The organism is Ureibacillus sinduriensis BLB-1 = JCM 15800 (genome assembly GCF_000772955.1).
GTDB lineage: Bacteria > Bacillota > Bacilli > Bacillales_A > Planococcaceae > Ureibacillus > Ureibacillus sinduriensis.
The window spans coordinates 173,014-230,684 of record NZ_JPVO01000052.1 but is presented as its reverse complement, the minus strand read 5'-3'; the positions used below and the strand labels follow the sequence as shown (position 1 = coordinate 230,684).

The following is a 57,671-nucleotide window of genomic DNA, read 5'->3' as shown; positions in this document are numbered from 1 at the left end:
TATTAATATTGATGGCGAACAAGCAGAATATTTAAAAGCAAAATATAAAAATCAGAGATTTATTAAAAATGATAAAGTTTTAGAGGCGTCATTTGTTCCACCAATTGACATACAGATTGAGCTTAATAATGGTCTCTATTCATTTGTTCTGGGTAGAAGAAAATGGAAGAACTCTGGGGGATACCCAACGTTAGCACATGGTGGCCTGTCTTTAATGGAGACATTTGTACCGTTTTTTGAAGTATCGAAAAGTTGAGTTAGGAGCGGCAAAAGTGGCAAAAACAAAAAAGCAAATTATTGAAGAAAAAATAATAAACTCTATTCAAGCAGGAAAGAAAGTGGAATTTGAAACTGTAAATTTCTCAGATCCAAATCGTCCTAAAACAGTTTTAGAGGTAGATTTTCCAATACTCCCAGTAAACCAAGTAGCTGTTATTGAAGGAAATTCAAGTAAACCAATATATCAAATGTCAAAATGGTGGGCTAGAAGGCGGTCAAGTGTTTTTAGAACGATGTTATTAGCAGCAGTAATGAAGTCACCTGATGATCCAATCAATGCCTCACAAAGCGTCTGGAAGAAATATTACAATAACCATCAATATAATAATGCACTAAAGAATCTCAAAGTAGCTGATGTCTTTATGGGTGGGGGAACTACAATTGTAGAAGGTTCTCGTTTAGGTATGCAAATGATTGGGAACGATTTAAATCCTGTCGCATGGCTAGTTGTAAAGAATGAGATGTCACAAGTAGATATTAATGAAGTAAGAAAAATTGAAAAACAAATAGAAAGTGAAGTAAAGCCAAAATTAATGCCTTATGTTGCATGTAACTGTCCACGAGGTCACCACGGTAAATGGTTAAAATTTATCGATAAGAATGTTCCAATTCAACCTTATTATGATGATTTTACTTTTGGTGAACCAACAGCAAATGAATTAAAAAAGTTTGAAAAGTCTATCTCTACTTTTGAAGGATGGCTTAATTGGTTTAAACAAAGAGAATTTAAATTTGAAATTATGCCAATTGATTTTGATCCTTTTAAATTGACTGATGAAGAACGCTTATATTATCGCTATTGGGGGCCAGAAATTATATATACATTTTGGGCAAAACATGGACCTTGTCAAAATACAGGATGTAACCATAAAACACCTATTATGACAAATCCAATAGTTTCTGTTAAGGAATTGTCTGTAAAAAGTTGGAAAGATTATAAGTGTTCAAGTTGTAATCATGAGTTTGATATAGAATTGAAAGAAGCGAGAATGGCTCCAGGGGCTACTCAAATTATTTCGCAAAACGAAAAAAGTTTTACAATCGTTGATGAAGAAGGGTATTTTGAGTGTCCTAGTTGTAATCAGAAAGAGAAAAAGGATATTTTAGATCCTAAAAAAGCAAAGGGGAAAAAAATAGCACTAACATTATTAATTCATCCATCTTGGCTTAAGGGTTCAAAGGTTGTAGGAGGGACATCCTCTGATAAGATAGAAGATACTATAGAGTGGAACAATGAACGTGCAAAAGTAAATAAATTAATAGAGGTCAGAGGAAAATTGCCTGAGTACATCACTTGTCCTGATACTGGCATTACATTTGCTACGGGACTAGAATCAGGTTCAAGTAAAGGGAGAGGGAAGTTTATTTGTGCTGATTGTGGTACACAACAGCAATTGTCAAACTCTTTATCTTTAAGTGAAAAAGATGCTCCTATTTCAATATATGCATATCATGGTTACTGTCCAGATTGTGACCATAACGGTGAGTTGTATAACGGGAGGTTTTTCTTCGAAGCATCTGATGTTAAAAGTTATAACAAAGCAAGTTTAGAATGGGAAACCAAAAAAGAAAGTGAATTAAAAGGCTTTTGGCCAGAAGAAGAGATTGTTTTTAGTCATCAAACACATCAAAGAGATAATTTGCCGAATCATGGGTATTCACATTGGTGGAAAATGTTTAATAAAAGGCAATTACTTATTCTAAGTACTTTATTTAAAAGTATTGTAAAGCAAGACACTAATCAAGATGTAAAAGATATATTTTTGGGTGCATTTCAATCGTATCTCAGAAATCAAAATACATTTTGTATCTGGAATGCGCAAGGAGATAAGCTCGAACCACATTTCAGCAATAATAACTACTACCCTAAAATGAATTTTGTTGAAAATAATATTTTTGCTAATTTTGGACGAGGTAATTGGAATTCTTCTCTAGGAGCATTATATAAAGCAGAAGAGTGGAAAAAAGATACTTATGAGTTAGTAGCTACAGACTATCTTTCAACTATGGATGATAATTTGTCAGAATCCTTAACCTCTAAAAGTTTTAAGGTAAAGACAGGAGACCCGCTTTTAAGTACTGTAAATTTAACTTGTGGCTCTTCTACAGAGTTAAATTTAGAAACTGAAAGTATAGATTTGGTAATTACTGATCCTCCGTTTGGAGATAATGTTCAATATGCCGAATTAGCAGATTTCTTTTATGTATGGTTACAAAAAGCATTGGTGAACGAGTATCCACATATTTTTGGAAATGCATACACTCCAAAGGCACTTGAAGCTGTTACTAATAGAGCTAGACATCCTGAAAATTCAGACGATTTTTATCAAAGAATACTCACTGAAGTTTGGAAAGAAAGTAATAGAATTTTAAAGGAGGCAGGAATTCTAGCATTTACTTTTCATCATAGCGAGGATGAACCATGGATAGCCGTACTAGAAAGCTTATTTAATGCTGGATTCTATCTAGAAGCTACTTACCCTATTCGTAGTGACGAGTCCAAGGGGGATAATGCGGAATTCGGTTCGAAGAAAATCGAATATGATATTATCCATGTCTGTAGAAAAAGAACTGAAGAACCACAACGTATTAGTTGGGCAAGACTTCGTAAAAGAATGGTTAAAGATATTAGACAATTGGAAGACATATTAGCAAACCATTTAGCATCGGGCTTAACTGAATCAGATATACAAGTGATTCGAAGAGGGAAAGCATTAGAATACTTTTCTAAACATTACGGAGAAGTATATGTTGAAGAGGGAAGACCGTTTTCAGTTAAGGAAGCTTTAATTGGTATCAATCAAATATTAAATGACGAAAAAGATAGTAATTTAGAATCAGTACCATTTGAGGCAGAAGTAATGACACGCCAATTCCTAAGAATTTTTAATAAAACAATTTCGTTGTCACGTAATGAAATGCAGAATTTCCTTAGAGGTACAGGTCTATCTGCTAATGATTTTGAAAGTAAGAATTGGGTTACTGAAAAAAATCGTATATTCACAATGGTTTCACCACTTGAATTTGCTAAAGATTGGAAAGGCAAGTATAGAAAAGGATTGTCTCATGATTTAGATCAAACGTTATTCTTTATAGGAGCTTGTTTTGAGAATAGCGGAATTAATGTTAATGATACGTTAGCAAATTCTAATTTTAAGTTGCACCCAGCAGTTTTACCTTTATTAAGCTGGTTTACTAGAAATGGAGGTAACTCAGAAATAAAGCAGGCTGCTATGAAAGCACATCAAATTTGCGGAGTATGGTTGGCACGTAATCCCGAGAAAGAAAATGAACAATTAGCCTTATTCGGACTAGATGAGGGGGAATAAGATGGTTTCAACAATAAGTTCTGATACATGGGTTCGAAAAGGAATTTCACTCCTTTGGGATGCTTCAAAGCTATCTTCGATAACTAATGTTCAGAGTATACTTAGTGTTAGACAATTTTTAAGTTTTTATAAAACAGAATGGCCAGACGAATTATTATCGGCAAATGGTTACGCAATGATTGTTAGTGGTTTAGATACTTTAATAGATGTTATGGAGCCTGAAGAAATTATTGATTGGCTTGAGAATAATTTTTATCGGGCACTTCTATCTTTTCAAAGTATGTATGAGGGGCAGTGTTCACTAATTTTTTGGATACCTGATGGTCAAAAACGTTTAGAACAAAAAGCAGATGGGATATATTATTGGAATTGCAGTGGTCCATATAATGGTATTCAAATTCCTTTAAGTCGATGCCTTTGGAATGGAGCTGCAATTGATGCAAAATTAATAATTAATAATCAAAATAGTTTTGATTTGAATGATAAGAATTGTATCGGTATATATCATCCGAGAATTTCTTAAGAAGGTGATAATAATGAAATTTCAAATAGGGCAAAGGGTATTTCATAGCGAGCATGGCGAAGGCGTTATTATTGGCATTTTAAGTAATGGTTTTATGCAAGTATTCTTTAGTAATGGTGAGAGAAGGGTATCAATTGATACCCTTTCGTATTTGTTAAGTCGTTCCGAACAAATAATTAGCCATCTTGGTATAGGTGAACAACGTATAAAAAAAGCTTGGTTAGCGTACCAATCATATAAACTACCATTACTTGACAGTGCAGCAATCCTTACTTCTGCAAAGATTGATTTGTTGCCTCACCAAGTAGTCTTAACTCATCGAATTGCAACTGCATCACCAAGAAGATATTTAGTAGCGGATGAAGTTGGATTAGGAAAAACAATTGAAACGGCTTTAATACTGAGAGAATTGGCCAGTAGGGGAGAATTGGAAAGGGCTTTAATGATTGTTCCAGCAGGATTAGTAAATAACTGGCATAGAGAATTAAATGAAGTATTTAACTTGAACTTTGAAGTTTTTGGTAGTGAAGGGGATGTTACAGATAGACGCTCCAATGCTTTTGCTAAACATAACCGACTCATTGCAAGTATAGATACATTAAAAAGAAAATCACGGATTGACAAATTACGAGAGGCTCCTATATGGGATTTAGTAGTATTTGACGAGGCACATCATTTAACTGCCTATAAAAATGGCGGTAAGGTAAAGAAAACAGAGAATTATAAGTTAGCAGAGGTAATGCGAGAGCTTTCAAGAGATTTGATTTTATTATCTGCAACTCCACACCAAGGTGATAATTTTAGGTTTTGGTTGCTGACTAAACTACTAAATCCAGCTCTATTTCATAATACAGATGATATGCTTGAAAATAGACATAGATTAAATGAAGTTGTTTTTCGTCGAACAAAAGCTGATGCATGTAAAGCTGATGGTTCAACTTTATTCGCTAGAAGATTTGTGCAAACAGAATCATTTATTATGTCCACTGAAGAAAGGATATTTTATCAAGAGCTTGTTGAGTATTTAGCAGATGGATTTGCACTTGCAAATCGTGAAGGAGCTAAAGGAAGAGCGCTGGGTTTTGTTATGACAATTTTTCAAAAAATAGCTGCTTCTAGTTTTGCTGCTGTTAATAGAACTTTGCGACGAAGATTGTTGGCTCTTACAATTCAAGAGGGAATTGTTCATGATGGAAATCTTGATATTGATGCTAGAGAAAATGCATTCAATGAAGCACGGGAGATTATTCGAGCAGAATATAAACTTGGGGATGATCGATTATCTAACCTTGAAGTAGATCATATTCTTTCTGATTATAAACGGAAAATTCTTAAGAAAATGAGCGAAGAAGATTTATTAGTAGCAGCAGATTCAAGCTCTAGTGAATTGGAACTAGGAAATGCAGAAGAGTCTATACTGACAGCAATTAAGTATGCTCTACCAGAAGAACGTTGTCGAATAAAAAAATTATTATCCAAGAGCCCTATTAATCTAGAGACAAAAGTTAAGAAACTTCTTCATGCATTAGGTGTACTATGGAATAGCAATCCTAATGAAAAAATTGTAATTTTTGCTACATATCTAGGTACTGTCGAGATGTTGTCAAATGAAATTGAAAAATACTATCCAGGACAAGGTGTAACTGTGTTAAAAGGTGGGGACCATGGAGCTAAGGTTGCTGCTGAGAAGAGATTCAAAAATCCTAATGGCCCTAAAGTGTTAATTTCAACAGCAGCAGGTAGAGAGGGAATAAATCTTCAATTTGCTAGAATACTGTTTAATTTTGATTTACCTTGGAACCCTATGGATGTTGAACAAAGGATAGGTCGAATTCATAGATATGGTCAACAAGATACAGCACAAGTCTATAATTTAATCTTGTCAGATACAATTGAAGGAAAAATATATTTATTGTTAGATGAAAAGCTTAAAGAGATTGCTAAAACATTGGGTAAATTAGACGAGTCGGGTAATGTTGCTGAGGATTTACAATCACAAATTTTAGGACAACTTTCAGAAAAACTGAACTATGAAAAGTTATACAATAATGCCCTAAATGATCCAGAGTTGAAAAGAACGAAATATGAATTAGAAGCAGCTATGAGTAACGCTGTTGAAGCGAAAAAAGCTGTATCTGAATTGTTTCAAGAATTGGACCGTTTTAGTTTAGATGAATATAAACCTATCTCAGATGTTGAGTCTGGTATGGAAGAGCTAGAAAATTTTATTCGATTAGCGATTCTACAAGAGAATGGAAGTTTTATTAAATCTGAAGATAATATAATTGAGGTTACGGATTCGAACTTTACTAAGTTACATTTAACAACAGAACGGGAAATGTCCTTAAAAGAAGAAAATATAGAGTTGTTAGGGCTAGATCATCCTTTAGTAAGCCGTTACATTGAAATTTATCAAAATCAGGATCCTAAATATCTGGGAATTATCGTAAAAAGTAGAGATCAAATGAATGGTATTGTCTCTATATGGAATGTAACAGTACAAGGTGAGAAAAAGGATATTAAGCAATATGTAGTATCTATTGCTACAGATTTAGATGGTAATAGAATACCTAAATGGGAAAAACAATTAGATGAAATATTCCAATTCAATTCGGCAGATAATATTCCTGATATAAATAGAGAGTATTTATTAAAAGATCTAATTGAGCCAATGCTGCAAAGGGATTTGATTTATAAGGGTATAGTTACAGAAGATAGAGATTATCAAACTAAGTTAATAGGTTGGATAGAAGTTTTATAAAATATTTGTTGTTAGGTATATAAGTTGAATTAAAAGTATTAATTTGAATTGCCCCCGCAATAGTATTTTTGTTAAATGTAGTCAAAAGCGTAGTCAAAGAATTTTTAAAGTAGTCAAAAACCCTTGTAAAAACTGCTGTTAATACCTTTCTAGGAGAAGCGGGTTCGACTCCCGCCGTCTCCATTAATACGAGTGCAATGGATTTCAAATAGTGTCTAACCCCTTGAATATCAAGGGTTTTTTATTTTCTCCCTTTAGACGCTAGTGGGGCAAGATAAAGGAGAAAATGAATTAAAGTAAAACGAATAACATAAGAAGGTTTGTGAACTAATTTCACTAGATAACAAGGTAAGGCTTGAATTGGATTCAATACGACGTAGGCCTTTTTTAATTATAATAAAAGACTACATCCGATTGAACGCAGTATAAAAAAATGCAATAAGTTAATACCACTAATGGGTATTAATGTAAATAATTATTGGCGATAAATTATATTAATGCTATTGTATATTTATATTAAGGGGGAGTATTATGGGGAAAGTGAGATTAGTTCTAACTTTAAGTATATTTTTGCTTTTAATAGGTTGTTCCGATAAAGAAGAAATAGATTCTACTGCTCAAGATAGCGCAACTCAAATTGATGAACTAAAAGAAGAGAATCAGAAATTAAAAGATGAATTGGAGAAGTTGAAAAGTGATTATAGTGCACATCTCCAACAATTTGATAGTACATCCAGAACGATTATGAGATTAATCAATGAAAAGCAATATGAACAAATAAAAACCGATTATAACACTGAGTTTAATGTGGGAAATGGAGAAATAAACTTCAAAACCCCGACTAATACAAATAGTGCGGGATTCCCGATTGAGAAAGCAAAACTCCCAATGTACATTGCTTATTTTAATGTTCAGTCTGACAGTACAGACATTGGTTATTATTTAGAAGACTTAGAAAAAGAAGAGAGGCTTTCGATAAGTTTTGTATACGATCAAAAAGGAAATTTCCAATATATTTATATTGGTGATGTTTGATAAAAGAAGACACCGAATACTGTGCTAGTATTTGGTGTCTTTTTAAGTTTACATAAGTGGTGTACTATTAACCTCATTTTTAATACCCTCAGCAATAGCTTTTCCTGTACATTCTGCGTCTGTATTTAATTTGCTTGCGTATGATGTATTGCTTAAAACTAACTTCAACTAAAATTGCCCAAGCTTTATTATCTGTGTAAAGAACTCGTAAGGTATCACGTTCTACGGCAGGGGTTGAACGTTGGGCCATACCTGTACGTAAAGAACGGTAGAGTTTACCTTTGTCGGTAAAGATCTATTATTCTACTAGAAAGAGGATGGATCAGTGTTTCTACGCCATTAGCAGAGGTAGAAGTTGCTGCATTATTGTGAATGCACACAAAGCTCCGAAAGAATTTCAACCATTAACACGCGCGTTGAAATCTGTAGTCAAATCCGAACTCAGTGCAGAAGCAGTTGTTCGACTCTGTTTAGTTAATGCTCCATAAGCTTTAAGTTGAGCATTAGCAATTTTGAGAACAACATCACGTTCAATTAAACCATTCGCCGTTGCACCTGGCCATGGATTACCATGTCCTGGATCAATAACGATTCAGTGATTTCCCAAAATTTTCTCAGATATAATCACGCTCCCATTTGTAATACATGATTCACTTATTTCTTGACGTATGAAATGATTGAAGGTACGATTCAAATCGTAATCATTACTATTTGTGTGATGTTGATTAAACGAGGTAAGTAATACTTTAGCTATACAGAAACAGGAGAGTGATATGATATCACGACTATAAATAAGCGTTAACCAAGAAATATTAGTTTATGAATTACCCTCTTATACAGATGTATTGATTCAATTGATGATGGCGTATTAACGAGGGAAACTCCATCCCAATACACCACTAACTGCGGTACGGAGAACTTGAAAATCACAGTAATGGATATGAATGAAAAGAAAAGCGATGGAAGTGAAACAGTATGATGAAAAACGTAGAGGTCGTAATTTTGAGTGGTTTTTTAGGTAGTGGGAAAACAACATTACTTCAGAATCTATTAGACCAGGAGAAGAAACACGATCGAAAATATGCCGTCGTCATGAATGAAATAGGAAATGTCTCGATTGACAGTGATATTTTAAGCGACGGAACAAGGATTGAAGAAATTGTGAATGGTTGTATTTGCTGTACTAATAAAAGCCAGCTTGAAAAGGCCATATTAACACTCACATTAATGGAGCAGCCCGATGTGATTTATATAGAAAGTTCTGGCATTGCTCATCCAATGGAAATCTATGATACATGCCTTTCGCCGGTGATTGCGGAAAATATTTTCGTTAAAAGTATTATGACCGTGTTGGACGGCCCTTTATGGTTAAATCAAAAAAGATTAAGCCTGAAAATCAGAAAGCTATTGGAAGAACAAGTTCGTTATGCGGATCAGATTCTAATTAACAAAATGGATTTATTGAACAATCTTGAATATGAAAAGTTGCTAACTGAAGTCAATGGATTGAATCCTTTAGCTGTCAAGAAGATGACGACTTACTCCAAAATATCATTAGAAGATATTGCGCATAGAGAGGAAAAAGTAACCGTTGCTCATGAACAACTGCATGTGGAAAATCATCTGCACGTCTCAAGTTTAACGTACTTATTTGAAGAACCGATTAACCGAGGAGCCTTTATGGAATGGTTAAACGAAATTCCTTCATCCATCTATCGAATTAAAGGTTTTTTACGCTTTGACAATGAACCCGATTATACTTATTTATTCCAATACGCATATGGCGTGCCTTACTTTATTGAATCAGAAATCAATTTCTCCATGAATTTGGTAATGATAGGGGAAAATTTAAATAAAGAAACATGTATCAAACAATTGAATGGACTTAGACATTCTGCAAAGAAAATATAGAATCTCGGGCGGCAATTAAAATCCTGAATGAAAATAACGGAGTGATTGACGTTTGCGCTAAGAATTGCTTCCTTAATGATAAAACTTTTTACCCTTCGGTTAGTAAAAACTTGAAATAAAGAAGGAACCTGTATATTATACAAAGCGTAATCATTACTATTTACACAATGAAGTTTTATGAAGTGGAGGGACGGAACAATTTCATCTCATTCAATTAAACCAAGGAGGAAACAACATGGCTAAAAAGTCAAAGGTCGTACGAGATCAAAAACAAAGGGAAATGGTGGCTCGATACGCCGAACTGAGAAAAGAGTTGAAAGAAAAGGGAGATTATAAGGCGTTGGCTAAATTGCCAAGGGACTCTTCACCTTCGCGCTTGAAAAATCGCTGTGAAATGACGGGAAGACCGAGAGGCTATATGCGGAAATTTGGACTTTCCCGTATCGCGTTTCGGGAGTTGGCCCACAAAGGACAGATTCCAGGCGTGAAAAAGTCCAGCTGGTAATCAAAGCACTAACACTGTTGTTTGACGAAGAAATAGGGTTTATGAAAAAGGGGACGGCAGAAAATGAATGAGCAGATATTGGAATTATTATTAAAAAGTGAAGTGAAAAAACTTCCTGACGATAAGAGGCAGCTGTATCAGTTCATTATCGACATTGAAGACAGCCTGGTTGAAAAATCAAATTCAGTGGATGAGTATCTTCGAGTTTTTAAAGCGCATTCCCCCTATGCGATAGCAAGCCGGTATTTTAATATGCCTTTCAACACGGTTGCCGAATTAATGAACGAAATAGAAGATGAACTTGCCGAAAGAATCGAAGAGCGCTGTGAAAAATTAAAATGGCTTGATTACACGGATCAATTTATCGAAGCATCTTGTGAAAATAATAGAAGGCAAGTATTTTTGTTCATGAATTAATTACTGGAATCACTATTACGAGTTAGTATGCGAACCTTTAATGTTTGCCTTCAGTAAGGGAAGGGGACACAGGAAGAATTGTGTACAACCGTGGTTTGTCCTGAGTAGGAAAACAAAAAAATTTACGCATTTTTAAATCGTAATAATTACGTTTTGGAATAGTGTAACTTTATTCGAATGGAAATTTCGGGCTGTTTTTAGTTATTGTAAAACAGCCCGATGAGGAGGTATAAAAATGATTACTATTATTGGTGGAGGACCGGCCGGCATTGGGATGGGGGTCTTGCTGAAGCAAAGCGGAATTACCGATTTTGTGATTCTTGAAAGGGATATAGTGGGCTCGACTTTTTTTCAATGGCCCATTGAGACAAGGCTCATCACGCCTTCTTTTACAGCCCATGGATTTGGTCAGTTGGATTTGAATGCCATTCTGCCCGATACTTCACCGGCTTATACCTTCGGAAAAGAGCATTTATCGGGTGAAGAGTACGGGGATTATCTCGATTTAATTACGGGGCATTTCGAATTGCCTGTGCAAGAAAATACAAATGTTTACCGGATAGAAAAAAAGGGGGAACAATACTGGATACAAACAAGTGAGGACGGAGATGGTTTTTATTCAACTTCCGTCATTGTAGCTTGTGGGGAGTTCCAATTCCCTAAACGCCCTTTTTCTTATGGAGTTCATTACGGAGACGTTGTTTCATGGGCCGAACTTGAAGGGCCAAGAGTAATTATAGGCGGCGGGGAAAGTGCGGCGGATGCTGCTTATCACCTAGCAGCTGAAGGGAAGTCGGTCGATGTATACTATCCGGCAAGTACATGGTTTGATACGGAAGTTGACCCGAGTAGGACTTTATCCCCTTTCACGAGAGAACGTTTAAGTATACCGGTTATTTCCAAAAAGATTGTGGAGCATCCGCAGAAACGGGCTGTTTCGGTTGAAAAAAACGATGAAATAAATGGATATTGTATAAAGTTTGAGGATGGTGAGTGCGTCGAAACCGAATGGGAGCCAATTATTTGTACCGGTTTTAGTAATGGTGCAAAACAATTCGCGCACTTGTTTGAATGGAATGAAGAAGGACTTCCTTTCTTAACCGATAAAGATGAATCGACCGTTGCTCCATCTGTATTTTTAATTGGGCCGAGCGTACGTCAATCGAATACGATTTTTTGTTTTATTTATAAATTTAGACAACGTTTTGCGATTGTAGCAGAAGAAATTTTTAAACGGCATGGATTGGAACATACCGCCTCTGTTTTTGAGTTATATAAATCTTCTTCCATGTATTTGGATGATTTGTCATGTTGTGAAAAAGACTGTGCTTGCTAGGGGGGATCTAATGAAAATTGTATTAGTTGGTTTAGAATCCTCCGGCAAGACGACTTTATTGAATGAACTGGCTCCTCATAAGTTTCTTGCGAAAGGGTCTAATATCAAAGGTGCCACTTCAAAAATCGCTGAAGTGGAAGACGGTAGTAAGTTTTATGTCGATACACCAGGAATTCGTATGGGAAGCGAGCTAACAACAAGTCAATATACCCACAAAACAGTATCATCTGCAGATCAACTTTGGCTCGTAGTAAGGGGAACTCATTTTGCGGAAGAACTTCAAGCACTCGAAAGTCTCTTCAATCTTTATAAAGTACCTATTGTTCTTATCGCCACCTTCAAAGACAAGATGGACTTTGCTTCTAAGGAATTACTATCTAATTTCAAAGAAACCAATAGTTTCCCATTGTACATAGTCGATAGTCGAACCCGTGAAACGGAAAAGTTGAAATCTATTCATTCAAACGCGAGGTATGTCACTAAAGAAGAAGTGAGTAAAATCGGTCAATTGCCATTGAAAAAGGTGAAAGCATCTAAAACATTTTTTCAACGGCAATGGGTTGGTCCGTTTTCTGCGATCATCACATTAATATTAATCTATGCGTTGCCTATTTTTCTAGCTTACCAATTTTCGAGCAGGGCGGAATCCTTTGTTGAATCTCATATGATGGAATCATTGGCAAATTGGGGTTTGCGTTTACCGAATCTGATATACACATTGCTTTTAGGTGATTATGGCCTCGTCACCTTGGGCACTTATTCTTTTGTCTGGGCTTTTCCGGTTGTCCTGCTTTTTTCATTAACTGTGGCAATTACGGAAGAAAGCGGGTTGAAGGACCGCATTACGGATGCACTTGATCCCTTAATGCACAAATTTGGGCTTACAGGACAAGATCTTGTCCCCATCATCAATGGGTTTGGTTGTAATGTTGTAGCGATAGAAGCCACCCGCAGCTGCAATATTTGTTCGAGAAAAAATTGTATTTCTGTTATTTCGTTTGGTTCAGCTTGTAGTTATCAAATGGGGGCAACCCTCTCTATTTTTGGGGCTTCTGGTCATATATTGCTAGTTATTCCTTATATGATGGCATTGACGGTGATTTCTTTAATTCATGTGAAAATATGGAGCAAAAATGTGAAGTTACCAAAGTTAAGACAACATAACTCGTTTTTGCAATGGCCTTCCTTTAATACAATAACGTATCGAATTAAACCGGTCATCGGCCAATTTGTGTTTCAGGCGATGCCGATATTTTTACTGATTTGCTTAGTTGCTTCCTTAATGGAAGTTACAGGGTGGATGTCTGGTTTAATTTTACTTGCCACTCCGCTTCTTACGATGGTTGGGTTATCTGAACAAATTGCGCCCGCATTTATCGCCAGTTTATTCCGCAAAGATGGCATTCTTTTGTTAAACCAGGATGGAGGTCATTTTCTTGAACTCATCCCAACAGGAGAATTATTCATCGTCGTCTTTTTATGCAGCACGTTTACTGCTTGTCTTGTAACGTTAATGAAAATAGCCAAAGAGCTTTCGCTAAAGGAGGCTTCACTCATTGCAGGTAAGCAAATGGTGACGAGTGGCGCCAGTGTTGCCATTTTTGCCCTCATACTCTTTCTGATGGAAACGATGTGAAATATATTCATAGTGTTGTCTGAAATAAGTCTTAATTTGGTGATGGTCGTATTACCTTTAACAAAAATGCGACTTGCTTCATGAAAGGTTGAGGGTATTGTTTCGATTTATATGGACCCCCTCGACGATTCAGTAACACATGTATTATAAAGGAGATTAAAATGAATAAAAAATTATTATATACGTCTGTACTAGCGACATCTGTACTATTTGCTGGATGTCAAGCCACTGACGAAACGGAGAAGCAGTTAGAGAATGACTCCCAGAGTGTAAGTGAGAACGAAAAACTTGAAATCGTAACAAGTTTTTATCCGATGTACGAATTTACAAAACAAATAGCAGGGGATACAGCAGAAGTGACAATGCTTATTCCTTCCTCGGTAGAACCTCATGATTGGGAACCTGCAGCGAAAGATTTAGAACGAATTCAAAACGCGGACGCACTTATTTTTAACAATGAAAATATGGAAACTTGGATCGGTAAAGTGGAAGAAACCGTTGATACAAAAAATCTAGCTATAATTGACGCTTCTATGGGCATTGATTTACTCCCATTCACAGCAGGGGAGCATGTTCATGGCGAAGACGACCATGAGGGGGAAACCCATGAGCATGGAAGTGAACAGCATGACCATGAGGGGGAAACCCATGAGCATGGAAGTGAACAGCATGACCATGAGGGGGAAACCCATGAGCATGGAAGTGAACAGCATGACCATGAGGGGGAAACCCATGAGCATGGAAGTGAACAGCATGACCATGAGGGGGAAACCCATGAGCATGGAAGTGAACAGCATGACCATGAGGGGGAAACCCATGAGCATGGAAGTGAACAGCATGACCATGAGGGGGAAACCCATGAGCATGGAAGTGAACAGCATGACCATGAGGGGGAAACCCATGAGCATGGAAGTGAACAGCATGACCATGAGGGGGAAACCCATGAGCATGGAAGTGAACAGCATGACCATGAGGGGGAAACCCATGAGCATGGAAGTGAACAGCATGACCATGAAGGAGAAACCCATGACCATAAAGATGAGCAGCATGAACATGAGGGAGAAACTCAAGAGCATGAAGATGGACATCATGAACATCACCATGAATTTGATCCACACTTATGGTTAAGCCCGAAAATGGCAATAAAAGAAGTTGAAAATATTGCGAACGAATTAATAAAAGTTGCGCCGGAAAATAAAGAAATCTATGAGGAAAATAAAAATAACTATATTGAGAAGTTGCAAGAGTTAGATAGCAAGTTTGAAACAGCTTTAACTAATGTAGGGAATAAAGAAATTATCACCCAACATGCAGCTTTTGGTTATTTAGCACATTCATATGGATTGACACAAGTTCCTATTGCTGGTTTATCTCCAGATGCTGAACCAAGTGCCATGCAGTTAAATGAACTAAAAGAATTCGCAAAAGAGCATAACATTAACACCATTTTCTTTGAAGAAAATGCATCTTCCAAGGTTGCCGAAACACTAGCCAATGAGCTAAATGCCAAGACAGCCGTACTCAATACACTGGAAGGTTTAAGTGAAGAAAACGAAAAGAATAGTGAATCGTATATCAGCATCATGGAAGAGAATTTAACGGTGCTCCAAGAAGCTTTAAAATAAAGGATGAAAAGGGATGACTGAGGCAACGATTGGCTTAGAAAATGTAACTTTTGGATATTTGGGGAATGTGGTCATTGAAAATCTATCGTTTTCAATCCAACAGGGTGATTTTGTGGCAATTACCGGGGAGAATGGTGCTGCGAAAACTACTGCCATGAAGCTTTTATTGGGACTGTTAAAACCATGGAAAGGAACCCGGTTATGGCCGGTAAACTTGAATGTAAGTTATGTGCCGCAGCAAATTTCTTCAATTGAGCAGGATTTTCCTAGCACAGTTTTTGAATTCATTGTTTCCGGTTCATGGAAGTCCAAAAAGTGGTATGAACGAATAACAAAAGAAGATAAAGAAAGAGCTAAAAAACTAATCGACGTATTTGAATTGCAAAACGTTGTAGATCGACCAATTGGTAAACTTTCTGGAGGGCAGAAACAAAAAGCGTGTGTAGCAAGAGCCTTTATGTCACAACCAGATATGTTGCTGCTGGATGAACCAACAACAGGTATGGATGAAAAAATGAGAAATGTATTTTATGAAACATTAAAAAATATGTGCCCCCATGTGACCATCGTTATCATTACTCATCATATAAAAGAATTGAAACCATACATCGATCAAATTATCCAACTTGAAAGAAGGCAAGATACTTGTTTGAATTAGCTTTTATGCAACGGGCTTTGATTGCAGGGATGCTTATCGCCTTGATTGCACCAATTATCGGTGTGTTCCTCATTATGAGGAAACAGTCACTGATTGCAGATACATTAAGCCATATCGCTTTAGCGGGTGTGGCGATTGGCCTGGTGATAGGCAGCCAACCGGAATGGGTAAGTATAATCATCGTCATTTTAGGGGCATTATTAATCGAATTTTTAAGGGCACGTTTTAAAAGCTATTCAGATGTTTCGATAGCAATACTGATGGCCTCGGGCTTATCAATCGCGCTATGTTTAATGTCGATTAGCCCAAAAGGTTCAAAAACAATGGATCAATACTTATTCGGTTCAATTATCACAGTCACACAACAACAGATAATCGAATTTTTAGTAATCGGGATTGGAATATTTCTATATTTCATGATCACCAAACGGGCACTTTATACGATGATTTTTAATGAAGATGTCGCAAAAGTATCCGGCATCCAGACAAAATGGCTCTCGTTTTCATTCAGTGCAGTAATTGGGTTATTTATATCGATGATGATTCCGATGATTGGTATGCTTCTTGTTTCGGCAATCATCATTCTCCCGGCTGCCATTGCAATCCAATTAACGACGCGTTTTCGTTTTGTGTTTGCAATTGCTAGTCTCGTTTCAATTATTTGTACATTTTTAGGACTGGTAAGTTCTTATAAAATTGGCACACCACCCGGTGCTAGTATTGCGCTTTGTATGGTACTTGGTATCTTACTGACGCTATTATATAAAAAAACAAAAGAAGTTGTTTTTAAAAGAATCGGAGAATAATATGAAAAAAATACCTGTTACCGTACTTAGTGGTTATTTAGGTGCTGGTAAAACGACTATCTTAAACTACCTATTACAAAATCGGGAAGGCAAAAAGTTAGCTGTCATTGTCAATGATATGAGTGAAGTAAATATTGATATGCAACTAGTTGAACAACAAGGCTTTTCGAGAACTACCGAAAAACTTGTAGAACTTTCAAATGGCTGTATCTGTTGCACATTGCGTGAAGATTTAATGATTGAAGTGGAAAAATTAGTGCAACAAGGGGACATTGAGGGCATCGTTATTGAATCAACAGGTATAAGCGAACCGATACCTGTCGCTCAAACATTTACTTATATTAATGAGGAAACAGGAATAGACTTAACGGCTCATTGTTATCTTGATACGATGATTACGGTTGTGGATTCATTCCGATTTTGGAAAGACTACGAAAGTGGCGAAACCTTATTAGAACGCCAACAAACTGATGATCCATCAGATCAACGGGACGTTTCCGATTTATTAATTGATCAGCTTGAATTTGCGAATATTTTTTGTATTACGAAAACAGATTTAGTTACAGCGGAATATTTAGAGACATTCCAAGCATTTTTATCAAAAATCAACCCGGCAGCAGAACAGCATATTGTTGAAGGTGGAGTAATCTCCCCAAATATCTTATTGAATCGTCATTTATTTGATTTCGACCAAGCAAGTAGCAGTGCTGGATGGATAAAAGAACTAAATGAAGAACATACACCTGAAACAGTGGAGTATGGTATCACATCTTTTGTTTATCGCAGGAAGCGGCCTTTCCATCCTGAGAGATGGTATCAATGGTTAGAAGAATTGCCGGCTGGAATTGTGCGTGGAAAAGGCTTTTTTTGGTTAGCCAGTCGTACTATCCCTGGTATAATATCGCAAGCAGGAGCCTCAGTACAGTTTCAAGGTGGTGGAGAGTGGGTAGCAAGCTTGGCTTCTGAAGAGCAAGAGATAGAGTTCCAAGAAGATCCGTCTTTAAAAGATAGATGGGATCCTATTTTCGGCGATCGCCAAACAGAAATTGTTTGGATTGGAATCGAATTGGACCAAAATAAAATTGAACATGAATTAGATGAGTGTTTATTAACCGATTCAGAAATGAAGGAAGATTGGAGCAAATTCATTGACCCACTTCCTAAGTTTACTTTTGATGGAGATTAGTGTTCGAATTTAAGTACTAGTTAGACAGCAGATAAACCCTAAAAGGAGGTTATCTGCTGTTTTTTTTATACATAACGTTGACCACCTTTTTGAATGGAGTGTTAGAAGCGTAACTACATTTGGAATGCAGATTTTAAGAAACAATCATACCGTGAAAATGATTGCCCAATTGTTCGATCTTCTTAATGATAAAGATAAGGGGAGTTTTTGTGTGGTTGAAAGAAGTATGAAGCAAACTTCATACAAATAAGTAAAAAATAGGTATTGAATATTATAGATTGCTCTTCGAATGTTACCAAAGTATTATATTTTCTACAAAATTAGCTATTCTAGTTATAAAAAGGCTGATATACTTAATCTCAGCTTATTGGCAAACTATTAACTATTTTAGGAGATTAGTGAATGAAAAAAACATTATCTGTTTTAGCAGCAGCTTCTTTGCTTCTGCCTCCCCAGTTTATATTGGGACAACATGTATCAGCAAATGATCAATTATTTCCTCAGTTATCTGAAGATGCCTATTGGGATAATGGAGGGAAATTCTCATTAGACGCTTCTAATTATGTTGGGACATCTACCTCTCCAGAACTTGGTGAACAAAAGTCTGCTCTAAAATTCAATCTAGCTGACATAACTGGGTCAATTTCTAAAGCAACATTACGTATCTACATAACTAATAAGTATAGCGATTCGAATGTAATCGGACATTTACCATCAGTAACCCTCTATGGTGTTGAGAGTGATAGTTCTTGGGCAGGAAGTCAAATGCCTAGTCCAGATTCGCCTCCCTTGATTGAGAATGATACTGATTTTGAAGTAGGCTGGAAGGAATTTGATGTAACAACGTTTGTGCATAGGCAATTAACTGGAGATGGAGAGGCTACTTTCTTTATGACTGGCAGTAGCGAACCAGGGGTTATGTTTGAATACAGCTCTGATGATTACGCGGACCCAAGTTACCATCCACAACTGGTGCTGGAGATGCAGCCTGAACCCGCGCAACAACCAATTATTACAGGTGCTTCCACGATGGAAGACACACTTTCTGTCAATGGGTTAATCATCTCGACGGAGACGGGGACGATGCCGACCCATTATAAGATTACGGACATTGCTGGCGGTATATTGTACAGGAACGATGGTGCATCAATCATTCATAATGGTGACTTCATCACTAGCTCGGAAGGATTAGCGGGATTGAAATATTTACCTGCAGAAAATGCGAATGATGAAGGTGGTGGGCCATTTACTTTTAAAGTATGGGCAGCTCTTGATAATACAGGTAGTGGCCTGAGTGAAAGTGCAGCGCAAGCAATCATCAATGTCAGCGAGGTCAATGATGATCCGGTGGCAAATAATGATGTACTGGATTCGATTGACGAAGACTCGGGAGAGCGGGTGATTCCTCTAGCAGACTTATTAGCAAACGACACGGCTGGGCCATCTAATGAAAATGGTCAAGAGCTTACTATTGAAACGGTCAATCTTCCAATAGGTGGTACAGTGCGTCTAGAAGGGACAAATGTGGTTTTCACGACTGCACCCAATTTTTCTGGAAATGCCGGTTTTTCCTATATATTAAAAGACAATGGGAACCCCGATCCAAAAATGGCTACGGGAACAGTCTCCTTTACTGTAAATCCAAAAATCGATATTCCGACTGTTACAAATGCCGAGACGGCGGAGGATACGCAAAGTACTGACGGACTCGTCATCACACGGAATGCCGTTGATGGAGCAGAAGTTACACACTTTAAGATCACCGGAATTACTGGCGGTATGTTATATCAGAATGATGGAGCGACCGAGATTAAAAATGGAGATTTCATTACCGCTTCTGAAGGTGGTTCAGGACTTAAATTTACGCCGGCAGCCAATGCGTATGGTGATGCGGGATTTGGGTTCAATGTACAAGCGGCAAACGGTAGCAGCAATAATAGTGAGCTAAGCGAAGTAGCAGAAGCGATTATCAAGGTGACGGAAGTGAATGATTCACCTATGGTGGTGGGTGATACACTTGAAGCTGTAGGTATAAACACACCAAAAGTCTCCATTCCATTTACGAAACTGCTTGAAAATGACCATCCAGGAAATGAGTTTGAAAATGGACAAGAGTTGACGATCATTGCTGCGGATAATGCTATAGGTGGAACCGTTACCCTTGTAGACAATCAAATTGAGTTTGTTCCAGACATGGATTTTAGTGGTACGGCCTCCTTTACCTATACAGTGAGGGATAATGGACAAACAAATGGCGCTGATGCATTTAAGACGGCAACAGCATTAGTGGAATTCGAGATCAAAGATAATGTGGAACCTGTTATTACACTTCAGGGTGAACAAAATGTTTTCTTACAGGTCGGTACGGAATACCAAGAACCGGGATACGCCGCAGAAGATAATATCGATGGCGATCTGACAGGCGAAGTGACGGTATCGGGTACAGTAGATTCGAACGTTTTGGGCAGTTATACTCTCCGTTATCATGTATCAGATTCGAATGGGAACGATACGGAAGTAACCCGTACAGTACAAGTAGTGTCCGCAGATTTAGTTTCAATTTCAACACAAGCAGGAAATCTACAGCCGACATTTACTGCAGATACAGTGTCTTATACTATGAATGTAGCTAATCAAGTTAGCGTTGTGGATGTGGCAGCGAATCCTGTGGATCCTACAGCCACGGTTACTGTAAATGGTATCACTGTGAATATTGACGAGATAAGTAATGTGAACTTGAGAGTTGGTCAAAATCCAATTGTTATTGTGGTAACGACACAGGGAGGATTCACGAAAACTTACACACTTAACGTGATACGTCAATCTGCTCCAACGGAACCGAGTACGCCAGGAGGAACGACGCAACCAAGTACACCGGGAGGAACGACACAACCAAGTACACCAGGTGAAACGACGCAACCAAGTACGCCAAGTGAAACGACACAACCGAGTACACCGGGTGAAACGACGCAACCAAGTACACCGGGAGGAACGACTCAACCAACAACACCAGGTGAAACGACTCAACCGACACCATCACCTGTTCCCAATAATATTTTCAACTCAAATGTCATTGAGTCGGACACGGATATTGTGGAAGTAATTCAAGCAAAAGTTGCAGAAGCTAATAAGGGTGTACAGAAACCGGTACCTTATGATGTGAAAGGGCATTGGGCTGAGAAAACGGTATCTTCTCTTACAAAGCTTGAAATCATTAACGGCTACACAGATGGTGCGATGAAACCGGACCAAGTAATTACACGGGGAGAGTACGTTTCCATTCTCTCACGTATTTTCAATGTGAATGGGACTAAACCGGCAACTTTCAATGATGTGAATGGGCACTGGGCAAGAAATGCCATAAACGATTTCGCTTCTGCAGGGATCATTAGTGGTTATGGGAATGGCAAATTCCAACCAAATAAGGCGATTACTCGAGAAGAAATGGTAGTTATACTTTCCCGACTTATAAATCTTAATGACCTACCGGAATCTTCATCACCTGATGCATTTACTGATCGTGATGCGATTACTCCGTATGCAAAAGATGCGATCGATGCATCATTGCAGTTGGGGATTATTACAGGGCAAGGCGGAAATAAATTCAATCCCCAAGGCCTTTCAACCCGTGCTGAAACAATGACCGTTATTATCAATATATTGAACCTTCATCCAGAGATTAAACTGTTGCTGGATTCCTTGAATTAACTCAAATAAAATAAAGGCCTATCATTGTAAAAGAGATATTTTAAATAAACTTCTTGAGCTCATATTCCTTATTGGTGAATATGAGCTCTATTTTATATGTTGTACATGAAACAGCAGTACAGCTACCACCTTTTAAATAAATGCCCTTCCTCCTAGGACTACACACCCATTCCAAAACTTATGAAAGTCATTTACGCTATAGATAGAAATGGAAATTAGGAGGAAACTATGAAAAGAAAAACAACCTGGTTGTCACTTGTTTTGTTAACAATATTTCTGTTGGTTGGATGTGAGAGTAAAGGAGAATCACAGCCGGAAAAAGAGAGAAACGGAAGTGTTGAGACAAGTCAAGTAGATAAAGAAACAGAAGCAGAATCAGATAACAAAGATGAAAAAGAAAATCCCGCTGACATCCAATTAAGTGGAGAAGTAGTGAACGAAAATGGAAAGTTGGTAGTCAAAGGGAAGAGTAATTTGATGGAAGGGACAAAAGTGAAGATCGATTGGCTGGATCGGCCGTTTTCAATTCGGAATCCGGTTTGCCTTCTTTGTGAGAAAGGTGCAGATGTCAATCAAAATGGAGAGTTTACCTTTGAAATCCCTACAGATTTAAAGAATTACGGTTATGTGTTGGTTACAATGGAAGTTCTGCTAGGAAATGTGCAGAGCGATGAGGTGAAGGCCGTTTATGGTGAATATGGGGAGAACTTGAAAGGTCCTTTTGTCTATAAGTATGAACGAATGGATGAAGAATACCAGAAAATCTTTGCTTCGACTCTCGTATTGCCTAGTGGCGAACAAAAGGTGTATCCGATTGAAACACCGAAAAGGGATGAGGTGCCGGATGATTATGGCAGCACGGATGTATGGGTTGAAACAGAATTAACGAATGACCATCACTATTTCTATGTAAAAGGGAAGTCCAATTTGTTAGAAGGAACAGCGATGGTTGCTTCCTATTTTTCATCGAAAGACGCTGCTGTTGCACAAAATTGGGTAAGTTCCAGTGCCAATGTGGTAAGTGATGGATCGTTTACATTGCAGATTCCATATGACACGATTACAGAAACCGGCAGCATTGTTATTACTTCCAAACCTCAAAATTCGCATATTTTGCAAACAAAGATGAACGAAACTTATGGGGAATCGTTTGAAAAGATGCGTGGGGAACAAGTCGTTCCAAATGAAGAAGGCGGGAATAAGATTGAAATCGTCCTTCACCCTGAGCCGCCGATCGTCAACGCCCCGGAAAAAACGAATGTCACGACGGATGGTGAGGAAACAAAAATTCAATTGCCTGATGACATTTTGTTCGATCACGATCAAAGCGATTTGAAACCTGATGCACAAAAAACATTGAATGAGTTGATTCAAAACTTGGCCACATTGAAAGCCGATACCGTGATTCAAATTAATGGCCATACGGATAATGGAGGCGATGACCAATACAACATGACGTTATCCGAAAAGCGTGCGAAATCGGTGGAGACCTACTTGCACCAAAGCGGAAAAGTCGACCATATCCAGATGAGTACAGCCGGGTACGGTGAAACGATGCCGCTTGCCCTAAACAACTCGGAAGAAGGCAAAGCAAAAAATCGCCGGGTCGAAATTGTCATCAATCCGAAATAATACAAAAAGAAAGTGCAAATTCAGCTTAAACGAATTTGCACTTTTTCTTTTCGGATCTATGATCATCCAAATTACACTCTGCTCAATTCCGCCTGTTTCTCTGTCAATTCGATTTCGAAACCCAAATCCTCCAGCATCCAATAATCCATGTTTTCTTCTTGGCCGGCGGTTGTCAGGTAGTCGCCGACAAAGATGCTATTGGCAGCGTATAGGGCAAGGGGCTGTAGTGTCCGCAAATTGACTTCGCGTCCACCGGCGACCCGGATTTCCTTCGTTGGGTTCATATAGCGGAACAGAGCGAGAACTTTCAGGCAATACATTGGGTTTAATTCCTTCGTTCCTTCCAGCTTTGTGCCATCGATGGCGTTGAGGAAGTTGATCGGGATTGAATCTGCATCGAGCGCCCTTAATGCCCGCGCAATATGGACAACATCCTCCTTCGTTTCCTTCATGCCGATGATGGCCCCGGAGCAAGGGGAAATGCCGTGTTTCTTTACAATGTCGATTGTGTTGATTCGATCGTCGTATGTGTGGGTAGTCGTTATATAATCGTGATGGCGCTTAGAGGTATTGACGTTATGATTATAGCGATCGACCCCTGCTTGTTTTAACTGCTCTGCCTGCTCTTCCTTGAGCAACCCGAGGCAGGCGCAAACTTTCAAACCATACTTTTCTTTTATTTCGGCAACCGCTTCACTCACTACCTTGACATCTTTACGGGTTGGGCCGCGTCCGCTTGCCACGATGCAGTAGGTGCCAATTTTGTTATCGAAAGCCCGTTTGGCCCCGTCCAAAATTTCCTCTTTCGTAATGAATGGATATTTATCGATGGGCGCCGTTGATTTGGATGATTGCGAACAATAGCCACAATCTTCCGGACAGTATCCACTTTTTGCATTCATGATCATGTTCAACTTCACTTTTTTCCCGTAATAATGCTTCCGGATTTGAAATGCGCCATGCAGCAGCGGGAGCAATTCATCGTCATCGGAAGTTAAAATAGCGAGTGCTTCTTGGTCGCTTAATTCTTTACCATTAATCACATCTTGAGCAAGTCTTGTCCACATAAGTCAATCCTCCAATTTGGTTGTTTTGATCGGTAAAATTTTTAAAATCTTTTGAAGCCGGAATGCCAGAAAGGCTGCAAAAATTGCTAAAATGATATCTTTTGGGAGCGGTACGAGCATCCAGCCCCAGATAAGCTGATAGGAAAGTTCGGGTGGTGCATCCGCCCAAAATTTGTACGATAGATACATCCAGTTCGTTCCCGCTGTATAAATAACGAACATTGATAAAAGCGCGGCGATAATGTAGTGCTTTAACGTTTGGAATGTCTCCACGATTTTCCCTGTCAAATAGGCGGCAAGGATGAAGGTTACAATAAAACCGAAAGTCGGTGATAGAATACTATCGAAGCCGCCACTGAATTTTGCGAAAACGGGTGCCCCCGCCAAGCCGATCAGCATGTAGACAGTACAGGCGATGGCACCATTCCTGCTGCCCAGCACAAGCCCTGCCAGCACAGCAAAAAATGTTTGTAATGTAATCGGCACTCCACCAACGACGAAAAATGGGGCAAATGATGTAATATTGGCTCCAATCATCATCAGGGTGGCAAACATCCCACAATACACTAAATCCACCACGTTTGTTTTGGAGAGTGTCTTTTGTACAGTGCTCACTAGTCTAATTCCTCCTTCTTTTGTGTTAACTTTAATTTTAAGTGGGTTAACACAAATTTATATTAATCCTATTTTTTTGTCAATCTCCCATTTTATTGGTATTAAAGGCGCTAGAAAAATTGAGAGTGATAAGCTGCTCCGCAATCTACAAAAGTAAGTTTCACTTTAGTCAAAGCCTAAATTTCATCCGGTGTTAAGCGTTTATAAATTAGCCATTCCCATAGAGCTTATTAATCTACCGAATTTTTCGACTTTAATAGTTGATAACCAAAAGGCACATTGTTATATAATGGGTTATATCTTTTGTTTTTTGTTAAAGGGGAATTGGGAAAAGGCATTAAATAGGGGGGGATCAGTTATGAGTCAACGATTTATTGCAGGTACATATGATATTACGAGTTTTGGGGCAATAGGCGATGGACAAACAGTAAACACGGAGATGATCGCAAAGGCGATCGATGCTTGCTTTTCGGCCGGCGGAGGGACGGTTTATGTTCCAGCTGGCGAGTTTGTGACGGGAGCCATCATATTGAAAAGCAACATTCATCTCTACTTGGAAGCAGGGGCTGTTTTGTCATTCACAAATGATAAAAGGCAATACCCGATCGTCGAGTCGCGATGGGAAGGGGTGCGCCAAGAAGTCCATGCCTCGTGCATCTATGCGGAGGATGCGGAAAATATCGCTCTTACGGGATTCGGTACGTTGAGAGGCAATGGCGCCTTTTGGTGGGATGCTTTCCGTAGCGGCGAGCTGACTTATCCGAGACCGAAGTTGGTGAGTTTCGATCAATGCCGCCACGTGCAAATTTCAGGCATTAAATTATTGAATTCGCCAAGCTGGACGGTGCATCCGGTTTGCTGCGAAGATGTCGTCATTCATGGCATCACGATCATCAATCCGGCTGATTCGCCGAATACAGATGGCATTAACCCGGAATCGAGCAGGAATGTACGGATTTCGGATAGTTACATTGATGTCGGGGATGATTGCATCGCCATCAAGGCAGGAACCGAGGATACAGCAGAGCGTGTCGCCTGCGAAAATATTACGATTGCGAACTGCACGATGATCCACGGGCATGGCGGCATCGTGCTCGGCAGCGAAATGAGCGGGGACATCCGCAATGTCACGGTTTCCAATTGCGTATTCGAAGGGACGGATAGAGGCATCCGCTTCAAATCAAGAAGGGGGCGCGGTGGCGTCATTGAAGACATCCGCGTAAACAATATTGTGATGAAGGGCGTTATCTGTCCTTTCATTCTAAATTTATATTATTATTTTGGCCCACGGGGAACAGAATCTTTTGTCTCGGATAAAAATCCTCATCCGATCACGGAGGCGACCCCTATTTTCAGGCGGATTCATTTTTCCAACATTACAGCGCGCGAAGTAAGTGCGGCGGCAGGTTTCTTATATGGATTGGCTGAAATGTATGTAGAAGACATTACATTCGATCATGTCGATATCTCCATGTCCGAACACGCGGAAGCGGCATTGCCGGCAATGATGGCGGAGCTCGAGCCGATGAAGCAGCGGGGCTTTTATTGTTCCAATGTTCGTGACGTCCGCTTCCACCATGTCACGGTTGCCAATCATGAAGGACCGGCATTTTATGTGGAGAATGGCGAAAATATCGAGCTGTTTTCTTGCCGTTCCAAAGATCCTCTAAATCATGAAGCGGTGCTCACTGTCTTTGAAAATGTCATCAGCACGAATTAACAAAAATAGTTAAATGGGTAGGAGGGGAGAAAGTGATAAATAGAAAGAGCGCAATCCTTTCCTATTTTGTCATACTTATATTGTTTTTGATGGGCTGTTCCTCCGAGAAGCACTCCTCGCCGAAATCCCCAGAACAAGATGAACAGGTGACTTTGACGTTCTGGTATGACAATGCAGGAGTGCATCGGACGGCAGTGTGGGAGAATCTGATTGAAAAGTTCGAAAAAAAATATCCGCACATCAACATCGAGTACGAAGGGTTTTTGAAAGATTCAGCCAAATCGAAATTCGACGCGGCGATAGCGATAGGCAACGGACCGGATGTGGCAAGCCTCTATACCAGCTGGCTGCCGGAGTACACGAGCCGGGATGCCTTACTGCCATTGGATACCCAATTTACCGAGTGGGGCGAAAGGGAGAAAATTAATCCCGATACGATCGCCTTCAATCGAAGCATGATAGAGGATGGCAGATTGTATGGCATCCCCTATTCTCAAAATTTGGATGTTCTCTGGGTAAGGAAAGATTGGCTGGAGCAATCAAATCTGTCAAGCCCGAAAACGTGGGATGATTTTTTTAAAACTGTTGAAGCATTGACAGATAAAGAAAAAAATCGGTATGGCTACAGTATTCGTGGTGGGGCGGGCTCGTCATTCCAATTGCAGCGCATGATGTATGCGTACTCGGGCATCTCGGATTATCTCATCGATGGCAAAAGCACGATTGACAATCCGCTTCATATCGAGTTTTTGAAAAAATATTTTGCACTATATCGAAACTATACGCCGATCAGTGACATTACAAATGATTACTCCTCCATGCTGGAGGAATTTGATAACAATAATGTCGGCATGATCCAACATAACATCGGCTCCTTTGGGCAACATTCAAAGTTTCTATCGCCGGATGAATTTATGGTCATTCCTTTACCGGAGTCCATCGACGGGCATTATGTCGTGGAGGATGGCAATACGATGAACTTCAGCATTTTTAAGCAAACAGAGCACCCTGAAGAAGCGTGGACGTTTTTATCTTTTCTGGCCTCCCAGGAAGCACAAAGCTATTGGAATAAGGAGGTCGGCCAAATGCCGACACACGCCGATGTGTTCGAGGAGCAATGGGCGAAGGAAGCGCCGCATCTTCAGACGGCCCTGCAAGTATATACCGACCCGGAAACGAAATTTTTTGAGCCGCCATTTTATTTGACCGACTATACTACAATCCGCACGACACTGGTAGAACCGGGCATCCAGGAAGTGTTGAGCGGGAACAAGACTGTCGAAGAGTTTTTGGAGGAATGGTCGACTGTAATTGAAGAGACGTACGGCCGTTATGAAGAATATAAAGTGCATACGAACAGACATTAAGATGAAATACTTTGGGAGTTGCTGCCCAAGGTATTTTTTTATGCGATAAAATAGCAATTTTGCTATTTTTCGAGCGAATCTCATTTGCGAGGTTAATAATCTTAAAATTTAGAATAAAAATCTTAAAATTTTGAATATTTTACGAAACCGTTTTCATTTAGAATAAAGTCAGAAGGGAGGAAATGAGATGAGTTATTCCCAAGAAGTAAACGAACCTGCATTAAAAATTAACAAGGCGGTGCAGAAGAAAAGATTCACGAAAAAGAAATTAATTCCTTATCTATTCATTCTGCCATCATTCCTTTTTATTATGGGTTTCCTTTTTTACCCGATAGCAATGGTGTTTTACTATAGTGTTCAACATTATGATATTTCGGCACCATACTATAACAGGTTTGCTGGACTCGAGAACTTTGTTCAAATATTTACACAAGATAAATTGTTTTTCCCAAGCTTGTTAAATAGTTTGAAATGGGTGGTTTCCGAAGTTGGCTTGCAGTTGGTATTCGGGATGATTTTGGCTTTATTGCTGAACCAAACATTTAAATTCCGGGGGATGATCCGGGCTGTCGCCTTCGTTCCTTGGGCAATTTCAGGTGTTTTGGCTTCTGTAATGTGGTCGCTTATGTTCAATGAACATATGGGTGTGTTGAATGATTTATTGATGAAAATCGGACTGATCAATGAGCCAATGGCATTTTTGGCGAACACAAGTACAGCATTTGGTGCGGTGGTGATCGCCGAGCTGTGGAGGGGGATTCCATTCTTTGCCATCACATTGCTTGCCGGTTTGCAGAGCATTCCAAATGAATTGTATGAGGCAGCCAGGGTGGATGGTGCCAACAGATGGAAGACATTCATCTACGTTACACTGCCGCAATTAAAAAATACGATTATTTTAACTACATTATTACGGGTCGTTTGGGAATTCAATAACGTGGATCTGTTATTCAACTTAACAGGCGGTGGACCTGCCCACTCGACGACAACGTTAACGATGTACATTGCGGAGTTGGCAGTGCACGGAAGCAACTTCGGATATGGATCGGCGCTTACGGTCATTTCATTCGGTATTTTACTAGTATTCGCGATTCTTTATTTGAGGCTTTCTCGTTATGAAAAGGAGTGATTTCTGAATGTTCTCGAAAAATAAAAAGGTTGATAGATTATTGACATTCTATCTGCCGTTGACGATGATGTTGAGCTTCACCATTTTTCCGGTGTACTGGACATTGAATACGGCATTTAAGCCCGAAGGGGACATTGTGCAAAGACCTTTGCAATATTTACCGATCAATCCTACCGTTGAAAATTTTGCAATGGCCTGGAACAACGTCGGATTTGCGGTCTTCATGAAAAATAGTTTGATTGTAGGGATTTCCACGGTAGTGGTCGTATTGATTTGCTCGACTCTATCAGGCTACGCTTTGGCAAGGTTTGAATTCAAGGGGAAAAGAGCATTCTTGTTGATGCTGCTTTGTACTCAGTTCATTCCAAGGTCGATGATGATCATTCCGTTATTCGTCATCTTCAAGAACCTGGGGTTGATCAGCAATCCATTGGCACTGATCATAACGTATACAGCGATTGAAATTCCGTTTACAACAATCTTAATGAGTGGCTTCATCAAAAATGTACCGAAAGAGTTGGAAGAAGCCGCACTGATTGACGGGTGCACGAAATTACAGTCACTCCGCTTTGTGGTCTTCCCGCTCCTATTGCCAGGTATCGTGGCAACGGCGGTATTTACGTTCATTTATACATGGAATGAATTCTTAATCGCATTGATGCTGACAAACCAGCAGAGCAAATTTACTCTTCCGGTGGGACTCAGCACAATGATGGGCGAGTTCAACGTCAATTACGGTGCGTTGGCTGCAGGCAGCATTATCGCTTTAGTACCGGCGGTCATATTATTTGCCTATGCACAAAAGCACTTGGTCAATGGGATGGGTGGAGCAGTAAAAGGATAATTAGAAAAAGGGGGAAGTTTTATGTTTGGAAAGAAATGGGGAATTAAGTGGAGGCAGTCGGTTGTATTGGGGACACTGGCAGCAGGCATGGTTTTGGCGGGATGCAACGGTGAAGAAGAAACAAGCTCAAAATCTTCAGCCGGCACATCAAGCTCCGGTTCGGATGAAGCGGCTACTATCACGTTTTGGGATGAAAATGCGGGGCCACAACGAACACCGATTTGGGAAGAGTTGATTAAACGATTTGAAGAAGAAAACCCAAAAATTGATGTCGAGTATGTAGGGTTGCCGAAAGATTCGGCTAAATCCAAGCTGGATGCGGCAATTGCCGCGGATGATATGCCGGATGTTGGGTCGGTGCAGACAAGCTGGCTGCCGGAGTTCTCCATTCGTGAAGCATTATTGCCATTGGATGACTATTATGAGAATTCAGAGCTTAATGGCTTGATCAATCAAGGTGCACTTGATTTCAATAAAGAAATCGTACAAGGGAATGCGCTTTACGGAATTCCTTATACGCAAAACTTGGACGTCCTTTGGGTGCGTCCGGACTGGTTTGAGGAAGCTGGCGTAAAGATACCGGAAACTTGGGATGAGTTTTTCACGGCTGTTGAAAAAATGACGGATAAAGCAAACAATCGCTACGGATATACAATCCGCGGTGGTGCAGGTGGTTCGTTCCAGTTGCAACGTTTAATGTTTGCATACAACGGTTTTGAAGAGTATGTAACGGAAGATGGAAAATCTACGCTCAACGATCCAAAAAATGTGGAATTTGTAGAAAAGTATCTTTCATTATATGAAACATATACACCGAAAAGCGATATCACAAATGGATACAAAGAAATGATCGCAGGTTTTGATACAGGTGTTGTAGCGATGGTGCAGCATAATATCGGTTCTTACGGCGAACATAAGAAAGCATTGGAAGAAAACCAGTTCCAAGCAATTCCATTGCCAAAAACGGAAGACGGCAAATACGTAGCTGAAGGTGGAAATACAATCGGCCTATCAATTTTCAAATCTACCGAAAATCCTGACGCTGCATGGAAATTTGTAGAGTTCATCAACTCTGCTGAAAGTCAAAGTTACTGGAATGAGCAAGTAGGTCAGATTCCTACAAATGCGGATGTAATCAAGGAAGATTGGATCCAAAATTCACCGCATATCCAAACGGCATTTGCTGTATATGATGATCCAAACACAATTTTATACAAGCCTCCATTCTACTTGCCGGATTATCGTTCCATTTTAGATAACCTTGTGGATTCTGGTACGCAAGCAGTTATGAGTGGGGAATCGACTGCACAGGAATTCTTGGATGAATGGGCAAAAGCAATTGAAGACTCGCAAAAGCAGTACTCCGAGCATTTCGGTAAGTAACATGTGGGGGAGTGTCCGAATAGCTCGGACACCCCTCATCACCATGCAAGAAAATGATTTGTAAAGGAGTATGGAAGATATGACAAATACATCGAAAAGCATTGGGGTCAATACCCCATTGGAAATGGCGGAAAAGGCCTGTCAAGCCATTATGGACACATATACGCCGGAACAGCTGCCGCCAGCCAACTCGTTCCACTATCATCAAGGCGTATTTTTATACGGCATGCTGAGAGTGTGGGAAGCAACGGGTAAAGAAGAATACTTCCAATATATGAAAGGCTATATTGATAGCTTGATTGATGAAGAGGGAAATCTTTACTTTGCGCGTGATGAACTTGATTCTGTACAGGCGGGGATCCTGTTGTTCCCACTATACGAAGCAACGAAGGATTCGAAGTATATGATCGCTGCAAAAAAACTGCGTCATTTACTGCTGACGATCAATCGAACGACAGAGGGCGGTTTTTGGCACAAGGATAAATATCCATACCAAATGTGGCTGGATGGCTTATTCATGGCCGGACCATTCATGTTGATGTACGGGGAGCATTTCCAGGAAACCGATTTGGAACAGGTTGTATTGCGCCAGGAACAGCTGATGCGTCAACATATGAAGGATGAGGAAACGGGCCTTCTGTTCCATGCGTGGGATGAGAAAAAAATTCAGCCATGGGCAAATCCAAAAACAGGCTGCTCACCGGAGTTCTGGGGACGTTCCGTCGGCTGGTACGGCACGGCACTAATTGATATTTTGGAAGCGCTTGGCGATAAAAAACGCGGACAGGAAGACATTATTCAAGCATTGAAACAATTGATTCCGGCTCTTGTCTCTTACCAAGATGAGCAGACAGGATTGTGGTATCAAATCGTGGATAAGGGCGATCGGCAGGATAATTGGTTGGAATCTTCTTGCTCCTCCTTGTTCTTGTATACGATTGCAAAGGCATTGAAACATGGCCTTGCAGATGAATCCAATTATGCGGCAGTTGATAAGGCATATGAAGGGTTGTTGGAGCACATGGTGGAGGACAACGAGGAATCATTCACACTTAAAGGAATTTGTATCGGCACTTCCGCCGGTGTTTATGATTACTATGTAGGCAGGCCGACATCGGAAAACGACCTTCACGGTATGGGTGCCTTCATCTTGGCGAGCATGGCACTACATGATCTGAAAAAATAGGCAGGCAAAAAGTTCGAATAAAATCCTTCGGAAAATAGGGGGATTTTATTCGATTTTTTGTTGAAAGCCAGGACTTATTTGAAAATCTATTTACCAGAATGCTAGAATCAGTTATTGTGTAATTAGAGTGAATATTTAAAATTCTGTGGGAGGTTTGTGTTGACAAAAAGTATCGTAAAACATTTTATTCGGAAATATGTTCTCAATTCCTTTAAATCGACAATTAATACGCTCTATTTACCGATTGTCATCATCTGCATCTTTATAACGGGTTTGGTCGCATCAAGGCTTGCAACTGCACAAATAGAAGAAAACGCATACAAAAATATTACGGATACGATCTTTCAAACAAAAAATTACTTAGATTATACGTTATCGGATGTTTTCTCGCAGCTTGTTTCGCTTTCTTACGACTCCAGGCTTATGGGGTTATTGGCAAAGGAACAGGATGAAATTACGCCGGAGGATTACATACCCTTACATAAAAATTTGCAACTTATTTACTCGCGCTACAACTCGATTTTGGAATCGGTGCTCATTGATTTGAATGAAGGCGATTTTTCTCTTCACAATAGTGAGTACAATAGCAATCCCGCTATCCAATATGAGGATTATTTCAGGAACTTTGAGGAAGGGAGCGAGAACTTTTACTGGCGAAATATCCATGAAGATACGATTTTTAAAGGGGACAGCAATGTATTATCCACCTATAAGTTATTGACATTTGATAATACGTCAGCCCAGGGGATTGTGTTATTCAACTTGCGGGAAGATTTCTTCGAAGGCATCCTGAGTCGTTCCTTGATCGGCGAGAATGGGTATTTAACCTTGATCAGCTCCGATGGCATTTTTGAATCGAAAGTGTTGGACAGTCGATACAAGCTGAATAAAGATACTCTATCAAAACTGCAAAATTCGGAAAAAGAACAAGGGCAGTTTGCGTTTGAAAATGAAAACAATAAAAAAATGATTGTTGTCTATGACACAATCAAAACGAATAATTGGAAAATCGCCGCAATCGTTCCCGAAGAGGAATTGCTGAGCAAGGTAAACTATATCAAGCATTTCACGATTGCACTGATGGTGATCATGATCGTATTGGTTGTGGTATTGACAAACCTGGTCATTAAATTGATGTCGAAGCCATTTGAAAAATTGGCTAGGCAGATGGCTCGAGTGGATGAAAATTATCTCATCCTGGAAGAAGAGATGTCCGGCCCGGAAGAAATGAAGGTGCTTCATAATGGATTTACGGATTTGATGGATCGGATTCATCATTTGATGGATCAGATTCGTCTGGAGCAAGAGGAAAAGCGTCGCTTGGAATTTGCCATCATGCAATCACAAATCAATCCGCACTTTCTTTATAACACCCTTTATTCGATAAAAGGGTTATGTGATATGGGGCTGACAAAAGATGCGAGCCAGATGATCACGGCGCTATCCAACTTTTTCCGTATCGGCATCAGTAAGGGCAGTGATGTTATTACAATACAAGAAGAGATCGAGCATATACGGAATTACTTGTTTATTCAAGAAATGAGGTATGGTGATGACTTCTCCTACACAATCGATGTGAATCCTGAAATTCTTTCCTATCCTATCGTGAAGTTATCATTGCAGCCGTTAATTGAAAACGCGATTTATCATGGGGTGAAGCAAAAACGTGGTCAAGGGGTGATCACGATCAAGGGATATGCCATCGATGAAACGATTCGATTGGATGTTTCCGATAACGGCAACGGAGTCAATGAAGAAAGAATGCAAGTCATTTTGGATGAATTGGCATCGCCGTACCAGGAAAAAAACCAGGTCATTGGCATCGGGCTGAAAAGTGTCAATGAACGGATCAAAATCCAGTTCGGGAAGGAGTACGGGCTGATATTTGTCAGCGAAAAAGGGGAAGGCACTACCATTAGTATCACCATTCCAAAACAACAGGGGGGTTGAATGAGGATGTATAAAGTGATTGTCGTGGAAGATGATAAAATCATTCGCAGGGGGATATGCCAAGCCATTCCATGGGAGGAAAACGGCTTCATGATTGCTGGCGAAGCAAGTGACGGGGAAATTGCTTTGGAGCTAATCGAAAGGGAACAACCGCAAGTTGTCATATCGGATATCAATATGCCTTTTTTGAACGGTCTCGATATGGTGAAGCAGCTGAAAGATAAAACACCGGATACCCGCTTTATTTTCTTGACGGGTTACGAAGATTTTAAATATGCGCAACAAGCCATTCAGCTAAAAGCGTATGACTATTTATTGAAACCGGTCGACGCTTCGGCGTTGCTGCAAAAAGCGAAAGATGCCGTGACTGAGTGGGAACAGGGCGTCGACAAACAAAAAAAAATCGATAATTCATTGCCCATTTTACAGCAGAAGTTCTTCCGGAAAGTGGAGAATGGACAGGATCAATTGGACATCGAAAAGGAACTGGCAAATCTCGGAGTGCAACTTGAAGGGGCATTTTATTCATTGATATTGATTAATTATACGTATGTCAGTGAAGCACATTCTTTTACATTTAAGGAAAAACTGATGCAGATGGCGTCGCTATTCTTTTATGAAGAAAAATGCGAGGTATTGAGTGCTGCGGATAACGAATATGCCATCCTGTTATCTTTTGATGAAGGGGATGTACAGAAAAAACAATTTGCCCAAGTTTTATTCGATGAACTTTCAAGCAATGAGAGCGTGACGATGACGATGGGGAGAACGTACCTAAATTTGTTTGAAATCGGCCATTCCTATGTTGAAGCGAGAATGGCGATGGATATGAGACATATTATGGGGACCGGCAAGCTGTTTTCAATAGAAGATACGGTCCCGAAAGGTAAAAAGTCCGATGGTATATTCCAGGAACTAGAAAGTAAATTAGCCAGTCAAATAAAGCAAGGTGTGCCAGGGAAAGTGTTGGAGACATTGGATTTAATCATTGAATGGGTAGTGGAAAATAAAAATGTTTCCTTGGCGGACTTGAAAGTATTCACGCTCAAGTATATGACAATGCTATTTTTCGAGATTGAAAAATGGAACAAGGAAGAGTTGAAAAGTTTCAACTCCACCGAGGCTTTCAAAGAGGTAATGGAGATCGATACTTTGGCCGAAATGATGGATATCATTAAGCGGCTCATTCAACAGTGGTCCGAGCTTATCTACCAAAAAGAAGAAAATGATTATAAAAGCCATGTCGATTTGGCCATTCAATATATAAAAGAAAATTATGCCGACAGCAATTTGACGTTGCAAAAAGTCGCCAAGCTCATACATGTAAGCACGCCTTACTTGAGCAACTTGTTCAAGTTGGAGAAGGGCTTTAATTTCGGGGATTATTTATTGGAATTGCGTATGAAGAAAGCGATGGAATTGCTGCGCCAAGAAAATTTGAAAAACTATGAAGTTGCCGAAAAGGTAGGCTACAGCAATCCACAATATTTTAGTATTTGCTTTAAAAAGTATACGAGTTATACACCGGCCGAATACAAGAAAAAATTCAAATAAGCTGACGGATGATGGGGGTGAATAGCCCCCATTTTTCTTTGGATTGGAAAGTGGTGGGTTTTTGGGAAGACAGTTACAAACCTTATTATTTCGGTATGCTTTTACCAATAGTATAAAAATTTAAGGAAAGCGTTTGATATTTTAAGGATCTGCCGAGGTGAAATTGTAACCCCTTACATAGTTTAATATAATCAATATGTAAGAATTATCAAAAAATATACTATGATCATATTCCAAATAAAGCCGTATCAAACTGGACTGATACGGCTTTTACTAGATATACGGAGGGACGTTTATGAAAGCGAATATAGGCATACGGGCACATGATATGGAAAAAATGTCTTTGCAGCAATTACCGAAAGCAATTGCCGAAAAAGGTCTTTCTTCGGTCCAACTGGCGATTGCAAAGTCCTTCCCGGAACTATATCCGGAACCTGGGGCATTGACACCGGGGTTGGCGCATCATTTAAAGCAGTCATTTGCACAGCACAATATAAAAATTGCTGTTCTTGGTTGTTATATTAATATGATCCATCCTGATAAAAACGAGCGAACGAAACAATTGGAAAAATTTAAAGAACATCTTCGGTACGCCCGCGATTTAGGCTGCAGCATCGTAGGAACGGAAACAGGGAGCGTTATACCGGAATTGGGCTATACCGAGGATAATTTTGGCGAAGCGCCCTACGAAGAAGTCGTGGAAAGTGTAAGGGAGCTTGTGGCAGAAGCCGAGAAGTTCGGCGTGATCGTCGGAATCGAAGGCGGAATCAATCATCCCATCCACACACCTCAACGAATGAAAAGGCTGCTTGATGATATTTCGTCGAATCATCTGCAGGTTATTTATGATCCGGCAAATTTCATAAGCCCGGAAAATTTCACTGAACAAGAGAAGGTCATCGACGAGGCGATGAGTCTTTTCGGGGACCGGATTGTCGTGCTTCATGCCAAAGATTTTGTCGTGGAAGATGGCCAGATCGTGATGGTTCCGGTTGGAAGCGGCCTATTAAACTATGATGCCGTATTCCGGCAACTTAAAAAGAGAAAACCTTATATAAATATACTAATGGAAAGTACGAAAGAGCCGCATATCACAAATAGTATCGCCTTTTTACAGGAGAAATATGAACTAGCATAAGGGGAAGGGGGCCAATAGGATGGAGAGACTGTCAAGAAAGTTATTGCAAGATATTTCACAGTATCCCGAAAAAGTTTTGCAGTTTGGGGAAGGGAATTTTTTAAGGGCCTTTGCGGATTGGCAAATTGAAGAGATGAACCAAAAAGCCGATTTTAACGGCAGTGTAGTGGTAGTGCAACCGCGTGGGCAAGGAAAAACCGAAAAACTGAATAAGCAGGATGGACTTTATACGCTATACCTGCAAGGGATGAAGGACGGGAAAGCTTTAAAGGAGCACCAAGTGATCAGCTCCATTTCAAGAGGGATCGATTTATTTAATCACTATGATGAATATTTGAAGCTCGCCCAAAGTCCGGATTTGCGTTTTGTCATTTCCAATACGACCGAAGCCGGGATTGTATTCGATGCAGCCGATAAGCTGGAAGACCGGCCGCAAAAGTGTTTTCCCGCCAAGCTGACTGCTTTTTTATATGAACGTTTCAAAGCGTTCAAAGGGGACAACAGCAAAGGAGTCATCGTCCTGCCTTGCGAGTTGATTGAAAAGAACGGGGAGCTATTAAAAGAATACATTTTACGGTACGCCGCTGCTTGGCAATTGGAGGACGGCTTTAAAAGGTGGATCGAGGAAGCAAACACGTTTTGCAATACGATGGTCGACCGAATTGTACCAGGATATCCTGTCGATTCAATAGATGAAATTACAGAAGAGCTAGGGTATGTGGATGACTACATTGTCATGGCCGAGCAGTATCATTTATGGGTCATTGAAGGGCCGCAGTGGCTTCACGATGAATTTCCGGCGCAATTGGCGGGCATGAACACGCTGATTGTCGATGATTTGACACCGTACCGCACGCAGAAAGTACGCATTTTAAATGGTGCACATACGGCCATGACGCCTGTCGCCTATCTATATGGTCTGGATACAGTGGCAGAAGCAGTGGAGCATGAGCGGGTCGGCGCTTATATTAAGCAATTGGTTTTCGAGGAAATTGTTCCTGTCCTCGATTTTCCTAAAGAGGCACTGCATAATTTCGCGATGGATGTAATGGACCGATTCAGAAATCCGTTTATTCAGCATTATTTGATGAGTATTTCATTGAATTCGCTATCAAAATTCAAAACGAGAAATTTGCCAACTTTATTGGAATATTACGGGCGAAACAAGGCATTGCCGAAGAGGATTGTATTTGCACTGGCCGCCTTGATTTCATTCTATAAAGGCAAAAGAGGGGAAGAGGACATTCCGTTAGCAGATGATGAAGCGGTTTTACAGCTCTTCCATGAGAATTGGGAACGATATGACGGGACGTTTTCAAGTGTCCGGCAGCTTGTAGGAAATGTGTTGCGTCATGAAGAATGGGCGCAGGATTTAAATGAAGTACCAGGTTTGACCGAAGCAGTAAGTGATGCACTTTATGAAATTGAAACTAACGGGATGCAGGTCGCTATCGAATCCATGTTCAATGCGGATAGCGATTTCGGGGAGGTTGCTCAGAATGGATGTCATTCAACTAAATGAAAATGATAATGTCGTAGTCGCATTAAAAGATTTACCGGCCGGCTATGTTTTGAATTTCAAGGGACAACAAATCGACGTAAAAGAAGATATTGATAGAGGGCATAAAATCGCACTTAAGAGTATCGCACCGAATGAGCATGTTATCAAATACGGCTACCCGATCGGTTATGCTGTAAATGCAATTACTGTCGGTGAACATATCCACACACACAATACAAAAACAAACTTGGACGGCATTCAATCTTATGAATTTAATCAAAGTCTGAATGTAAACCCTTTCCAAAATGAAGGTTTGACTTTCAAAGGGTTCAGAAGAGGGAACGGGGACGTCGGCATTCGCAACGAGCTTTGGATTGTACCGACAGTAGGATGTGTGAACGGAATTGCCGAGAAAATGATCAAGCGGTTTGAACGGGAAATGGTAAGCATAGCACCTTTTGATAATATTCTCGTGTTGAAGCATAACTACGGTTGCTCCCAATTGGGGGACGATCATGAAAACACGAGACAAATCCTTCTTGATGCCGTTCATCATCCTAACGCTGGCGGCGTGCTTGTGCTGGGGCTTGGCTGCGAGAACAATACATTGCAAGAGTTTAAGAATGCATTGGGTGACTATGATGCATCACGCGTGAAGTTTTTATCTTCACAAGAAGTGTCGGATGAGATTGAAGCAGGTGTTGTCCTGTTAAAAGAAATACACGAAGCAGCAAAAGATGATCACCGGGAAGACGTACCGTTGGCAGAGCTGAAAATTGGGCTGAAATGCGGCGGGTCCGACGGGTTTTCGGGCATTACCGCCAATCCGTTATTGGGCAGATTCTCGGACTTTTTAGTGGCACAGGGCGGGACGACGGTTTTGACAGAGGTTCCTGAAATGTTCGGCGCTGAGAGAATTTTGATGGCGCGCTCCGAGAACGAAGAGGTATTTGAAAAAACGGTCGATATGATCAATGACTTTAAAGAATATTTTATCCAAAATAATCAACCAATCTATGAAAATCCTTCCCCAGGCAACAAGGCTGGAGGGATTACGACATTGGAAGATAAATCATTGGGTTGTACGCAAAAGGCCGGAACGTCCACTGTAGTCGACGTGTTGAAATACGGGGAGCGATTGAAGCGAAAGGGGCTCAATTTATTGAGTGCTCCCGGCAATGATTTAGTCGCATCTTCCGCCTTGGCAGCAGCAGGGTGCCAGCTCGTACTCTTTACAACAGGCAGGGGCACGCCATTCGGTTCATTTGTTCCGACAATGAAAATTTCGTCCAATACACCGATCTATGAAGCGAAACCACACTGGATTGACTTTAATGCAGGCGTTCTTTTGGAAAAAGATGCGGAAGTGGTCCTTCGGGAATTTATCGACTACATTATCCGCGTTGCCAGTGGTGAGTGGTTGAATAATGAAAAAAATGACTTCAGGGAATTGGCGATCTTCAAAACAGGTGTTACGTTATAAAAAATAAAGCTCATCCCTCTTGGGGGAAGAGCTTTTCTTTTGTAAAGATAGAAAAATATTAAACAATTATCTAAAAATTTTAAATTCTCACTGAAAGCGTTTTCTATTAGAATGGAAGAAAGAGAAACTATAGAGGCGATATCTCATTTAAATAACTATCTCTTTCATGAGGGGGCATGCGTAATGGCAGAATTAAAATTGGATAATATTTATAAAATTTACGATAACAAAGTAACGGCAGTAAGTGATTTTAATCTTCACATCCAAGATAAAGAATTTATCGTTTTTGTTGGCCCGTCTGGCTGTGGCAAATCGACGACGCTTCGTATGATCGCAGGGCTTGAGGATATTTCAAAAGGGGACTTCTTTATTGATGAACAACGTGTCAATGAAGTGGCGCCGAAAGATCGCGATATTGCCATGGTATTCCAGAACTATGCATTATATCCGCACATGACGGTATATGACAATATTGCGTTCGGCTTGAAGCTGCGCAAAATTCCAAAGACGGAAATCGACCGTCGGGTAAAGGAAGCGGCGAAGATTTTGGGGCTAGAAGAATATTTGAACCGTAAACCAAAGGCGCTTTCAGGTGGGCAAAGGCAACGTGTTGCACTGGGCCGTGCGATTGTCCGTGATGCCAAAGTGTTCTTGATGGATGAACCGTTATCGAATCTTGATGCCAAGCTTCGCGTGCAGATGCGTGCAGAAATCGTGAAGCTTCACCGACGTCTTGAAACTACCACGATCTATGTTACACATGACCAAACGGAAGCGATGACGATGGCGAGCCGCATTGTTGTAATGAAAGATGGGGTCATCCAGCAAGTGGGGGCGCCGAAGTTTATTTATGATAACCCGGAAAATATTTTTGTGGCCGGTTTTATTGGTTCCCCTTCCATGAACTTCTTCAATGGGGTGGTCAAGGAGGGAAGTTTTGAAATCGGAAACTTGAAGCTTGATATCCCGGAGGAAAAAATGGCTGTATTGCGAACACAGGGCTATGTGGATAAAGAGGTTGTTTTGGGCATCAGGCCGGAAGACTTCTTTATTGAGCAAGCCCAAATCGATACAACGAAAGGGACAACTTTCCAATTTGACGTGGAGGTAGCCGAGTTGACAGGTTCGGAAGTGATGATCTACTCGAAAATAGAAGAGCAAAATGTCGTTGCGACAGTGGATGTGCGCCACAATATCGAACCGGGGCAAAGCATCGAATTGGCTTTCAATATGAATAAAGCGCATTTCTTCAACAAAGATAGTGAAATAAGAATTCGATAATAGAAAGCAAGGAGGAAACGCCTTTTAGATAGCCGCTATCATTCGATTATAGTGGCTATTCCTTTTGTACTTTTATAATGAGTCACAATGTCGACTCTAAAGGAGCAGCAACAACGAAGGGTAAATTGAACAAGCACGGCAATCTTGGAAGATGGGGAGAGAGACGGATGACCAAAGCATTTTTGGATGATCGATTTTTATTGAATAGCTCAGTGGCCGAAAGACTTTATAATGATTACGCAAAAGATTTGCCGATTATTGATTACCATTGCCATTTGAATCCTCAGCAAATATTTGAGGATACGGTATTTGAAAATCTGACGGAAGTATGGCTAAGCGGCGATCATTATAAATGGCGTGCCATGCGCGCAAATGGAGTAGAGGAAGAGTATATTACAGGCGATGCAGCACCTTATGAAAAATTTGAAAAATGGGCGCAAACCGTACCTGCAACATTGGGAAATCCCCTTTATCATTGGACACATTTGGAATTGCGCAGGTTTTTTAATGAAGAAGCACTATTGAATAGCGATACGGCATCTGCCGTTTGGCAAAATGTAAACGGACAGTTGAAAGAAAAATCCGTTCGTACATTGATCAAGCAATCGAACGTCGAGGTCATATGTACAACGGATGATCCGGTTGATTCCCTTGAGTACCATTTGCAGTTAAAACAGGATGAAACATTTGATGTAAAAGTGCTTCCAAGTTTCAGACCGGACAAAGCATTGGAGATTAACCGTCCTACCTTCAAAGGTTGGGTTGCCGAGCTCGCTGAAGTTTCGAAAGTGGACATTACAAGCTTGGCCGATTTAAAAACCGCCCTTATCGAGCGCATTTCCTTTTTTGCGGAAGTTGGCTGCAAAGTGTCGGACCATGCCCTGGATAAAATCTATTATGAACCGGCTACCGAGCAGGAAGTGGACGTAATTTTGCGCAAAGCGTTGGCAGCAGGTGAAGTAACCGAGAAAGAAGAGGCCCAATACAAGACTCATTTACTTCATTTTTTGGGCCAGCAATATGCGGCGCATGATTGGGCGATGCAATACCATATTTCGGCCCATCGCAACAACAACACAAAAATGTTTAACTCACTCGGTCCAGATACAGGTTATGACAGCATCGGCGATGGCCAAATTGCCGAGCCGTTGACAAAGCTGTTGGATGGAATGGCATTGGAAAATGCATTGCCAAAAACAATCATCTACTCATTGAATCCGAAAGATTATTATGTCATTGCGAGCATTGTGGGCAGTTTCCAGGAACGAGTGCCTGGAAAGATCCAATTCGGTACAGCTTGGTGGTTCAATGATCAAAAAGAAGGTATGCTCGACCAGATGAAGGCATTGGCAAGCATCGGATTGATCAGTCGTTTCTTAGGGATGCTGACAGACTCCAGAAGCTTCCTGTCTTATACACGGCATGAATATTTCCGCCGCTTGCTGTGCGATGTTATCGGTCAATGGGTTGTGGACGGAGAAGCCCCAGAGGATTATGACCTGCTAGGGAAAATGGTTGAAGATATTTGCTACTATAACGCAAAACAGTACTTTTACTTTTAACAATGTCCAAAGTAATGAAATGGGGCATTGGATTTTCAATATTGACTTGATCAGATTCATGGCATAAATTTTTGTTTGCAAATTGTACGAAAGAAAGTTCCAGGATATTGCCCAAGAGCACCCCCTTGGGCAATATCTTTTTTATTTGGCCTTTCACTTAATCCAACAACAGAAAACGCCCTAAATATGTTGAAATGTTGCATCTATATAATAAGTACGTAATTCCAAAATTTAACCTTCTATTCTACTTATCCGGAAATTAAAATAATATATTGACAACTTATACCTTTAGGCGATATAGTATCAATGAAGATGATAATCATTATCAATTGAAAACTTAGGAGTGAAATTACAAAATGAAGTCAAAAAGACATTTTTCATTTTTAACCTTGTTATTAATCTCGATTCTTTCGCTTGCACTTGCGGCTTGTTCCGACAAGGAAACAGGCTCGGAAGATAGTGCATCAACAGGATCGGAGACAACCGATACAACGACTGAGGCTGATGAATCAGCAACAGAATACCCAATTGTGATTAAACATGCTCTCGGTGAAGCAGTCATTGAAGAAAAGCCTGAACGTGTTGCGACAATTGCTTGGTCAAACCATGATGTTGCCTTGGCTCTTGGTGTTGTGCCAGTTGGGTTCTCAGCAGCGAACTATGGTGTTCAAGATGAGACTGGGATCCTTCCTTGGACTGCAGAAAAATTAAAAGAACTTGGGGAAGAAAATCCAAACGTTTACCAAGATACGGACGGATTGGATTTTGAAGCGATTGCCGATTCAAATCCGGATGTCATTCTTGCTACATACTCTGGAATTACACAAGAAGATTATGATACGTTAAGTCAGATTGCTCCAGTAGTCGCTTATCAGGAGACGCCTTGGGTAGCTACTTGGCGAGACCAAATTACTTATAACTCAATGGCAATGGGCATGGAAAAAGAAGGGCAGCAACTGATTGCCGACACAGAAAAGTTAATCCAGGATAAAGCGAACGAGCACCCTGAAATCAAAGGGAAAAAAGCTGCTTTTGGAATGTTCAATGCGGCGGATTTATCCAAGTTTTATATTTATACACCAGAGGATCCACGTGGTGAATTCCTTGAAGAGCTAGGCATGGAGTATCCAGAAAGCCTTAAAGAACAAACTGGCGATGCAGAAAGCTTCTATATCGAACTAAGTGCTGAAAATGCAGATGCACTTAGCGATGCCGAAATTTTTGTAACATACGGTGATGAAAATACATTGAAGGCACTTCAAGCAGACCCGATTCTAGGAACTGTGCCTGCCATTAAAAATGGTGCGGTTGTAGTGATTGAAGACAACACGCCACTTGCTGCGGCTGGTACGCCAAGTTCATTATCAATTGAATATACAATTGACGATTACTTAACTCTAATTTCAGATGTTGCGAAAAAGCTAAAATAACATGAACAATTTATCCGTTTCAGAAAAAAAACAATTGCAACTTCCTCGTAATTTTTTGAGAGTTCTCATACCCTTAATATTGTTACTTGGTGTGTGTATTCTAGCATCGCTTGCATTTGGTTCCCGGATAGTTGGTTGGGCGGATCTCATGGATGGTTTATTCCATCCTGAGGTTTTAACCCATGAGGCCAATGTTGTTCGTCAAAGAATTGTTCGAACTATATTTTGTCTGATGTGCGGTGCGGCATTGGGGGTTTCCGGCGCGTTGATGCAATCGGTGACTCGAAACCCGATTGCTGACCCAAGTATTCTGGGGGTCAATACAGGTGCCTCCTTATTTGTCGTTTGCGGGATTGCCTTTTTCAATATTAGTTCGGCCAACGAATACATTTGGCTGGCGATAGCTGGGGCGATACTTACCTCGATTTTTGTATTCGGGATTGGTTCCATGGGCAGCGGTGGTGCTACGCCACTTAAGCTTGTTTTAGCTGGTGCTGCTACGAGTGCCATTCTTTCATCATTGGTAGTGGCTGTCATGATTCCACGATCCAATGTGATGGATCAATTCAGGTTTTGGCAGGTGGGCAGCGTCGGCTCGGGCAATTGGGATTCAATTGCAACATTTGTTCCATTCTTAATTATAGGATTGCTCATTGCCGTTTTTACTGGCCCAGGGTTGAACGCCCTTGCATTGGGTGATGAGGTGGCGAAGGGATTGGGTGTGCGAACAGGCACGATCCGGCTTGTTGCGGCTCTTGGTGCTGTCCTTTTATGCGGTGCTGCGACAGCATTGGCAGGACCCATCGGCTTTATCGGCCTGTTGGCGACGCACGTCATCCGCCTGCTGATCGGACCCGATTTGCGTTACATTATCCCGATGTCCGCTCTTACAGGTGCGATAATTTTGACCGTATCCGATGTGCTTGGAAGGCTTCTCGGCAGTCCGGGTGAACTGGAGGTCGGGATTGTGACGGCCTTTGTCGGAGCGCCTATTTTGATTTTAATTACAATGAAAGCGAAAATGCGTGCATTATGATGATAAATGATACTATACTTTCCATTATGGATTCTAGGCAAAAAAGACAACGTCGGTTTATCATAGTGACCTCAGTGTTAGCTTTGATTTCATTGGCACTTTGTTGCAGCATGCTCATGTTGGGGAACACCATCTATCCCGTGGCTGATGTATTTCGTGTTCTTATGGGGGAAGAAGTAAAGGGTGCATCTTTTGCAGTCGGTACGATCCGCTTGCCGAGAATGCTTGCAGGTGTATTTGCCGGTTTTGCTTTCGGTGCTGGAGGATACATCTTCCAGACGATGCTGAGAAACCCACTAGCGAACCCCAATGTCATCGGGATTACGGCAGGTTCCAGTGCAGCAGCTGTATTTTGCATCATTGTGCTGCAGGCAGGCACTACCGTTATATCGATTGCATCCGTCATTGGTGGACTTGCGACAGTCCTCGTCATTTATGGGTTGTCGAAAGGATCTTCCTTCTCCATAGGAAGATTGATTTTGATCGGCATCGGTATACAGGCGATGCTGACGGCTGTTATTAATTATTTATTATTGATTGGTCAAGAAAACGACCTGCCGGCTGCCATGAGATGGCTGAGCGGCAGCTTGAACGGGGCGAAGATGGAAACACTTCTCCCACTTGTCGTCATTGTTTTAATATTCACGCCCATCCTACTTTTCTTTGGGAAACGATTGGAAATGCTGGAGTTGGGGGAACAAGCGGCTACCTCGCTCGGGGTCGATACGAATAAGACAAGGCTTATCCTCATTGTCAGCTCCGTGCTGATGATTGCGTTGGCCACTGCCACGACTGGACCGATTGCATTTGTGGCCTTCCTTTCCGGGCCCATCGCAAAAAGATTGGTCGGCGTCGGGTATTCAAATATCCTCCCAGCAGGTCTGGTCGGAATTAGTTTAGTGCTGGCATCGGACCTTATCGGTCAATTTGCCTTTGTTGCTAGATATCCTGTCGGCGTCATCACTGGTATCCTTGGTGCACCTTACTTGATTTACTTATTAATTCGGATCAATCGAAAGGGAGATTTATAATGAAACCAACACATACGTTTCAAGCCGAAAGCATAACTGCCGGGTACGATAAAAAAACCATCTTGCACGATATCAGCATTGCGATTCCGAGCAACAAAATCAGCATTATTATCGGTGCCAATGGATGCGGTAAATCGACGCTGCTCAAAACGATGGCGCGTTTGATCAAACCGACTTCCGGGCAAATCAGTTTGGATGGAAAACCAATCCATAAAATCCCACCTAAACATTTGGCGAGGGTTTTAGGACTACTGCCACAATCACCAATCGTCCCCGAGGGAATTACGGTGGCAGATTTAGTCGGAAGGGGCAGATTCCCGCACCATACCTTTATGAAAGGCTGGTCAAAGAAAGACTATGAAGCCGTTGCCGAAGCAATGGACATCATGAACATTACGGAATTTGCCGATCGCAATATTGATGAGCTCTCCGGTGGACAAAGACAGCGTGTTTGGATTGCCATGGCCCTTGCCCAACAAACAGACATTCTTTTCCTTGACGAGCCTACAACCTATTTGGATATTACGTATCAAGTGGAAATCCTGGATATGCTGACGGATTTAAATCGAAAATATGGAACAACGATTGTGATGGTTCTTCATGATATCAACTTGTCCGCACGCTATGCAGACCATATTTTTGCCCTAAATAAAGGCAAGCTAGTAGCTGAAGGGACGCCGTCGGAAGTGATTACAAGTTCATTGATCAAAGACATCTTCAATCTCAATTGCAAAGTGATTGAAGACCCGGTTTCGGATTCTCCGTCTGTTGTACCGATTGGAAGACATCATAATAAATCCATCAGTATTTCCGAGAATCCCGTAATCGTCTAATTGTATGGGGGATGGAGCCTACTGATGGGAACCTGCCAGTAAAGAGGAACTCAAAATTATTAGAACCATGCATTACAAAAAGTATCGGAGTGTAGACAAAGCAGACTGCGCCTTTGTCTACATATGGTTTACGGATAGTTCTTTAAACCTTCGATAAAGTGTACATAGTAAGTTGAAAAGACGTTCCAGTCATTTAAACCGGAACGTCTTTTGTTTTTGTTGTTGTTAACAAAGATTGATAAATTTCACTAAGTTGATGATTCGGTTCTATTCCTAAATCATCGTTTAGAAGATGTTGATAATCCTGAAAGACTTTGATTGCTTCTGATTGATTCCCCATGGAGATAAGCAGATTCATCATCCTGTTGACGATTTCATCCGAATAAGGGTTCAGCTTCATATATAGTTGGGAATAGCCGAGTGCCTTTACAGGATCCACCGTTTGCAAATACTCTATCGTTTTTCTCAATAAGAAGGACATGATCATATGAAGCTCCGATGTCTTTTCGGCTGCCCATTTATATCCATTAAGCTCGCAATAATCGCCCGAATATAGACGAATCGTTTTTTCTAATAATTGGATATTTGTGTGATCCACTGTATCGAGATTTGAAGCCACCTCATAAATGGTTAAAGCATCACACTCGTATTCTTTCAGAATCAGGGAATAACTTTGGTTCGAAAAGGTAATACAATCTTTGTATCCTAATTCGCTAAAAAGTTTTCTTAGATGCGAAATACATGTATGCAAATTAATCTTCGCTTTTTTATATTCTTGCTCAGGCCATAAATGTTCAATCAATATATCCCGGTGAATGTAAGTGTTTATATTCGTAAAAAGATAGGCGAAAAGTTCTTTCACTTTTGCCGTCTTAAAAGGAATAGGCTGATGATTCCTGAATACTTGAAACTCATGGAGGCACTGTATTACAAGAGGTGTACTTCTGGCTTCACTGATATCCATATTGCGGTGCCCTATTTTTTCGTTTATCCGTGAGATGGTCTTTGCTAGTCGTTTGGATGAGATAGGTTTCAGCAAGTAATCGACTGAATTCAATTCAAAGGCTTGCACCGCATATTCTGAGTGGGCCGTAACGAATACAATTTGTATAGAAGGCTGGATCGATAAAATATCCTTCGCAATATCCAATCCGTTGCTTGTCCCTATTTCAATATCGAGAAATACTACATCTATTGTTTCCTTCTCCACAAATGCAAGGAGTTCTTCGTAGTTGTTGTATTTACCTAATACGATTACCCCGGGAAAGTCTTCTAATATTTTCTCTAACGAAATAAGAGCTAACGCCTCATCATCAACGAGAACTACTCGAGTCATTACTTTACTCCTTATGGAACACATTTTTTTATGATAATATTACTAAACTGTATGGAATTATATATAATGGAAAATATATCTTATTATATAAAAATAGTCGCTATTAATAAACTTAAATTCGTCAATAAAGAGTGTTTCTTCTACAATTAGTAATATTGTCACCTGGATGTGTAGGACATTTAATCTAGCGTCAAGAAATATATCAAAACTATGTGAATCCCCATCATATCGGTTTAAAAGATAAAAATAATGAAGGTGTATAAATGAAAAGAATATTAACGCTGCTTTTCTCCATTTTGCTTGTTTTGTTTACAGTTTTTTATGCAATGCGAGTGTATTATGGGAATGATTCCGGACAGCCTCTGGCCAAGGATGGATCATTAGATTTAGAAGATGTGAATTTTGATGAACAAGAGCTTGTTCAATTGGATGGGGAGTGGGAATTTTACCCGGGTATTTTCATTGAACCCGGTAAAGATTCTTCCCGTTTTGATGCTTACCGTGATGAAAAGCAACTGATTCAAGTCCCGGGAAAATGGGACGAGTTTGTAACAAAGGAAAAAGCGTACGGCACCTACCGACTCAACATCAATCTCCCTTCTGAAGGGGACTTTGGCTTGAGGGTGGGAATGATTGGTTACGCGAGCAAGATATATATGAATGGGAGTATCATAGGAAGCACGGGAAATGTCACTGATAGGAAGAGTGAATTCAATAATTCCGGATACAACACTTTTTTCAGCAGCAGTTCAAAGCAGCTTGAGTTGGTGATACATGTTTCCAGTTTTAAAGTAGTAACGGGAGGGATTACACGTCCCATTAAATTGGGCCCGACAGAAAATGTCCTGGAGGATAGGGATTTATATAAGATGCTGGATACTATAGTGTTTTCCGGCTACCTTTTACTTGCCATCATGTACTTCGTGACCTATATGCAACAGCGCAAAAATCTGTATGAATTATATTTCAGCATTTTCTGTTTGCTGCAAGGCTTTTACATATCAGCCATTAATGAAAGACTATTGATCTCGGTACTGCCGATGATTGGGCAAAACCTGTTGCTGCAACTGCAGTTGATGGCAATCCATCTTTCCGTATTGTTCTTTTTATTGTTCATGTATCACTTTTTTAAACCCTATGCCAATAAGAAGATAGTGGCGACGCTCTGCCTGCTGCTATTCATGCAGGCCATTCTATTGGGTCCCACTCAAGTCATTGATCTGTCGAGTATATTCCCGATTGCCAACATTGCAGTTTATATCGTGATTATTTTGGCACTTGTCTATCTTTATATTTTGTTTATTCTCATCAGAGCGTTTATGAACAAGATGGAAGGCATGCTGTATATTATCCACGTTGTTGTTTCATTTGTTTGCTATAGCCTATTGCTGGGACTCAATTTCTTATTCAATGTGGAGTTTGGATGGGCGCCAGTCTTTTTATTTTTAGTTACGGCCATCAGCTTATCTACCTTGATAAGTTACCGGTCCCAGCAAGCGTTTAAAAGGGTAGATGAACTGACGAAGGAGCTCATCCATTTCGATTCCGTCAAGGATGAATTTCTTGTGAAGACTTCACATGAACTAAGGACACCTCTTCATTTGATATTGAATTTGACCAGCTCCATTCTGGAAGGACGAACTGGACCGCTGAAGGGGGAGCAACAAGAAAGCATGCATCTCATTCACAATGTTGGAAGACGCTTGGCCAGCATGGTCGAAAGCCTTCTTGATGCGGGCAATATTAAAAAAGGGGAAGTAAGCCACTCTCCTGCACCTACATCCCTTCAGGTCGTGGGGGATATTATTGCGGAGATGTCTTATTTACTTCCAAATCCACAATCTGTAAGGTTGATCAATCGGACGGAAGCCTCCTTGCCGAAGGTGTATGTAGATGAAAACAGGCTTAAGCAAATATTGTTGAATCTCATTCATAATAGCATTAAATATACAAAAGTTGGAGAAATTACGGTTGAAGCAAAAGTAAAAGAGAATAAGATGTATATTTCGGTATCAGATACCGGGATTGGAATCGAAGAAGAACATTTAAGCCGAATCTTTGCATCTTTCTATCAGGTTGATACGAGCTATGAAACTAAAAGCAAAGGTCTGGGATTGGGCTTAAGCATCGCAAAAGAGTTGGTGGAACTTTCGGGAGGGGACATTGCTGTTTCTTCAACCTATGGAGTAGGGACGTGCTTTACTTTTACACTTCCATTGGCAGAAGGAGAGGCCCGACATGAAGAAAAAGGTCTCATTGCTCAAGGTTCAAGCCCGTTTCAACTTGTACCGGTTATTGATAAACAAATAGAGTATGAATTTCCAAAAATAGTAGAGGGTAATAAAGAACAGACGATTTTAATAGTGGATGACGAACATCCCAATTTGTTCGTTTTACAGGACATGATTGCTTCATTGGGTTATACCGTCATTGCGGTGGATAACGGGGAAGCGGCTCTGGAGGTACTGAACGATAAGGAAATTGATTTAGTGATCCTAGATTTAATGATGCCCAATATGAACGGGTTCGAAGTGTCCAAGGCGTTGAGGGAGAAGTTTGACTTGTTTGATCTACCTGTGATTGTACTAACTGCTGCCGGACAACTATCCGATATGATTTCTTCTTTCCAAATCGGTGCAAATGAATTCTTGCAAAAGCCCGTGATGCTGGATGAATTAAAGGTGCGTATCGAGTTTCTGCTGTCGATGAGGCAAACTTCCAAAGACTCGCTGGTGGATGAACTGACGATGTATTATTCGCAAATCAAACCTCATTTTCTCTATAATACATTGCAAACAATTATCGGACTAACTTATTTGGATTCAAAAATGACGCGAGAGGCACTTACATATTTAGCTACTTATTTTCGTGCAAAACTTGATTTCAATAGTTATCAGTCACTGGTTCCGCTGGAGGATGAATTGGAACTTGTTCAAGCTTATTTGAAAATCGAAAAAATGCGCTTTGGTGACAGGCTGGAAGTTATTTATGATTTCGACGAAACAGCAGATGCCATTATTCCATTAATGACTATTCAGCCATTGATCGAAAATGCCGTCCAACATGGAATTGGCAAGAAAGCAGCCGGGGGAACAATCAAACTTGCTGTAAGCAAAATGCAGGGAATGGTTCGAATCGTCATTGAGGATGATGGTATTGGGATTTCGAAGGAGAAACAGTCAGACTTGCTGAATGGCAAAAATTCACGGGTAGGATTTACGAATCCTTTCAGGAAACTCAAATTGATAAAAAGAGCTTCCTTCGAACTTGAGAGTGAAGAAGGAATTGGAACAAAAATTACAATCCTACTGCCTGGATCGAAAGAATGATATAAATATAGAAGCAGCCCCTTGGTCAAGCCAAGGAGCTGTTTTTTTTTATCTAAAATGCACTTAAACTATTAGGCAAGTATATCCAATTATAAGAAGTAATGTAAATACTACTTTTATCAAAAAAATACTAAAGTAATTTAAATACTGACCGAAATTATTAGCAGGTAACTTTTTATGGCTAAACTTGTAGTTTCGGGCACATAGAGAGATATCAGGAAACATATGAGGAGAAGAGAGAATGAAGTTGATAAGAAACTTAAAGGTAAGACAAAAACTGATTTTACTGATATCCATTTTTACCATTGCGCTGCTGTTATTAGGGTTTGTAAGTATAAGCAGCCTTTCGGAAGGAAGAAAAAGTGCCGATACTTTATATAATAAGCAATTAAAACCGAGTTTAATGCTCAGCGGAATCAGCGTTAACAACCGTGCCGTAAATGCGTATTTATTGGAGATGTTGTTAACGGAAGACCATGACCGAAACAAATATCTTAATGAACGTCTTGACGTAAACATCGATGAAACGATCACTTATTCACAAACATTGGAATCAATGCAGTTGCCAAGTGAAGTGGAGAAACAGCTTGATACACTCATCACATTGGATATGGAGCAAAATGTTCTTCGGAAAAAAGTAAGAGAATTAGCCATGGAAAATAAAAATGCGGAAGCCTACCAGTTGTTCCAAAATGAATTGGAGCCTATACGGGTTGAAATCAATGAACTGCTTACAGAACTGGAAGAATCCAATATGCAGAGCTCCGAGCGAGTTTTTGGTGAAGTGATTGAAACGACGGAAAAGGCAACTAATTCCGTAATTGTCACAATCGCGTTGGCAATAATCATTACGATCACAGTAGGTTTGGTCATTGCGCGATTCATTACCAAGCCTCTAAGAAACATACAAGAATTATTAGGTCTAGTGGAAAACGGTGACTTTACCGTAAAAGGAGACTACCAATCGAAAGACGAGATTGGTATGTTAAATGCCTCCTTCAATAAAATGGTTGAAGGAGTCAATAATGTTATCCGTACTGTCGGAAGCACTTCCGAACAGGTTGCGGCGGCTTCCGAGGAGCTGAGTGCCAGTGCTGAACAAAGCACAAGTGCCAGTGAGCATATTTCACAAACAACCCAGGAACTTGTTGTAGGGGCGGACAATCAAGTCGAAATCATTAAAGATAGCACGAACCTGATTGGACAGATTGATCATGAAACTCAAGAAGTGATGAATAATACCGAAATTGTATCGCATACCGTAAATGAAGCATCAAGACTCTCTGGCGAAGGAAGAAAAGTCATCAACGAAGTAAATAATCAGATGCAGTTTATCGATAAGACGGTCCGATCGTTGGTCGTTTCCTTTGCGGAACTTTCTACCCGCTCAAGGGAAATCGGACAAATCATCGAAGTAATTACCAATATTGCGGCGCAGACAAATCTGCTGGCACTGAATGCAGCAATTGAAGCGGCAAGGGCAGGGGAATCGGGGAAAGGGTTTGCGGTTGTAGCGGACGAGGTTCGTAAACTTGCCGAGGAATCGGCTACTTCGGCACGACAAATCTCTCAGCTCGTTGCAGCGATCCAACAGGATACAGACCAGACGATGAAGATGGTTGAAGATGCAACTGGGGAAGTTGAACAAGGGATGACGGTCGTTCATTTAGCCGGTGATACATTCGGTGAAATTGAATCCGTGATTTCCAAAGCTGTCCCACAAATCGAGGGTATTAAAGGAAATGTCGAGAAGCTGTTGACAAGTACGAATGAAGTAAATCACTCGATTTCAGAGGTAAGTGAAGTGGCAACTGAAACTGCTGCCGGTACGCAATCGGTGACGGCGGCAACAGAGGAGCAACTGGCTTCCATGGAAGAAATTACTTCTTCTTCTCAAGCATTGGCGAGTCTTGCTGAAGACCTTCAAACACTTATCCGCCAATTTAAAATTTAACAAAACGATATCAAAAAGGATATTGCGTCAGAGGTCTGCCTCTTGCGTAATATCCTTATTTTTTGCTATTGGGATTTTGCCTCGGCCAATCTTATTGTACATACCCAAGCCGGGAGGAGATTGCTCTTGATGTATTTAATATTTTCTTTGCCAATTCGTTCTCTATTCTGTCCATCGTTACTCTCGTACTTGGACCGGAAATGCTAAAGCTAGCGATGATTTTTCCGCTGAAATCATAAATCGGTGCAGCGATGCAGCGGATCCCTTCTTCGTTTTCTATATTGTCGAGCGAATAGCCGTTTTTTCGTATATTTGAAATTTCATGAAGTAAATCGGTGGGCGTTAAAATGGTGTAGTTTGTGCGTTTGGTAAAACGAATTCTTGAGATGATTTCATTCAGTGTATGTTCGTCTTTTCCTGATAACATCATTTTCCCGACACCTGTACAATACATCGGTGCACGGCTGCCGATGCGTGAATACATGCGGATTGTTTGATTGCTTTCGATTTTGTCGACATATACGACTTCTTCATTTTCTTCCACACATAAATGCACTGTTTCGTTAATTTCCTTCACCAAGTTTTCCAATAATGGTCTTGCCACTGTGATCAAACTGGAGTTGCTTAAAATATTCCGGGTTAGATACAACGTGCGGTAACTCAGATAGTAGCGGTCGGTTTCACTGTCTTTCCGGACATATTGCAACTCAATCAGAGTGGAAAGTAATCGATGAACAGTACTTTTCGATAATTTAGTTTCAGTTGCCAGTTTTGTGATCTGCATACCGTTTGGGTGCTCAGATAAATATTCTAATATCATAAAAGCACGTTCAATAGATTGTACAGTTGCCATTTTTATTTCTCCACCATTTCTAAAAAATTCGTAGCCTTTATCAATCATATTCGAAAAACTATTGATTTGTAAATGATATCTCAAAAAGTTAATAACTGTTATTACAATTTGCAGAAAAATTAATTTCTTCTTGTAATTGCAAATTTTTGCACATATAATTATTTATAAATTGGAACTGAGTTCTACGATGTGGAACAATATGCTTTCTGATAGCGCTTTCTTGATAAAAGGAGGAAAAAAATGATGAAAATTATTTATGCACACCATCCTGAAGATGTGAAACATTACACAACTGAAAAATTAAGAGAAGAGTTTTTGATGGAAAAACTGTTCGTAGAAAATGCAGGCACATTGAGCTATAGCCATGTAGATCGCATTATTTATGGCGGGATTTATCCGATTGATCAAAAAGTTACGTTGGATGCCGGGAAAGAATTGGCTGCAAAATACTTTTTGGAGCGACGCGAGATGGGCGTGATCAACGTTGGCGGCCCTGGACGTATTGTTTGCGATGGAGATACGTACGACATCGGTAATAAAGAAGCTTTATATATTGGTAGAGGGACGGAAGAGCTGTATTTTGAATCCGTTGATTCTAATAATCCAGCAAAATTTTACATTAATTGCTGTCCGGCACATGCGAAATACCCGACAGTCAAAATTGATCAAGAAAAAGCGATTAAACGACCAATGGGAACTGACGGCAACATGAATAAACGTGTCATCAATCAATACATACACCCTGATGTATTGGAAACTTGCCAATTAAGTATGGGCATGACTGTACTTGAAGAAGGCAGCGGTTGGAATACGATGCCATGCCATACACATGAACGCCGTATGGAAGTCTATTTCTATTTCGATATGGAAGAAGATACACGAGTATTCCACTTGATGGGGCAGCCAAATGAAACCCGCCATATTGTAATGGCGAATGAGCAAGCGGTATTGTCGCCAAGTTGGTCCATTCACTCCGGCATCGGCACAAAAAATTATACGTTCATTTGGGGAATGTGCGGAGAGAACTTGGATTTTGATGATATGGATCACGTAGCAATGAAAGATTTGAAATAGCATTGGATGGGTGATGACAAATGAAAGTAATTATTTCCGACTGTGACCACGCTGATATTGAGATTGAACAACGCATTTTCTTGGAAAATCAGGTTTTGTTTGAACAACAACAAAATCAAACGGAAGAGGATCTAATCCACAATTGCCAAGAAGCGGTGGTCATTGTAAATCAGTATGCACCATTCACTGAAAAGGTTTTTGCAAAATTGCCGAACTTGAAATTGATCGTCCGTTATGGTGTAGGGGTGAATAATATCGACCTATCTGCAGCAACAAAATATGGGGTCCAGATTTGCAATGTTCCCGATTATGGCACGCATGAAGTTGCAGATCATGCTTTGGCATTAATGCTAGCGCTTACAAGGAAGATTTCGAAAATGGAGCGGCTTGTAAAAGCGGGGCAATGGGATTATCAAGCAAGTATCCCAATATTCCGCCATAGCGAACAAATCGTCGGGATTGTAGGCGTGGGACGCATCGGTGCGGAATTTGCGAAAAAAGTGCATGCACTGGGCTGTAAAGTCATCGCCTACGATATTTCATCGGAGCAGAAAAAACACGATTCTACTTTATCGTTTATTGAATTTGTAGAGTTTGAGCAACTTATTGCGCAGGCTGATGTTGTTTCCATACACTGCCCATCCGATCAGGCAATGAATTTAATTGATGCGGATGTGCTTGAAAAGATGAAGTCCACTAGCTATTTGATCAATGTCTCCCGGGGTGGCATTGTCGATGAGGAGGCTTTATATGAAGCACTCCGTTCCAAAAAAATCGCGGGGGCAGCTTTGGATGTGGCGGTGAAAGAGCCGATTGATTCACACTCTCCATTGCTCGAGTTGGAGCAATTCATTTGTACACCGCATATGGCCTGGTATTCGGAGCAAGCAGCACAGGAATTGAAAAGAAAAGTTGCGGAAGAAGCAGTGAGATATGTGAAGAATGAAGAGCTTCATTATCCTGTTAATAAAATATAACTCTATTTTGGGGGGACCAAGATGAAAAAATCATTCAAACAATTATTGTTTTTAGGGGTTATCGGATTAGCACTAACTATTTTGGCAGCTTGTGGCGGGGGGGAATCAGGCGCTACTGACGCTGGGGGAACTTCAAGCGGTGAAACGCAAGTATTGAAAGTGGCGTTCAACCAACCGGAGAATCATCCGCAATATAAAGCGTTGGAAGAGTTTGGCGAAAAATTTAAAGAACGTACAAATGGGGCATATGAAATCGAGATTTTCCCAAATGAATTGTTGGGTGCACAACGCGAAACAATCGAATTAGTACAATCCGGCACAATCCAGATGTCAATTGTTGCGGGAAGCTTATTGGAAAACTTCAATGAAGACTTTGCAGTATTTAATTTGCCATATGTTTTTGAATCGGCGGAACATCAAATGTCCGTATTGAATGACCAGGAGGTAGTGGGGGATTTATATTCTTCATTGAAGGATCAAGGGTTATTTATAACTGGGGCTTTCCACTCGGGAGTCCGTAACGTTTACAACAGTGAAAAACCTATCAATACTCCGGAAGATTTAAAAGGATTGAAGATTCGTATTATTGAGTCGGATACAAATATTAAAATGATGGAACAAATGGGTGGGACAGGTACACCGATGGGCCAAGGTGAAGTGTATACAGCAATTCAATCAGGAGTAATTGATG

Annotated in this window: 43 protein-coding genes (2 of these 43 only partly in view); 38 read left to right on the top strand and 5 right to left on the bottom strand. The window is 40.4% G+C overall.

All coding sequences use genetic code 11. The features are described 5' to 3' along the window. The 5 genes from CD33_RS12670 to CD33_RS12645 form a co-directional block, all read left to right on the top strand. Nucleotides 1-256 carry the 3' end of a PglZ domain-containing protein gene (locus CD33_RS12670; RefSeq protein WP_036201256.1) on the top strand. 734 nt of this gene lie to the left of the window's left edge, so only the last 256 of its 990 coding nucleotides appear in the window; its start codon lies beyond the left edge, outside the window; it ends in the stop codon at nucleotides 254-256. Nucleotides 257-272: 16 nt separating this feature from the next. Continuing rightward, nucleotides 273-3,608 carry a hypothetical protein gene (locus CD33_RS12665; RefSeq protein WP_036201312.1) on the top strand — a complete coding sequence of 1,112 codons (3,336 nt, stop codon included), beginning with the start codon at nucleotides 273-275 and terminating at the stop codon, nucleotides 3,606-3,608. 1 nt (nucleotide 3,609) lies between these two features. Further along, nucleotides 3,610-4,131 carry a hypothetical protein gene (locus CD33_RS19505; RefSeq protein ID WP_052130212.1) on the top strand — a complete coding sequence of 174 codons (522 nt, stop codon included), beginning with the start codon at nucleotides 3,610-3,612 and terminating at the stop codon, nucleotides 4,129-4,131. A 13-nt stretch (nucleotides 4,132-4,144) separates the two neighbouring features. Then, nucleotides 4,145-6,892, top strand: coding sequence for a DEAD/DEAH box helicase (locus tag CD33_RS12655; RefSeq protein WP_036201254.1), 2,748 nt, complete (start codon nucleotides 4,145-4,147; stop codon nucleotides 6,890-6,892). A gap of 531 nt (nucleotides 6,893-7,423) precedes the next feature. Further along, nucleotides 7,424-7,927 carry an SH3 domain-containing protein gene (locus CD33_RS12645; protein ID WP_036201251.1) on the top strand — a complete coding sequence of 168 codons (504 nt, stop codon included), beginning with the start codon at nucleotides 7,424-7,426 and terminating at the stop codon, nucleotides 7,925-7,927. 397 nt (nucleotides 7,928-8,324) lie between these two features. Here the strand turns inward: CD33_RS12645 and CD33_RS19900 are convergent, their stop codons facing one another. After that, complete coding sequence (locus CD33_RS19900) at nucleotides 8,325-8,513, bottom strand: N-acetylmuramoyl-L-alanine amidase (RefSeq protein ID WP_258516955.1); 189 nt, start codon at nucleotides 8,511-8,513, stop codon at nucleotides 8,325-8,327. A 389-nt stretch (nucleotides 8,514-8,902) separates the two neighbouring features. Here CD33_RS19900 and CD33_RS12640 point away from each other — a divergent pair, with 389 nt between their 5' ends. From CD33_RS12640 to CD33_RS19495, 11 genes are all read left to right on the top strand, one after another. Further along, nucleotides 8,903-9,838 carry a CobW family GTP-binding protein gene (locus tag CD33_RS12640; protein ID WP_052130210.1) on the top strand — a complete coding sequence of 312 codons (936 nt, stop codon included), beginning with the start codon at nucleotides 8,903-8,905 and terminating at the stop codon, nucleotides 9,836-9,838. A gap of 235 nt (nucleotides 9,839-10,073) precedes the next feature. After that, entirely contained in the window at nucleotides 10,074-10,343 is a 270-nt protein-coding gene (rpsN, locus tag CD33_RS12635; RefSeq protein WP_036201250.1) for a 30S ribosomal protein S14, read from the top strand. Between the two features lie 63 nt (nucleotides 10,344-10,406). After that, a complete protein-coding gene (locus CD33_RS12630) occupies nucleotides 10,407-10,760 on the top strand; it encodes a hypothetical protein (protein ID WP_036201249.1) in 354 nt (117 codons plus the stop codon). Between the two features lie 235 nt (nucleotides 10,761-10,995). Beyond that, nucleotides 10,996-12,096 (top strand): NAD(P)/FAD-dependent oxidoreductase, encoded by a 1,101-nt coding sequence (locus CD33_RS12625; RefSeq protein WP_036201248.1) that lies wholly within the window; start codon nucleotides 10,996-10,998, stop codon nucleotides 12,094-12,096. Between the two features lie 10 nt (nucleotides 12,097-12,106). Continuing rightward, entirely contained in the window at nucleotides 12,107-13,732 is a 1,626-nt protein-coding gene (locus tag CD33_RS12620; RefSeq protein ID WP_036201246.1) for a nucleoside recognition domain-containing protein, read from the top strand. Nucleotides 13,733-13,893: 161 nt separating this feature from the next. After that, the gene (locus CD33_RS12615; RefSeq protein WP_036201245.1) at nucleotides 13,894-15,357 is read left to right on the top strand and encodes a metal ABC transporter solute-binding protein, Zn/Mn family; all 1,464 of its coding nucleotides are present in this window, start codon (nucleotides 13,894-13,896) and stop codon (nucleotides 15,355-15,357) included. A 13-nt stretch (nucleotides 15,358-15,370) separates the two neighbouring features. Continuing rightward, nucleotides 15,371-16,015: a metal ABC transporter ATP-binding protein gene (locus CD33_RS12610; protein ID WP_036201244.1), complete on the top strand. Its 645-nt coding sequence runs from the start codon at nucleotides 15,371-15,373 to the stop codon at nucleotides 16,013-16,015. Continuing rightward, the gene (locus CD33_RS12605) at nucleotides 16,003-16,821 is read left to right on the top strand and encodes a metal ABC transporter permease (RefSeq protein ID WP_235863275.1); all 819 of its coding nucleotides are present in this window, start codon (nucleotides 16,003-16,005) and stop codon (nucleotides 16,819-16,821) included. The genes CD33_RS12610 and CD33_RS12605 overlap by 13 nt, the downstream gene beginning before the upstream one ends. A gap of 1 nt (nucleotide 16,822) precedes the next feature. After that, a complete protein-coding gene (locus CD33_RS12600) occupies nucleotides 16,823-18,007 on the top strand; it encodes a GTP-binding protein (protein WP_036201243.1) in 1,185 nt (394 codons plus the stop codon). A 402-nt stretch (nucleotides 18,008-18,409) separates the two neighbouring features. Further along, on the top strand, nucleotides 18,410-21,715 hold the full coding sequence (locus CD33_RS19500; RefSeq protein ID WP_052130209.1) for an S-layer homology domain-containing protein: 3,306 nt from the start codon (nucleotides 18,410-18,412) through the stop codon (nucleotides 21,713-21,715). Between the two features lie 228 nt (nucleotides 21,716-21,943). Continuing rightward, nucleotides 21,944-23,347 carry an OmpA family protein gene (locus tag CD33_RS19495; protein WP_052130208.1) on the top strand — a complete coding sequence of 468 codons (1,404 nt, stop codon included), beginning with the start codon at nucleotides 21,944-21,946 and terminating at the stop codon, nucleotides 23,345-23,347. 71 nt (nucleotides 23,348-23,418) lie between these two features. On the opposite strand, the gene bioB is transcribed toward CD33_RS19495, so the two are convergent. Continuing rightward, complete coding sequence (bioB, locus tag CD33_RS12585) at nucleotides 23,419-24,414, bottom strand: biotin synthase BioB (protein WP_036201241.1); 996 nt, start codon at nucleotides 24,412-24,414, stop codon at nucleotides 23,419-23,421. 3 nt (nucleotides 24,415-24,417) lie between these two features. Continuing rightward, nucleotides 24,418-25,029, bottom strand: coding sequence for a biotin transporter BioY (locus CD33_RS12580; RefSeq protein WP_036201240.1), 612 nt, complete (start codon nucleotides 25,027-25,029; stop codon nucleotides 24,418-24,420). A gap of 358 nt (nucleotides 25,030-25,387) precedes the next feature. On the opposite strand from CD33_RS12580, the gene CD33_RS12575 reads away from it, so the two are divergent. The 17 genes from CD33_RS12575 to CD33_RS12495 all read left to right on the top strand — a co-directional run bounded on the left by CD33_RS12575 (nucleotide 25,388) and on the right by CD33_RS12495 (nucleotide 47,457). Beyond that, entirely contained in the window at nucleotides 25,388-26,749 is a 1,362-nt protein-coding gene (locus CD33_RS12575) for a glycoside hydrolase family 28 protein (RefSeq protein ID WP_036201239.1), read from the top strand. Between the two features lie 32 nt (nucleotides 26,750-26,781). After that, nucleotides 26,782-28,116 carry an ABC transporter substrate-binding protein gene (locus CD33_RS12570; RefSeq protein WP_036201238.1) on the top strand — a complete coding sequence of 445 codons (1,335 nt, stop codon included), beginning with the start codon at nucleotides 26,782-26,784 and terminating at the stop codon, nucleotides 28,114-28,116. A gap of 187 nt (nucleotides 28,117-28,303) precedes the next feature. Then, nucleotides 28,304-29,245, top strand: coding sequence for a carbohydrate ABC transporter permease (locus tag CD33_RS12565; RefSeq protein ID WP_036201237.1), 942 nt, complete (start codon nucleotides 28,304-28,306; stop codon nucleotides 29,243-29,245). A 7-nt stretch (nucleotides 29,246-29,252) separates the two neighbouring features. Next, on the top strand, nucleotides 29,253-30,089 hold the full coding sequence (locus CD33_RS12560) for a carbohydrate ABC transporter permease (RefSeq protein ID WP_036201236.1): 837 nt from the start codon (nucleotides 29,253-29,255) through the stop codon (nucleotides 30,087-30,089). Between the two features lie 21 nt (nucleotides 30,090-30,110). Further along, nucleotides 30,111-31,472, top strand: a complete 1,362-nt coding sequence (locus CD33_RS12555) for an ABC transporter substrate-binding protein (protein WP_036201235.1) — start codon at nucleotides 30,111-30,113, stop codon at nucleotides 31,470-31,472. A 79-nt stretch (nucleotides 31,473-31,551) separates the two neighbouring features. Next, nucleotides 31,552-32,658, top strand: a complete 1,107-nt coding sequence (locus tag CD33_RS12550; protein WP_036201234.1) for a glycoside hydrolase family 88/105 protein — start codon at nucleotides 31,552-31,554, stop codon at nucleotides 32,656-32,658. A gap of 159 nt (nucleotides 32,659-32,817) precedes the next feature. Next, nucleotides 32,818-34,608, top strand: coding sequence for a sensor histidine kinase (locus tag CD33_RS12545; protein ID WP_235863260.1), 1,791 nt, complete (start codon nucleotides 32,818-32,820; stop codon nucleotides 34,606-34,608). After that, nucleotides 34,609-36,162, top strand: coding sequence for a response regulator (locus CD33_RS12540; RefSeq protein ID WP_235863257.1), 1,554 nt, complete (start codon nucleotides 34,609-34,611; stop codon nucleotides 36,160-36,162). Between the two features lie 295 nt (nucleotides 36,163-36,457). Beyond that, complete coding sequence (locus CD33_RS12535; protein ID WP_036201233.1) at nucleotides 36,458-37,300, top strand: sugar phosphate isomerase/epimerase family protein; 843 nt, start codon at nucleotides 36,458-36,460, stop codon at nucleotides 37,298-37,300. 19 nt (nucleotides 37,301-37,319) lie between these two features. Next, on the top strand, nucleotides 37,320-38,822 hold the full coding sequence (locus CD33_RS12530; RefSeq protein WP_052130205.1) for a tagaturonate reductase: 1,503 nt from the start codon (nucleotides 37,320-37,322) through the stop codon (nucleotides 38,820-38,822). After that, a complete protein-coding gene (locus tag CD33_RS12525; protein WP_036201232.1) occupies nucleotides 38,800-40,284 on the top strand; it encodes a UxaA family hydrolase in 1,485 nt (494 codons plus the stop codon). Before CD33_RS12530 ends, CD33_RS12525 begins: the two co-directional genes overlap by 23 nt. A 183-nt stretch (nucleotides 40,285-40,467) precedes the next feature. After that, entirely contained in the window at nucleotides 40,468-41,565 is a 1,098-nt protein-coding gene (gene msmX, locus CD33_RS12520) for an ABC transporter ATP-binding protein (RefSeq protein WP_036201231.1), read from the top strand. 167 nt (nucleotides 41,566-41,732) lie between these two features. After that, nucleotides 41,733-43,127, top strand: coding sequence for a glucuronate isomerase (uxaC, locus tag CD33_RS12515; RefSeq protein WP_036201229.1), 1,395 nt, complete (start codon nucleotides 41,733-41,735; stop codon nucleotides 43,125-43,127). A gap of 356 nt (nucleotides 43,128-43,483) precedes the next feature. Beyond that, nucleotides 43,484-44,557: an iron-siderophore ABC transporter substrate-binding protein gene (locus CD33_RS12510; protein ID WP_036201228.1), complete on the top strand. Its 1,074-nt coding sequence runs from the start codon at nucleotides 43,484-43,486 to the stop codon at nucleotides 44,555-44,557. Between the two features lies 1 nt (nucleotide 44,558). Beyond that, a complete protein-coding gene (locus CD33_RS12505) occupies nucleotides 44,559-45,593 on the top strand; it encodes a FecCD family ABC transporter permease (protein ID WP_052130203.1) in 1,035 nt (344 codons plus the stop codon). Beyond that, nucleotides 45,593-46,624, top strand: coding sequence for a FecCD family ABC transporter permease (locus CD33_RS12500; RefSeq protein WP_036201290.1), 1,032 nt, complete (start codon nucleotides 45,593-45,595; stop codon nucleotides 46,622-46,624). Before CD33_RS12505 ends, CD33_RS12500 begins: the two co-directional genes overlap by 1 nt. Next, entirely contained in the window at nucleotides 46,624-47,457 is an 834-nt protein-coding gene (locus CD33_RS12495; protein ID WP_036201226.1) for an ABC transporter ATP-binding protein, read from the top strand. The genes CD33_RS12500 and CD33_RS12495 overlap by 1 nt, the downstream gene beginning before the upstream one ends. Nucleotides 47,458-47,650: 193 nt before the next feature. Here the strand turns inward: CD33_RS12495 and CD33_RS12490 are convergent, their stop codons facing one another. After that, the gene (locus CD33_RS12490; RefSeq protein WP_036201225.1) at nucleotides 47,651-48,793 is read right to left on the bottom strand and encodes a response regulator; all 1,143 of its coding nucleotides are present in this window, start codon (nucleotides 48,791-48,793) and stop codon (nucleotides 47,651-47,653) included. 263 nt (nucleotides 48,794-49,056) lie between these two features. On the opposite strand from CD33_RS12490, the gene CD33_RS12485 reads away from it, so the two are divergent. Together CD33_RS12485 and CD33_RS12480 are read left to right on the top strand one after the other, a co-directional pair. After that, nucleotides 49,057-52,122 carry a hybrid sensor histidine kinase/response regulator gene (locus CD33_RS12485; RefSeq protein ID WP_036201223.1) on the top strand — a complete coding sequence of 1,022 codons (3,066 nt, stop codon included), beginning with the start codon at nucleotides 49,057-49,059 and terminating at the stop codon, nucleotides 52,120-52,122. Nucleotides 52,123-52,363: 241 nt separating this feature from the next. Next, nucleotides 52,364-54,076 carry a methyl-accepting chemotaxis protein gene (locus CD33_RS12480; RefSeq protein ID WP_036201222.1) on the top strand — a complete coding sequence of 571 codons (1,713 nt, stop codon included), beginning with the start codon at nucleotides 52,364-52,366 and terminating at the stop codon, nucleotides 54,074-54,076. Nucleotides 54,077-54,167: 91 nt separating this feature from the next. Here CD33_RS12480 and CD33_RS12475 read toward each other — a convergent pair whose 3' ends face one another. Continuing rightward, on the bottom strand, nucleotides 54,168-54,929 hold the full coding sequence (locus tag CD33_RS12475) for an IclR family transcriptional regulator (protein WP_036201221.1): 762 nt from the start codon (nucleotides 54,927-54,929) through the stop codon (nucleotides 54,168-54,170). Between the two features lie 243 nt (nucleotides 54,930-55,172). On the opposite strand from CD33_RS12475, the gene kduI reads away from it, so the two are divergent. The 3 genes in view from kduI to CD33_RS12460 are tightly spaced (at most 21 nt apart) and all read left to right on the top strand, a layout consistent with a single transcriptional unit that may run on beyond the window. Continuing rightward, the gene (gene kduI, locus CD33_RS12470) at nucleotides 55,173-56,003 is read left to right on the top strand and encodes a 5-dehydro-4-deoxy-D-glucuronate isomerase (RefSeq protein WP_036201289.1); all 831 of its coding nucleotides are present in this window, start codon (nucleotides 55,173-55,175) and stop codon (nucleotides 56,001-56,003) included. Nucleotides 56,004-56,023: 20 nt separating this feature from the next. After that, nucleotides 56,024-56,980, top strand: a complete 957-nt coding sequence (locus CD33_RS12465) for a C-terminal binding protein (protein ID WP_036201220.1) — start codon at nucleotides 56,024-56,026, stop codon at nucleotides 56,978-56,980. Nucleotides 56,981-57,001: 21 nt separating this feature from the next. Beyond that, a protein-coding gene (locus CD33_RS12460; protein WP_036201219.1) for a TRAP transporter substrate-binding protein crosses the window boundary here: on the top strand, nucleotides 57,002-57,671 show its 5' portion. Its footprint extends 365 nt past the window's final position; 670 of the gene's 1,035 nt are visible here — the first part of the coding sequence; the start codon lies at nucleotides 57,002-57,004; the stop codon falls past the right edge of the window.

Coding starts and splice junctions, on each gene's coding strand:
- CD33_RS19505 (WP_052130212.1), top strand. CDS start 3,610: ATGGTTTCAACAATAAGTTCTGATACATGGGTTCGAAAAGGAATTTCA.
- CD33_RS12655 (WP_036201254.1), top strand. CDS start 4,145: ATGAAATTTCAAATAGGGCAAAGGGTATTTCATAGCGAGCATGGCGAA.
- CD33_RS12645 (WP_036201251.1), top strand. CDS start 7,424: ATGGGGAAAGTGAGATTAGTTCTAACTTTAAGTATATTTTTGCTTTTA.
- CD33_RS12640 (WP_052130210.1), top strand. CDS start 8,903: ATGATGAAAAACGTAGAGGTCGTAATTTTGAGTGGTTTTTTAGGTAGT.
- rpsN (WP_036201250.1), top strand. CDS start 10,074: ATGGCTAAAAAGTCAAAGGTCGTACGAGATCAAAAACAAAGGGAAATG.
- CD33_RS12630 (WP_036201249.1), top strand. CDS start 10,407: ATGAATGAGCAGATATTGGAATTATTATTAAAAAGTGAAGTGAAAAAA.
- CD33_RS12625 (WP_036201248.1), top strand. CDS start 10,996: ATGATTACTATTATTGGTGGAGGACCGGCCGGCATTGGGATGGGGGTC.
- CD33_RS12620 (WP_036201246.1), top strand. CDS start 12,107: ATGAAAATTGTATTAGTTGGTTTAGAATCCTCCGGCAAGACGACTTTA.
- CD33_RS12615 (WP_036201245.1), top strand. CDS start 13,894: ATGAATAAAAAATTATTATATACGTCTGTACTAGCGACATCTGTACTA.
- CD33_RS12610 (WP_036201244.1), top strand. CDS start 15,371: ATGACTGAGGCAACGATTGGCTTAGAAAATGTAACTTTTGGATATTTG.
- CD33_RS12600 (WP_036201243.1), top strand. CDS start 16,823: ATGAAAAAAATACCTGTTACCGTACTTAGTGGTTATTTAGGTGCTGGT.
- CD33_RS19500 (WP_052130209.1), top strand. CDS start 18,410: ATGAAAAAAACATTATCTGTTTTAGCAGCAGCTTCTTTGCTTCTGCCT.
- CD33_RS19495 (WP_052130208.1), top strand. CDS start 21,944: ATGAAAAGAAAAACAACCTGGTTGTCACTTGTTTTGTTAACAATATTT.
- bioB (WP_036201241.1), bottom strand. CDS start 24,414: ATGTGGACAAGACTTGCTCAAGATGTGATTAATGGTAAAGAATTAAGC.
- CD33_RS12575 (WP_036201239.1), top strand. CDS start 25,388: ATGAGTCAACGATTTATTGCAGGTACATATGATATTACGAGTTTTGGG.
- CD33_RS12565 (WP_036201237.1), top strand. CDS start 28,304: ATGAGTTATTCCCAAGAAGTAAACGAACCTGCATTAAAAATTAACAAG.
- CD33_RS12560 (WP_036201236.1), top strand. CDS start 29,253: ATGTTCTCGAAAAATAAAAAGGTTGATAGATTATTGACATTCTATCTG.
- CD33_RS12555 (WP_036201235.1), top strand. CDS start 30,111: ATGTTTGGAAAGAAATGGGGAATTAAGTGGAGGCAGTCGGTTGTATTG.
- CD33_RS12550 (WP_036201234.1), top strand. CDS start 31,552: ATGACAAATACATCGAAAAGCATTGGGGTCAATACCCCATTGGAAATG.
- CD33_RS12540 (WP_235863257.1), top strand. CDS start 34,609: ATGAGGATGTATAAAGTGATTGTCGTGGAAGATGATAAAATCATTCGC.
- CD33_RS12535 (WP_036201233.1), top strand. CDS start 36,458: ATGAAAGCGAATATAGGCATACGGGCACATGATATGGAAAAAATGTCT.
- CD33_RS12530 (WP_052130205.1), top strand. CDS start 37,320: ATGGAGAGACTGTCAAGAAAGTTATTGCAAGATATTTCACAGTATCCC.
- CD33_RS12525 (WP_036201232.1), top strand. CDS start 38,800: ATGGATGTCATTCAACTAAATGAAAATGATAATGTCGTAGTCGCATTA.
- msmX (WP_036201231.1), top strand. CDS start 40,468: ATGGCAGAATTAAAATTGGATAATATTTATAAAATTTACGATAACAAA.
- uxaC (WP_036201229.1), top strand. CDS start 41,733: ATGACCAAAGCATTTTTGGATGATCGATTTTTATTGAATAGCTCAGTG.
- CD33_RS12510 (WP_036201228.1), top strand. CDS start 43,484: ATGAAGTCAAAAAGACATTTTTCATTTTTAACCTTGTTATTAATCTCG.
- CD33_RS12505 (WP_052130203.1), top strand. CDS start 44,559: ATGAACAATTTATCCGTTTCAGAAAAAAAACAATTGCAACTTCCTCGT.
- CD33_RS12500 (WP_036201290.1), top strand. CDS start 45,593: ATGATAAATGATACTATACTTTCCATTATGGATTCTAGGCAAAAAAGA.
- CD33_RS12495 (WP_036201226.1), top strand. CDS start 46,624: ATGAAACCAACACATACGTTTCAAGCCGAAAGCATAACTGCCGGGTAC.
- CD33_RS12490 (WP_036201225.1), bottom strand. CDS start 48,793: ATGACTCGAGTAGTTCTCGTTGATGATGAGGCGTTAGCTCTTATTTCG.
- CD33_RS12485 (WP_036201223.1), top strand. CDS start 49,057: ATGAAAAGAATATTAACGCTGCTTTTCTCCATTTTGCTTGTTTTGTTT.
- CD33_RS12480 (WP_036201222.1), top strand. CDS start 52,364: ATGAAGTTGATAAGAAACTTAAAGGTAAGACAAAAACTGATTTTACTG.
- CD33_RS12475 (WP_036201221.1), bottom strand. CDS start 54,929: ATGGCAACTGTACAATCTATTGAACGTGCTTTTATGATATTAGAATAT.
- kduI (WP_036201289.1), top strand. CDS start 55,173: ATGAAAATTATTTATGCACACCATCCTGAAGATGTGAAACATTACACA.
- CD33_RS12465 (WP_036201220.1), top strand. CDS start 56,024: ATGAAAGTAATTATTTCCGACTGTGACCACGCTGATATTGAGATTGAA.